The organism is Saliterribacillus persicus (genome assembly GCF_003337485.1).
Lineage (GTDB): Bacteria > Bacillota > Bacilli > Bacillales > Amphibacillaceae > Saliterribacillus > Saliterribacillus persicus.
In genome coordinates this window covers 1-57,671 of the sequence record NZ_QPJJ01000019.1, presented here as the reverse complement: position 1 = coordinate 57,671, position 57,671 = coordinate 1, and the positions used below count along the sequence as shown (strand labels likewise).

The 57,671-nt window shown below is 33.3% G+C and carries 49 protein-coding genes, 1 pseudogene and 1 riboswitch (1 of these 51 running past the window's edge); of the genes and pseudogenes, 11 read left to right on the top strand and 39 right to left on the bottom strand.

The genetic code is table 11. From position 1 onward, the window contains the following. Nucleotides 1-369: the end of a LysR family transcriptional regulator gene (locus DFR57_RS16570; RefSeq protein WP_114354333.1), read on the top strand. Its footprint begins 525 nt before the window's first position; the window shows 369 of its 894 coding nt (coding positions 526-894); its start codon lies off the left edge, out of view; the stop codon is at nt 367-369. A gap of 32 nt (nt 370-401) precedes the next feature. Here the strand turns inward: DFR57_RS16570 and DFR57_RS18395 are convergent, their stop codons facing one another. Both DFR57_RS18395 and DFR57_RS16560 read right to left on the bottom strand, forming a co-directional pair. Continuing rightward, nucleotides 402-635 (bottom strand): hypothetical protein, encoded by a 234-nt coding sequence (locus DFR57_RS18395; RefSeq protein WP_211315385.1) that lies wholly within the window; start codon nt 633-635, stop codon nt 402-404. A 110-nt stretch (nt 636-745) separates the two neighbouring features. Next, nucleotides 746-982: a thioredoxin family protein gene (locus tag DFR57_RS16560; protein WP_114354332.1), complete on the bottom strand. Its 237-nt coding sequence runs from the start codon at nt 980-982 to the stop codon at nt 746-748. Nucleotides 983-1,750: 768 nt separating this feature from the next. Beyond that, a riboswitch (cobalamin riboswitch) is annotated at nt 1,751-1,932 on the top strand. Nucleotides 1,933-2,256: 324 nt separating this feature from the next. Between DFR57_RS16560 and DFR57_RS16555 the strand changes: the two genes are divergently transcribed. Genes DFR57_RS16555 through nrdF form a run of 4 tightly spaced genes read left to right on the top strand, consistent with a single transcriptional unit; the run spans nt 2,257 to nt 6,027 of the window. Continuing rightward, the gene (locus tag DFR57_RS16555; protein WP_114354331.1) at nt 2,257-2,508 is read left to right on the top strand and encodes a glutaredoxin domain-containing protein; all 252 of its coding nucleotides are present in this window, start codon (nt 2,257-2,259) and stop codon (nt 2,506-2,508) included. A 6-nt stretch (nt 2,509-2,514) separates the two neighbouring features. Next, nucleotides 2,515-2,898 carry a class Ib ribonucleoside-diphosphate reductase assembly flavoprotein NrdI gene (gene nrdI / locus DFR57_RS16550; RefSeq protein WP_114354330.1) on the top strand — a complete coding sequence of 128 codons (384 nt, stop codon included), beginning with the start codon at nt 2,515-2,517 and terminating at the stop codon, nt 2,896-2,898. Then, the gene (gene nrdE, locus DFR57_RS16545; protein ID WP_114354329.1) at nt 2,873-5,059 is read left to right on the top strand and encodes a class 1b ribonucleoside-diphosphate reductase subunit alpha; all 2,187 of its coding nucleotides are present in this window, start codon (nt 2,873-2,875) and stop codon (nt 5,057-5,059) included. Before nrdI ends, nrdE begins: the two co-directional genes overlap by 26 nt. Nucleotides 5,060-5,070: 11 nt before the next feature. After that, a complete protein-coding gene (nrdF, locus tag DFR57_RS16540; RefSeq protein ID WP_211315384.1) occupies nt 5,071-6,027 on the top strand; it encodes a class 1b ribonucleoside-diphosphate reductase subunit beta in 957 nt (318 codons plus the stop codon). A gap of 1,317 nt (nt 6,028-7,344) precedes the next feature. On the opposite strand, the gene DFR57_RS16535 is transcribed toward nrdF, so the two are convergent. Further along, entirely contained in the window at nt 7,345-8,577 is a 1,233-nt protein-coding gene (locus tag DFR57_RS16535) for a helix-turn-helix domain-containing protein (RefSeq protein WP_170133021.1), read from the bottom strand. 54 nt (nt 8,578-8,631) lie between these two features. Continuing rightward, nucleotides 8,632-8,991, bottom strand: coding sequence for a DUF4181 domain-containing protein (locus tag DFR57_RS18690; RefSeq protein ID WP_425450977.1), 360 nt, complete (start codon nt 8,989-8,991; stop codon nt 8,632-8,634). 239 nt (nt 8,992-9,230) lie between these two features. Here DFR57_RS18690 and DFR57_RS16525 point away from each other — a divergent pair, with 239 nt between their 5' ends. Further along, nucleotides 9,231-10,037, top strand: coding sequence for a hypothetical protein (locus DFR57_RS16525; RefSeq protein WP_114354326.1), 807 nt, complete (start codon nt 9,231-9,233; stop codon nt 10,035-10,037). 167 nt (nt 10,038-10,204) lie between these two features. Here DFR57_RS16525 and DFR57_RS16520 read toward each other — a convergent pair. The 7 genes and pseudogenes from DFR57_RS16520 to DFR57_RS16490 all read right to left on the bottom strand — a co-directional run. Continuing rightward, nucleotides 10,205-10,612, bottom strand: a pseudogene (locus tag DFR57_RS16520) (IS3 family transposase); the annotation flags it as partial. A 17-nt stretch (nt 10,613-10,629) separates the two neighbouring features. Beyond that, a complete protein-coding gene (locus DFR57_RS16515) occupies nt 10,630-12,504 on the bottom strand; it encodes a UvrD-helicase domain-containing protein (protein WP_114354325.1) in 1,875 nt (624 codons plus the stop codon). Then, entirely contained in the window at nt 12,497-14,734 is a 2,238-nt protein-coding gene (locus DFR57_RS16510) for an AAA family ATPase (protein WP_114354324.1), read from the bottom strand. Before DFR57_RS16510 ends, DFR57_RS16515 begins: the two co-directional genes overlap by 8 nt. A gap of 110 nt (nt 14,735-14,844) precedes the next feature. Next, the gene (locus DFR57_RS16505) at nt 14,845-15,492 is read right to left on the bottom strand and encodes an SEC-C metal-binding domain-containing protein (protein WP_114354323.1); all 648 of its coding nucleotides are present in this window, start codon (nt 15,490-15,492) and stop codon (nt 14,845-14,847) included. 874 nt (nt 15,493-16,366) lie between these two features. Continuing rightward, nucleotides 16,367-17,470: a bifunctional diaminohydroxyphosphoribosylaminopyrimidine deaminase/5-amino-6-(5-phosphoribosylamino)uracil reductase RibD gene (ribD, locus tag DFR57_RS16500; RefSeq protein ID WP_114354322.1), complete on the bottom strand. Its 1,104-nt coding sequence runs from the start codon at nt 17,468-17,470 to the stop codon at nt 16,367-16,369. Continuing rightward, nucleotides 17,463-18,218 carry a GTP cyclohydrolase II gene (locus DFR57_RS16495; RefSeq protein ID WP_114354321.1) on the bottom strand — a complete coding sequence of 252 codons (756 nt, stop codon included), beginning with the start codon at nt 18,216-18,218 and terminating at the stop codon, nt 17,463-17,465. Before DFR57_RS16495 ends, ribD begins: the two co-directional genes overlap by 8 nt. Before the next feature lie 153 nt (nt 18,219-18,371). Further along, nucleotides 18,372-18,764 (bottom strand): DoxX family protein, encoded by a 393-nt coding sequence (locus DFR57_RS16490; RefSeq protein ID WP_114354320.1) that lies wholly within the window; start codon nt 18,762-18,764, stop codon nt 18,372-18,374. A 491-nt stretch (nt 18,765-19,255) separates the two neighbouring features. Here DFR57_RS16490 and DFR57_RS16485 point away from each other — a divergent pair, with 491 nt between their 5' ends. Further along, nucleotides 19,256-19,795 (top strand): helix-turn-helix domain-containing protein, encoded by a 540-nt coding sequence (locus tag DFR57_RS16485; protein ID WP_114354319.1) that lies wholly within the window; start codon nt 19,256-19,258, stop codon nt 19,793-19,795. Between the two features lie 321 nt (nt 19,796-20,116). On the opposite strand, the gene DFR57_RS16480 is transcribed toward DFR57_RS16485, so the two are convergent. The 9 genes from DFR57_RS16480 to DFR57_RS16440 all read right to left on the bottom strand — a co-directional run bounded on the left by DFR57_RS16480 (nt 20,117) and on the right by DFR57_RS16440 (nt 28,254). Continuing rightward, complete coding sequence (locus DFR57_RS16480) at nt 20,117-21,025, bottom strand: glycine betaine ABC transporter substrate-binding protein (RefSeq protein ID WP_114354318.1); 909 nt, start codon at nt 21,023-21,025, stop codon at nt 20,117-20,119. A 304-nt stretch (nt 21,026-21,329) separates the two neighbouring features. Further along, nucleotides 21,330-21,932, bottom strand: a complete 603-nt coding sequence (locus DFR57_RS16475; protein WP_114354317.1) for a cysteine hydrolase family protein — start codon at nt 21,930-21,932, stop codon at nt 21,330-21,332. 90 nt (nt 21,933-22,022) lie between these two features. Continuing rightward, nucleotides 22,023-22,874, bottom strand: coding sequence for a VOC family protein (locus tag DFR57_RS16470; protein WP_114354316.1), 852 nt, complete (start codon nt 22,872-22,874; stop codon nt 22,023-22,025). 99 nt (nt 22,875-22,973) lie between these two features. Continuing rightward, nucleotides 22,974-23,621: an alpha/beta hydrolase gene (locus tag DFR57_RS16465; protein ID WP_114354315.1), complete on the bottom strand. Its 648-nt coding sequence runs from the start codon at nt 23,619-23,621 to the stop codon at nt 22,974-22,976. Nucleotides 23,622-23,877: 256 nt separating this feature from the next. Further along, on the bottom strand, nt 23,878-25,236 hold the full coding sequence (locus DFR57_RS16460; RefSeq protein ID WP_170133019.1) for a metallophosphoesterase: 1,359 nt from the start codon (nt 25,234-25,236) through the stop codon (nt 23,878-23,880). Nucleotides 25,237-25,293: 57 nt separating this feature from the next. After that, nucleotides 25,294-25,860, bottom strand: coding sequence for a pyridoxamine 5'-phosphate oxidase family protein (locus tag DFR57_RS16455; RefSeq protein ID WP_114354313.1), 567 nt, complete (start codon nt 25,858-25,860; stop codon nt 25,294-25,296). Nucleotides 25,861-25,989: 129 nt separating this feature from the next. After that, complete coding sequence (locus DFR57_RS16450; protein ID WP_114354312.1) at nt 25,990-26,598, bottom strand: ABC transporter permease; 609 nt, start codon at nt 26,596-26,598, stop codon at nt 25,990-25,992. Next, nucleotides 26,595-27,365, bottom strand: a complete 771-nt coding sequence (locus tag DFR57_RS16445) for an ABC transporter ATP-binding protein (RefSeq protein WP_114354311.1) — start codon at nt 27,363-27,365, stop codon at nt 26,595-26,597. Before DFR57_RS16445 ends, DFR57_RS16450 begins: the two co-directional genes overlap by 4 nt. Before the next feature lie 346 nt (nt 27,366-27,711). Further along, nucleotides 27,712-28,254, bottom strand: a complete 543-nt coding sequence (locus DFR57_RS16440; protein WP_281270511.1) for an ABC transporter permease — start codon at nt 28,252-28,254, stop codon at nt 27,712-27,714. A gap of 374 nt (nt 28,255-28,628) precedes the next feature. Here DFR57_RS16440 and DFR57_RS16435 point away from each other — a divergent pair, with 374 nt between their 5' ends. Continuing rightward, the gene (locus tag DFR57_RS16435) at nt 28,629-29,465 is read left to right on the top strand and encodes an SPL family radical SAM protein (protein WP_114354309.1); all 837 of its coding nucleotides are present in this window, start codon (nt 28,629-28,631) and stop codon (nt 29,463-29,465) included. Nucleotides 29,466-29,798: 333 nt separating this feature from the next. On the opposite strand, the gene DFR57_RS16430 is transcribed toward DFR57_RS16435, so the two are convergent. From DFR57_RS16430 to DFR57_RS16420, 3 genes are all read right to left on the bottom strand, one after another. Then, on the bottom strand, nt 29,799-30,767 hold the full coding sequence (locus DFR57_RS16430) for a zinc-binding alcohol dehydrogenase family protein (RefSeq protein ID WP_114354308.1): 969 nt from the start codon (nt 30,765-30,767) through the stop codon (nt 29,799-29,801). A 70-nt stretch (nt 30,768-30,837) separates the two neighbouring features. Further along, nucleotides 30,838-31,734, bottom strand: a complete 897-nt coding sequence (locus DFR57_RS16425; protein ID WP_114354307.1) for a protein-ADP-ribose hydrolase — start codon at nt 31,732-31,734, stop codon at nt 30,838-30,840. 17 nt (nt 31,735-31,751) lie between these two features. Then, on the bottom strand, nt 31,752-32,591 hold the full coding sequence (locus tag DFR57_RS16420) for an SIR2 family NAD-dependent protein deacylase (RefSeq protein ID WP_114354306.1): 840 nt from the start codon (nt 32,589-32,591) through the stop codon (nt 31,752-31,754). A 168-nt stretch (nt 32,592-32,759) separates the two neighbouring features. Between DFR57_RS16420 and DFR57_RS16415 the strand changes: the two genes are divergently transcribed. Then, nucleotides 32,760-33,092 (top strand): winged helix-turn-helix transcriptional regulator, encoded by a 333-nt coding sequence (locus DFR57_RS16415; RefSeq protein WP_114354305.1) that lies wholly within the window; start codon nt 32,760-32,762, stop codon nt 33,090-33,092. Between the two features lie 370 nt (nt 33,093-33,462). Here the strand turns inward: DFR57_RS16415 and DFR57_RS16410 are convergent, their stop codons facing one another. The 16 genes from DFR57_RS16410 to groES all read right to left on the bottom strand — a co-directional run bounded on the left by DFR57_RS16410 (nt 33,463) and on the right by groES (nt 56,337). Beyond that, the gene (locus tag DFR57_RS16410; RefSeq protein ID WP_114354304.1) at nt 33,463-34,212 is read right to left on the bottom strand and encodes a ChbG/HpnK family deacetylase; all 750 of its coding nucleotides are present in this window, start codon (nt 34,210-34,212) and stop codon (nt 33,463-33,465) included. 427 nt (nt 34,213-34,639) lie between these two features. Then, complete coding sequence (locus DFR57_RS16405; protein WP_114354303.1) at nt 34,640-36,061, bottom strand: PTS transporter subunit EIIC; 1,422 nt, start codon at nt 36,059-36,061, stop codon at nt 34,640-34,642. Between the two features lie 97 nt (nt 36,062-36,158). Further along, nucleotides 36,159-36,992 carry a PRD domain-containing protein gene (locus DFR57_RS16400; RefSeq protein WP_114354302.1) on the bottom strand — a complete coding sequence of 278 codons (834 nt, stop codon included), beginning with the start codon at nt 36,990-36,992 and terminating at the stop codon, nt 36,159-36,161. Between the two features lie 270 nt (nt 36,993-37,262). Further along, the gene (locus DFR57_RS16395; RefSeq protein ID WP_114354301.1) at nt 37,263-37,718 is read right to left on the bottom strand and encodes a DinB family protein; all 456 of its coding nucleotides are present in this window, start codon (nt 37,716-37,718) and stop codon (nt 37,263-37,265) included. 399 nt (nt 37,719-38,117) lie between these two features. After that, nucleotides 38,118-39,560, bottom strand: coding sequence for a glycoside hydrolase family 1 protein (locus tag DFR57_RS16390; protein ID WP_114354300.1), 1,443 nt, complete (start codon nt 39,558-39,560; stop codon nt 38,118-38,120). A gap of 187 nt (nt 39,561-39,747) precedes the next feature. Continuing rightward, nucleotides 39,748-40,977: a neutral/alkaline non-lysosomal ceramidase N-terminal domain-containing protein gene (locus DFR57_RS16385; protein WP_170133018.1), complete on the bottom strand. Its 1,230-nt coding sequence runs from the start codon at nt 40,975-40,977 to the stop codon at nt 39,748-39,750. Between the two features lie 326 nt (nt 40,978-41,303). Further along, nucleotides 41,304-43,148, bottom strand: a complete 1,845-nt coding sequence (locus DFR57_RS16380) for a beta-glucoside-specific PTS transporter subunit IIABC (RefSeq protein WP_114354298.1) — start codon at nt 43,146-43,148, stop codon at nt 41,304-41,306. Between the two features lie 204 nt (nt 43,149-43,352). Continuing rightward, the gene (licT, locus tag DFR57_RS16375) at nt 43,353-44,189 is read right to left on the bottom strand and encodes a BglG family transcription antiterminator LicT (protein WP_114354297.1); all 837 of its coding nucleotides are present in this window, start codon (nt 44,187-44,189) and stop codon (nt 43,353-43,355) included. A 433-nt stretch (nt 44,190-44,622) separates the two neighbouring features. Continuing rightward, nucleotides 44,623-44,976: a DoxX family protein gene (locus tag DFR57_RS16370; protein WP_114354296.1), complete on the bottom strand. Its 354-nt coding sequence runs from the start codon at nt 44,974-44,976 to the stop codon at nt 44,623-44,625. Nucleotides 44,977-45,580: 604 nt separating this feature from the next. After that, nucleotides 45,581-46,024 carry a MarR family winged helix-turn-helix transcriptional regulator gene (locus DFR57_RS16365; RefSeq protein WP_114354295.1) on the bottom strand — a complete coding sequence of 148 codons (444 nt, stop codon included), beginning with the start codon at nt 46,022-46,024 and terminating at the stop codon, nt 45,581-45,583. Between the two features lie 1,465 nt (nt 46,025-47,489). Further along, a complete protein-coding gene (locus DFR57_RS16360; protein WP_114354294.1) occupies nt 47,490-48,275 on the bottom strand; it encodes a hypothetical protein in 786 nt (261 codons plus the stop codon). 501 nt (nt 48,276-48,776) lie between these two features. After that, on the bottom strand, nt 48,777-49,229 hold the full coding sequence (locus tag DFR57_RS16355) for a hypothetical protein (RefSeq protein WP_114354293.1): 453 nt from the start codon (nt 49,227-49,229) through the stop codon (nt 48,777-48,779). Further along, nucleotides 49,222-49,890: a trypsin-like peptidase domain-containing protein gene (locus tag DFR57_RS16350; protein ID WP_245937504.1), complete on the bottom strand. Its 669-nt coding sequence runs from the start codon at nt 49,888-49,890 to the stop codon at nt 49,222-49,224. The genes DFR57_RS16355 and DFR57_RS16350 overlap by 8 nt, the downstream gene beginning before the upstream one ends. Before the next feature lie 774 nt (nt 49,891-50,664). Further along, nucleotides 50,665-53,745 carry an isoleucine--tRNA ligase gene (gene ileS, locus DFR57_RS16345; protein ID WP_114354292.1) on the bottom strand — a complete coding sequence of 1,027 codons (3,081 nt, stop codon included), beginning with the start codon at nt 53,743-53,745 and terminating at the stop codon, nt 50,665-50,667. 611 nt (nt 53,746-54,356) lie between these two features. Next, complete coding sequence (groL, locus tag DFR57_RS16340) at nt 54,357-55,988, bottom strand: chaperonin GroEL (protein WP_114354291.1); 1,632 nt, start codon at nt 55,986-55,988, stop codon at nt 54,357-54,359. A 64-nt stretch (nt 55,989-56,052) separates the two neighbouring features. Further along, nucleotides 56,053-56,337 carry a co-chaperone GroES gene (gene groES / locus DFR57_RS16335; protein ID WP_114354290.1) on the bottom strand — a complete coding sequence of 95 codons (285 nt, stop codon included), beginning with the start codon at nt 56,335-56,337 and terminating at the stop codon, nt 56,053-56,055. A 251-nt stretch (nt 56,338-56,588) separates the two neighbouring features. Between groES and DFR57_RS16330 the strand changes: the two genes are divergently transcribed. Both DFR57_RS16330 and DFR57_RS16325 read left to right on the top strand, forming a co-directional pair. Further along, nucleotides 56,589-57,299, top strand: a complete 711-nt coding sequence (locus DFR57_RS16330; protein WP_114354289.1) for a CPBP family intramembrane glutamic endopeptidase — start codon at nt 56,589-56,591, stop codon at nt 57,297-57,299. Between the two features lie 7 nt (nt 57,300-57,306). Then, the gene (locus tag DFR57_RS16325) at nt 57,307-57,516 is read left to right on the top strand and encodes a YdiK family protein (protein ID WP_114354288.1); all 210 of its coding nucleotides are present in this window, start codon (nt 57,307-57,309) and stop codon (nt 57,514-57,516) included. Nucleotides 57,517-57,671: the final 155 nt, after the last annotated feature.

Below are 57,671 nucleotides of genomic sequence, written 5' to 3'. Positions count from 1 at the left end.
GCTCATAAAGAATCTGTAACACTTCAAATTTTAAACGATACACCATCTATTTTATTACCTGAAACCTATTTCTTACGACAAGTTATTAATGAACAATGTCGTTCCATGAATTTCACCCCCAAACCAGTACTTGAAATGACGACGATGGAATCTATCATCCAAATGGTAAGTAAAGGCGTCGGTGTCACGATACTACCAAAAGCTTACTTAGACTATATTGATAATATTCAAATTAAAACAATTCCTATTCAAGATCCGGTGATAACCACACAAATTGGCATCGCTTATCGAAAGAACAAACATTTGTGTGCGGCTAGCCGTGTTTTTATGGAACAATTGATTACAACAGTTAAAGATGAAAGCTTTTAATAGAGCTTTATCAGGAATAATTTTTGTGCTTCTCAATACTTTTTCAGCACTACTTCAATGAGGTCAACAGCTTGGTCAATTTCCTCTTTAGTTATTAGTACTTGGCGGATTACATGGGTACCAGCAGCAAGCACGAGCAGTCCTTGTTGCAGCAGCTCTTGAATTATTGGGGGAAATCGATTATCTTTTCGATATTGGGGATCGAACATCATAACAATTCTTACCTTTCCACATATAATATATCCATTGATTATGCTTTGAAGCATAATTCAGGCTTCTCTATTCGTTATATGTGGTAAAAAATTAATTAAAGCCAGGTATTAACAAACCTTATTTTAAAAAAGGAAGGTGCCAAAACAGCACCTTCTTTTAGAACTTATCCCTTAACATCATTTAAACTTGCACCAAAATTGATATGATATACATTTTCACCGATCACTAATGCTGGGACTGATTTTACTCCAACTTTTTCTGCTTCTTCAATACGATTTTGTTCAGTCCCAAGATGTACTACTTCCGGAGTAATTTTTGATTTGTCAAGATAATCAAGAACCGTTTGCTCCGCATCTACACAAACTGGACAACCTGCATGATAAAAAATTGCTTTTGACATTTACATCATCTCCCATATTTTTTTTGTAGCATTGCTACTTAATTTAAATTATAGAAGGTGCCATAAAAGTAAACAATATCAAATCACCTATGGTATCCATAGGTAAAACTAATTGAGTTTCCAAAGTCATAATCCGTTTCTATTGAAGTTATGTTTTATTTAACCATCAAAAGAATTCACAAAAATTATCTAGTTCGTCGCTTAACAATAGCCAGATTATTTTTTGGATTGTTATCAAAAGATAGAGCTTGTATGGAAGAATGTTTTATTATTGAAGGCTTTAACATTAACTTAAAGTATCATAGAGAAACTAGTGAACATAATCGCGGTCAAGATGTTATAAAGAAATGAGACTTGAAGTATGATTTTCAATTCTATTATTAACATAGATACAAAGTAAGTAATTTTCACAACTAAGCTAGTGATAAATAGATAATCTTCAGAAAAGAAGCTTCCCAAATGTTCAGTGAACTTATGAGAAGCTTCTATTAGAAACCTCAATGTTTGCATTTCAATCTCATCTTACTTAAAAAATCATTTGTATCAATGGATTGGGGGCCGTATTACATCATGCCACCCCTATGGTGAGAGTGTGTAATATCTTTAACAAGATATGCGCAGAGAGCGGTATACTGAGGTTTTGTTAAACGAATTAAAGTATACATATTAACTTATAGTTATCTTTCACTTTAGTAAAATAAGATTGCAGAATATAGTAAACTATGATAAATTCAATATATTGTAGAAAGCAAAAAACTATTACACTATATATAGTTCTGTAAGTTCAGGTGACATCTTTGTCTTAAAAGGGAAGACGGTGAAAATCCGTTACTGCCCCCGCAACTGTAAGAAATGACGAAGGAGAAAATCCACTGAAATTGTTAATTTTCGGGAAGGTTCTCTGGAGGATGATTTAAAGTCAGTAGACCTGCCAAACTTACTAGTGTTTCTTTTCTTCGGGGAGTAAGAACGGAAAACGATATGATAAATAGTTACATACTGTCCTTTTATTATACTTTCTAAAATAGAAAGTCTTACGTGAGCTGCAGTTTGTTGAGATGCGAAAGCGTTCATTGCTTGCGTATTTTTATTGCTATTATACTGTCGTTTTTTGTCCGTTCATGTTTATAGGAACGGCTTTTTTTATGCCTTAGACTAACAAGAATACTTAAATGTTAATTAGTAAAGCGAATTATTAATTTATGTGTAATCCATTATTAAGTCGTGACCTTAGAAGACGATTAAAACAAATTTTATATAATAGGAGTGGTGTTATGGTTACAGTTTATACTAAAAATAATTGCCCAAAATGTATGATGACTAAAAATGTATTAGATGCAGAAGGAATATCTTTCCAAGCTATTAACATTGATGAAGATTTAAATCCAAATGAAAGAGAAGAGAAAATTCAACAATTCAAAGGACTAGGGTTTATGACGATGCCAATAGTAATCAAGGAAGGTATGTCTACAGATGAATACATTTCTGGATTTAACCCTGAGAAACTTCAAACATTAAAGGACTGATAAATTATGCTATTAGTTTATATGACTATAACAGGTAATGTTAAAGACTTTATAGAACGAGTCGATATGAAGTCACATGAAATTAATCCTACAAATCCATTTCATGAAGTTTCTGAAGATTATATTGTTGTAGTTCCATCCTATGAAAACATGATTACAGAAGAAGTTAGCGATTTTATAGATTATAAAGGTAATAGAGAACACCTATTGGGTTTTGCTTCTAGTGGAAATCTTAATTTTGATGATTTGTATTGTGTAAATGCAAAAGAATTATCTGCTAAATATAGTAAACCCTTGATTTTTACATTTGAATACGCCGGTACAGATAAAGATCTAGAAAATTTTAAAAAGGAAGTGAATAAAATTGCAGTCTCCCCAATTAACGTCTAATAAAGCAGAAGAAACATATTTCACGCTGAATAACCTGTTAAACATAGTAAAAGATGGGAAAATCCAAATAAACAAAGACACTGAAGCTTGCAAGGCTTACTTCCTGGAATTTGTTAATCCCCATACAATGTTTTTCCATTCATTAGAGGAAAAGTTAGATTACTTAGTAGAAAATAATTACATCAAAGATGATTTCCTAAAAAAATATAAGAAAAGTTTTGTTAAGAAGCTATTCAAAAAAATCTATGAAAATAAATTCCGTTTTCGTAGCTTTATGGGTGCTTATAAGTTCTACTCTCAGTATGCTATGAAAACAGATGATGGTAAATGGTTTCTAGAAAGATATGAAGATAGATTAGCATTCAATGCTCTAGTATTAGCCAATGGAAATGAAGAATTAGCGATTGATTTAGCAAACGAGTTAGTTAATCAACGCTATCAACCTGCTACACCAACATTTTTAAATATTGCTAAAAAGAGGGCGGGAGAAATGGTTTCCTGTTTTCTATTAAATGTTTCAGATGATATGAACGGTATTGGTAGAAGCATAAACTCTGCTCTACAATTGTCCAAAATTGGTGGTGGGGTTGGATTAAACCTTACAGATATAAGAGCTAACAATGATCCAATTAAAGGAGTTCACGGCTTAGCCGATGGTATTGTGCCAGTCATGAAGTTATATGAAGATTCTTTTTCTTATGCGAACCAAGGCGGAGCTAGAGATGGCGCTGGAGTTGTTTATTTGAATATTTTCCACCCAGATGTGGTCGATTTCCTTTCCGTTCGTAAAGAAAATGCCGATGAAAAGATTCGGATTAAAACATTATCTTTAGGATTAGTTGTACCAGACAAATATTATGAATTAGTAAAAAAGAATTCCGTCATGTATCTATTTTCACCTCATGATGTTGAAAAGGTTTATGGTAAGCCCTTCTCAAGTCTTGATATTACTAAAGAATATGAAAAAATGGTAAATAATAAAGACATCCGTAAAACTAAAATAAAAGCTCGTGAATTAGAAACCGAAATAAGTAATATCCAAAATGAAAGTGGTTATCCTTACATTATTAACATTGATCATGCTAATAGAAGTAATCCAGTCGATGGCACTATTTCCATGTCTAATTTATGTACAGAGATTTTTCAAGTTCAACGTCAATCTATTATTAATAATGACCAAACCTATCAGTTCTTAGGTAATGATGTTAGTTGTAACCTAGGTTCTACGAATGTCGTTCAATTAATGGCATCACCAGACTTTGGAAAGTCTGTAAGAACCATGCTAAGAGCTTTAACATTTGTATCGGATACTTCTAGTATTGATTTTGTTCCTTCTGTCAGAAATGGTAACGATATGTACCACTCGGTAGGACTAGGAGCTATGAATCTTCATGGATTTTTAGCCCAAAATAAAATTCATTATGGTAGCCCACAAGCTTTAGAAATTGTAGATGCATACTTCATGCTACTTAACTATTGGACATTAGTAGAAAGTAATAACATTTCCATTGAACGGAATGAAGCTTTCTTTGAATTTGAAAAATCTACTTACGCGGATGGTTCTTATTTTGACTCATATTTAAAGGAACCTGAATTTGAATTTAAATATGAAGAATCAAGAAAATTGTTTGAAGGTATTTTTATACCAAAGCATGAAGATTGGAAAAAACTAAAAGCTTCTATTATGAAGCATGGTATCTATAATGCTTATCGATTGGCAGTTGCTCCGACGGGATCAATTAGTTATGTAAATGAAGCAACGGCTTCCATTCACCCAATTACGCAAAGAATTGAAGAAAGAACTGAAGGAAAACGTGGTAAAGTTTATTATCCAGCTCCAAGTTTATCTGATGAAACTATTCCATATTATGTCTCAGCATATGACATGGACCAAAGAAAAATTATTGACACCTATGCAGTTGCTGGAAGACACATTGACCAAGGTGCTAGTATGACTCTATTTATGAGAGAAGACTTACCTGAAGGCATGTATGAATGGAAGATCGATAGTGATAATCCTACTAAGAAAACAACTAGAGATTTAAATATACTTCGTAATTACGCTTGGAAAAAAGGTGTGAAATCTGTTTATTATGTTCGAACCTACACGGGCGATGGAGAAGAACTTGGAGCAAATTACTGTGAATCTTGTAGTATTTAGGGGGATAATACGTGAATAAAAAAATATTTACTGCGACGAACTGGAACGCTGTGGAAGATATGGTGGATAAATTAACATATGAAAAGTTGACCAGCCAATTTTGGTTATCAACGAGAATGCCTGTATCAAAAGATAAGCAAGATTGGCGAAAACTAAGTGAACTCGAAAAAAGGTTAGTTGAAAAAGTTTTTGGTGGGCTAACCCTATTAGATACACTTCAATCAAGAAATGGTATTGAAGCACTAAGGAAGAATGTTCGAACGGACTTAGAAATAGATGTGCTAAATAATATTCAGTTTATGGAAACGGAACATGCTCGAAGTTACTCTAACATTTTTAGTACACTTAATACCAACCAAGAAATCCGTGATATATTTGAGTGGATTGAATTTCATGAAACGCTCCAAACAAAAGCAAATATTATTGATGATATCTATGAAAATGGAACGGATCTACAAATTAAAGTAGCAAGTGTATTTTTAGAATCATTTTTATTCTACTCAGGCTTCTATACACCATTGTATTATTTAGGCAAATCAAAATTAATGAATGTTGCTGAAGTAATTAAGTTAATAATCAGAGATGAATCTGTCCATGGTACGTATATTGGTTATAAGTTTAGTTTAGGATTTAAAGAATTACCACAGCAGGAACAAGAAGAATTAAAAATGTGGATATATCAGTTGCTGTATCAATTATATGAAAATGAATGCAGATATACAGAATATTTGTACGATGAAATTGGATGGACGGAAGACGTAAAAATATTCTTAAAGTATAATGCGAATAAAGCATTAATGAATCTAAGACTTGATCCATTATTTGAAGATTCAGCAGAAGATGTTAACCCAATTGTTTTAAATGGATTATCAACTAGCACAACCAATCATGACTTTTTTAGTGCTGTTGGAAATGGCTACCTAATGTCAGTAGTTGAAACCATGAATGACGATGATTATAATTATTAAAAATAGCTTTTTTACAGGGGATAAAAACTCTGTGAAAAAGCTATTTTTTTGTGTTTGAAATTAAAACAGATAAGTGTATATATCTTTGCCCAACATCAGTACACGACCCTTCCGTATTTCTTATGGTAAAGATTTCTCTAGACACTATACATTACACCCCTCTCAGTCCATCTGACATTTCCCCAGTACGGTATATAGGTTTCTGTTTACTTTACTATGTATAGTTACCGAGGAGGTTATCCCCAGTTCCAATAACTACTTTCCTAACATGTCGTTCCCCTTACCCTGAGAGATTCTTCCGTGGATATAATCCAAGTTCTTCACACCTTCCAGGGTCTTCGCGAATTTTACCAAGGCTCGACTTCTCTTTGACCACCAACGATGGGTTCTTTTGACGTGACGGCAGAATTCACTTTATGTTACAACCTGTTAGGTTCTCGCACTCTTCCTGAGGGTTACTTTGTCCCAGGTCTTCAACCTTAGGATTTCTCCACCAGTTGCCTGTCAGCTATTGAGCGCCTTGGTACTTACTCAGATTGGACTCTCACCAATTAACAATTAACGGCTTGCTGGGCACGCACAAAAAAAGGCTTCCCAAAAGTTTAATCAACTAATGAGAAGCCTCTAATTTTACTGCAATGTTAGCATTTTGTTAGCAAATCACTTAGAAGTGCTTATATATCAAAGGTTTGAGCAGCTATTAAATCATGCCGCCCGTAATGTGAGAGTATGTAATATCTTTAATGATATATGCTAAAAGTGCGGAATATTAAGGTTCTGTAGAATCTGAATTGTAACATCTTTAACTTGAATCTATCGTTTTTCATGAGATTGCGTTAGCAAAATGTTAGCAATTTGCTAGTTTGTTTGCAACCAAAATACGGTATCATATCTGCCATGTATTATATATGCAGTTGTCACGAATTATACCACTTAATACTAACGAGTTTACAATAGAAAAACGGAAAAGGTTTTGAAATTCGAAAGCCTCCCCCCTTTTTATCGAGAAGTTGGGCTTATGATTTTCCTGGCAATCGCGCCATTTGCGCAATATCATTTCCTATTAAATAGTAGCTTTGTATTGCACAGTAATAGGTCGTTTTATAAATCACAAAGCTTGTTAAACTAAAAGAACACTATATAAGCTATTGTAATATGGAGAATATACTAAAAAACTCTATAGGGGCTTTTTATATAATCTGCTAGTTTTTCATCTTTCTACAAATCACCTTGGCTCTGGTTGATCCTCATCGCTTGTTAATTCAATATTAATTTTGTTAATAGATTCTCTTGTAAAAGCCTTACATATATATCGTTTCATATATTACACCTCCTTTTTATATATATAAGCAATTCTGCAGATTTTTTATATTTGCCTCCATCAAAATAATATTCTGCTAGTTCTTCACTGCATTCATAAACGATATTCAAAAAACCGAAATTTTTACTAGCATCAAGACACTTATTTAAAGTTTGAACATAATACTTATACATTTCTTTATTTTTATACATTCTTGCAATATACATATCCACTTGAATATCTAGATATATAAAACGTGTATGATATGGACAATTTTTAAATTTATTTATGTATTTTTCAGCTTTTTCCAAGTCATTCCGTTTAAAATAAAGCATAATTAAGTTGCGATATACATATAATAACATTTTTTCTTCAGCCATATCTTTGACGAAGCTTTCATATATTTTGTAATACTTTAAAGAAGAGTTTTCCTTACCCATTTTTTGGTGCAGATTACCTAAATTATAATACACTTTGCTCAATTTTTTCCCATTTCCTTGTTCTTCCATGTACCTCTTTGTCACAATTAGGTAATATTCCGACTCTTCATAATACCCTAACAGATATAATTGAACTCCAAGGGTAATATAAGTATCGTAGAGTTCCTTGTTTTTGGAGTTGTCTTTATAAATTTGAATTGACTTTAATGTATATTTTAAACAGTGGAAGTCCATAAAGACTCTTTGTCTACACAAACTAATATTATAAAATGCATGTGCTCTTTTTATTTCATTAGGGGCGAAATCTAAACTTTTTTCAAAGTAAATAAGCGCTTTTCCAAATAAATGTTCTTTATAAAAGTATTTTCCTAATTCATTATAATAATTATGTTTTATATTTTTATCATCAAGGACACTTATGAAGTTGTTTGCTCTATTTATTAATTTTTCTTTTTGAAGATTGCTTTTATTACCAATCAATATAGTATAAATCATTACATATGTGTCAGGGTTATATGAAAAAACTAGATTAAACTCTATCAAAGATATGTCTTCGTTAGATAAGCTATTGTTATTATAGTATTTTTTGTAAATATCTATAATTTTATTTTCATTTGGAAAGGAGTGTAATTCAAATAAATTGATATTTAGTTTTCTTGATAGATATTCTATAAAATGGTCGGAAGGTTTTAAATTTCCATTTTCAACTCTGCTGATATAGGTTTTAGAATACTCGTCTTCTAATAATTCTTCTTGTGTTAGACCTAAATTATTTCTAAGAATTCTTATATAATAGCCTAAATTATGCAAAGAATCCCTCCTCGAACCTGGCAATTTTGTTAGTCAAATCAGGTTATATTTGAATTAAAAAAATGCAGGAATTATTATATAAGTCGTTAGTATTGCTAATCCAATAAGAACGATGCCAGTAAGTAATGATAATAAATGCTCTCGTTTTTCTTTAATAAATATCCACTGCATAATAGAAATGAACAAAAACAGAATACCAATGCTTATATAAATAGTCATGCTTCTATACAATTGCGATTCAATAAAGCTAAGAACAACGTAAAATAAAATAATAATAGTAACTATCCCAAAATAAGTCCATTCACTTAATCTTCTCGGATATTCGTTTCTATCTGTTTTTTTTATTTTCAGCAATTTACGAATAGATACTCGCAAAAGTATTGTTATACTGACTAAAAATATTAATATGATCACAAGCTTGAACCAAAAAAAAGCAGTAATAATAGATCGCCTCCTTAACTATTAGTTATTCCTCTTAAACAAATATTAACATAAAAACCGATGAAATTAATGTAAATTTTGTAAACTTTTTCAAAAAATAGGGAGATTATTGAACTAAATTTAGCCCTAATTGTTTAAAAGGGAATATGATAGTATTCAATTATAGGCTAACATAACCTATAAATTTTATATTAATGAGGAGGAAGATGAAGATGAAGAAAAAGATTGTTGCAGCTTTTCTTTGCTTAGTTATGGTATTTTCACTTATACCGAGCAGTGTACTGGCAAATGATAATCCAACACAAGGTGAAGGTAACTCGAAGAAAAATATTAATATTAATTACTTAAATGAAGAAGGTACAGAGTATACTTATGAGGAAAATGGAGTTTCTTATAAGGTAATTGAAACCTTTGAACAGGTGAATGACTCAAAAACAGTTGTAAAAAGTGAAATATTGGAAAAAGATGAAAGTGGCAAATTCATCAAAAATTCCGACAAGGTTACTACTGTAGACAAAAATTCCAACTCTTTAGTCTTAGAAACTAAAAAAAATGGCAAAACCACCATTGAAAATGAGAAATTGAATCAATACAATGATAGTAAGCCTATAGTATCAGAAAACTTATTAAAAGAAAATCAATTAAGTGCATCTGGTCCAATCAACCCCGGCGAACCAGACTTAACTGCATACCGTCATCGTACTACTAAATATTCTACATCGGTTGCTAACCTGACATATGGCGGAATTATTACTGCAATAAGTTCTTCAATTGGTGCTGCCGTTGGTGGATATGTAGGAGCAGGATTTGGAGGAGGTTTAGGTTTTATCGCGACTGGAGTTTTAGATATGGCTCTACCTAAAGTATACTTTACTTCACGAATTTCCCTTAAATACCATCATGGAACTATTATACCAGCAATGAAGAGAACACAAACTTGGGCTTATACCTCTTCTTGGAGAACAACTATAATCCCCGGCGGATCATATCCTCTTGTAGAATATGAATATTATTATTAATATAGAAAAATAACGATATAAATTACTTAAGTTGCACCCTAAAGTGATATTTTTTTTAATCACTTCTCTATAGGGTGCATTTTATTTATGTGTGAGGTGTTCTTTTATATGTAAGCCTAAATAAGTCCACACCGGTGGTTACCCCCGAACGGTATGTCAACACTAAATCAAACAAACTTTTTAAGGTCAGTTAACTTGTAATCAGTCGATGTTAAATAATTTAGGGCTCCCTGAATTCGAATATAATTGAACCAATGAACATAATCAAAAAGTTCAAGGTCAAGTTCGTGTTGGTTAGGGAAATAAGCGCCTTTGACAAACTCTGTTTTGATGGTCTTAAACGTAGCTTCTGCAAAGGCATTGTCATAAGACCTTTCTTTTTCGCTCAATGCCAAACGTTTCTAATGTTTATCAATAAGTTGATTCTTAAACTCACTACTTCTATCCGTGTAGAACGATTCAAGATGGTGAAGCTTGTAAGAAACGGATGCAAAGGCGCGTTGAACTAAGGCATCACTTTTATGAGGTCCTGCACTGTGACCAATTATCTCACAATTAAATAAATCTACTAAAACGTGGGCTTGGCACCTTATTAACGTGTTATTACCTCATCTTTCTCAAACCAACCCTCTGAAACGGCATAACCATTAACTTTTTCGGGTTCTTTTGTGTATGCTACTATTGCCAAGTCCTTTTCGGCTCTACTGCATGTTACATAAAATAAGCGACGAGTACGTTCTATACTTGTTTCTTTTCCATCTCTTTTATTTTTTACGTCCGTTTCTGAAGGTGCTTTTGCTCCAAAGAGCTTTTCATAGCTAAAGAGAAAGCCCTTTGCCTCTTCATCATCCAAAACCACCATTACACGAGGAAACTCCAGACCCTTTATTCCTTGATGGGTACCAAATTGAGATTCATCATTTATATATTTAACATACTTTTTAAATTCATTAAATGAGCATTCTAAGGCTCCATCCCAAGCATCTATTATACTATCTCTGTCTGTTGATTCCTCCTGAGATTCTTTAACGGTCATATCCGTATTATCACTTAGCCGTTTTGCTATTGGTATTAATGCCTCAGGGACTTGAAATAATCCACTTCGATATACCTCTCTTAAAATATGATTCAAGGAAGGATTACTGTTATTAGACCAAAGAGAAAAGAGAGAATCCACCGCTTTGCGAGTTTCGCTTATCTTTTGAATAGAATTCGAACTACTTTGTAAAGCTTCTTTTCTCAAAAGTGGTGAATACTTTCGAGCTATTCTGGCAACTGCAAAGTCATCGCGTGATTGTCTGGCTTTTATCAAGGGAAGTATTTGATTAGCGAATAAAGATACACCTTGTAAAGTCCCATCTAATAGACCAGTCTTTAATTTACTTTCAGCATACAATGGGGCAAAAAATGCAGAAAAGCCACCTCTTCTTGCAGCCATATGATGTTCCAGAGTTAACACTTTTACATCAGCTTGAGAGCTATTCCAATTATTATCACCTGACAATTCAGCCATATGATTAGAAATCTCAGATTCAATGTCGTTCTTATCAATCTGATTTCTTGCATCTACGACAAAAAGTCGAACATTTCCTTCATAATCTTTGTTTGGTATTTGCTCTTGACCGTCTACACTAGACCTAATTTTATTTATGAGAGCGGTGATTCTTTTAGGACATCTATAATTGATTGTTTTTGCGGGTTTTGCCCAAGTATCAGGGATGTTTTGATCTAAATCAATTTTCCCATCAGTATAAATTCGTTGCATTGAATCCCCAAACATGCCAAGAGTAAAACAGCCTGATTTGTTTTTCTGAACCTCAAAAAATGCGTCTACCAATTCTTTCTTTGTGTCCTGACTCTCATCAATAAGTAATATTGGATACTTTCTCACAAGTACACTTTGTAAGAGAGATTGATTATTAATAAATTCACCGGCAATGTTAATTACCTCTGAATGATTCAAGCAACTAGTTCCAGTATTATCTCCATTGGGATTGTAGGTAAACTTTCTGATGCTGTCCAAAGATTTAATTCTCTTTGTTTTAGAATCAATTTTACTGGCCCTATCCGCGTATGTCTTGGTGCTTGTGCTCTTCGCTTTATCCTGCTTTTCAATAAGTTCTTTCACTTCTAATTTTAAACCTTCTCTTAGCCATTCTTTAATATCATTTGTATAAGGTTTTATGAGTCCCCAAGCAAAACTATGAATAGTGGAAACCTGGAAAGCAGAGTCAAATTCAAGACGCCTTTTAATCTCATCACAAGCCACATTTGTATAGGTTATGATTGCAACTTTTTGAGCATTTCGTCTTAACTGATCTATATTCCCTTTTCGGAATTTTTTTAATACCTCGACCAAGCTTCTAGTTTTACCTGAACCCGCACCAGCAAAAAGGAAAAAACTTTTTGGGTTATCCAAGTTCATACACCCGAAAATTTCTTCGTCCACAGTAATATTATTACTCATATGGGACCTCCATCTCTGTTTTTTGAGTAACATAATCTTTATGTTTATTTTTCAGCTCTTCTTCAAGCCACTCTAAACCTTCCGCTATATATTTTGGGGGGGCTAGTTCATTTGGTTCAGTAGTATAAAGTAATTCCAATGCCATTTCTGCTTTTTTGCTGTTTTTACCTAAAGCACTAAACATTTCTTGGCATGAGTCAAAGATTGTTGATTTATTCACAGAATCTGCCAACTTTTTTATTAATCCCGTGGCAGACGTTTTACTCTTAAACAATGAAATATTACTTAAAACTAATGCATCTTCAAAAGTATATGGGATAACTTTTGAATCGGTGCCCGAATATGTCACATCAATTTCATGTTGGTAAGCAACCCTGACAAGATTGTCCTTAGTCTTATCTTTAAAATCTACTGCTAATACATTATCTAATTTACTCTCTTCTGGAACCCAAGACTTAATTGTGTCGTTACTAGTCCTATACCCTTTTCCTTTTTCTGGACGTACCTTCTCTGCTGAATCCTTCTTTATTGAATCTAAGTCAGTAATTACAAGTGTCAAAATTCCAAGCGATTCTATTAAAGGCTTAAGTCGATGCGCATGACTTCCACCAATCTCTAGTAATGAAATGTAACTTCGATCCAATACAGTAAAGTTGCTTTGAATGAAGTGTGGAACTAACATCCGTTCGGCTGGACCTTCAACTAAAATAACTGCATCAGCAAAGAAAAGATCACAATGTGTGGTTTTTAGATAACGAATTGCAAATTTAGTAGTAACTGAATCATCACCAAAGGTATTTGATAGGTTTACAACTTCTGCACAAGGAATATCATTGGTGAGTTCTGCAGGAATTCTTTTAAAATACCTCAAGCTCACAAAGTCAATTTCATACGCAATATGACTTGAATGGGTGCTTATAATTAATTGGGTGGATAAGTTAGATTCATCTCCGAGGTTGGGATGATTTCTCAATACTTCGTAAGCTTTTTTGATAAATACCTGTTGGACCTGGGCGTGGAGATGGGCTTCTGGCTCTTCTATCATTACAATATGAAGTGGCTCGAGAAAATCATCGCTACTATCAATACGCTTATTTGCTTTACCAATTCTCATCCATTCATCTCGAAAGCGTATCAAATTGAAAATCATTGAAATAAGGTTTTGATATCCTAATCCATTAAATTTCTCGGGTAGATATAACGAATTGCTATTCTGCTCTGAATTATCTCGGAGCACATTAAACTGCACTGCAGCGTCATGATTTAAGCTATCCAAAGGGTCCACCCTACTAGATATATGTATCTGCGGATCACTAAAACCCGGATAATTCAACCCCTCCAACTCACTAATGGAGGCCTTAAAGCTCTCTTTTAACCTCTCATCAAAAGCTGATCTAGCATCTTCGATTGCCAATAAAGCATCGAGATCATTAGAATCAGGCAGTTCCGTTGGGTTTAAGTGTTTATCAAAATATGTTCTTAATTGGGTTGATAACTTTCGGTCATTATTTGCTCCACCTTCTGTTGTGTTCGGATCAGAAAATCCTCTTTGGGCATTAATAATATCAATTTTGAACAGACCTGCAAAAGGATCCGCATCTAGAGGTTCAGAGTTATCTGGAAGGTTCTGCGGAACTTCTTCATCAGATTTTGACGGATCAAGAATGTAAGCCTTTACATGAAAATGACTATGTAATTCCCTAACAAGGTAATCATGCATCGATTCAGGCCATAATTTTAGTGATTTGCCACTCTTCACTGATTCACTTGTTTTATTTGCTGTATTAAATGCTAACTTATAAGAGTTGTAAAGTTCCTCAACATTCTTAGGTCCAAATATTAAGCGGACACCAAGCCTTCCCCCTTCCCAGTTAAGTGAAGGAATTAAATGACTAACATAATGGACTTCAGTATCATCCACTTGTAGCCAAACATCTACATAAGGTACTTGTTTATACCACTTTTCTTCACTTAGATCCAGATCATCAACATTTTCGTTTTTAACCCAATTATCAGCAATTTCATTTATTTCCTTCCAATTAGACAGGGTAAAGTCGGTAGTGGAAAGATCACCCCACCGAGGCCTCTTGAGAAACATCATCAATGCATTCATTGCGGAAGTTTTTCCACTATTATTCGCCCCCACAATTACTGTCTCTTTTTCAGAAAATTCTACTCGACATGATTTCAGCTTTCGGAAATTTTGTATATCAGAGAATTCAAGTTTCACAATCCTTAGCTCCTCTTTTTTTAATATTTGTTAAAAGCATATACCTGTGCTCTCAAAATCTTTCATAGATACCTGCTAAAATTCGTTATATAAAGTTGCCTATCTAGAAATTATTTTACAAGCCATTCGGTATTCGAGTATGACTCTTTTCTCTTGTCTATATCAATATTCAAAGAGCATTCGTTACTTAAATCTTTTACAATTCCCCATAAGCCATTTCTATAGTCTGGAAATCCACTCATGTATATATTAAATGGGGTGTGTATTAGGGTTTGAGCATTGTAATCAAATCCTTTTCCTGATTTTGCTCCATATATACTTTCTGTCTCTTTCATTGTGCTAATATCATATCCATTGATAACAGGTGGAAATGCCATTGCGTTATCTAAGTTTTTATATATGGCCACATCAAATACTTTTCCATTTATTTCTATCCATGAATGATCAAAAAAACCGATATTACATTCAACTTCTCCCACGCAAAGACGTGGTTTTAAACCTGCTTCGGTTAAAAGCACATATTGAATTGCAGATACAGCATGGCATGCTCCAGCCCAGTTTTTTCTCTCAATAAAGTCCAAAGTCTTAAAAAAGATTGTATGTACTAAATCATTATGTGGATACTCAGTTAAAATCTGTGAAGCATTTATTTTCCATTGTTCAAATTGGTTCGATTTATTACTCCTAATAACACAACACTTTTTGTGTTTCTTTCCACTCCCACATGGACATTTATCATTACGCCCTATTTTAGTCATTAGACCCCTCCTTTAAAAATCCCAGTCTATTAAATGTTTTCCATAAATTATAGAATATTCCTAATATACACTTTACTTCTTTCGACTATTTTCTTCAACCATTGCATTCCATAAATTGTATATCTACATAAATGTAAAAAAGAGGCTCCCACCAAGTTTTGTTAACTTAATGGAAACCTCTATCTTAAAGCCGTATTAATTCATATAGGTCACTTTTACGGACACTAAGCAACCTTGTATAGCATTGAAAACCTTTTATACAAGGGAGTAAAGGGAAACTTTACATCATGCCGCCCATAAGGTGAGAGTGTGTAATATCTTTAACGATATATGCTAAAAGTGCGGTATATTAAGGTTTTTTAGAATCTGAATTGTAACATCTTTAACTTGAATTTACCGTTCTTCATGAGATTGCGTTAGCAAAATGTTAGCAATTTGCTATACTGTTTTCAACTAAAATACGATATCATATCTGCCATGTTTTATATAAGCAATTGTCAAAAATTATACCACTTGATATTAACGAGTATACTACAGAGTAAAGAAAAAGGTTTTAAATGAGAAAGCCTTCCCCCTTTTTTATCGACCAGTTAAGCTTATTGTTTTCTCGCAATCGCGGCATTTTTACAATATCATTTTCGATTGAATAGTGAAGTCCTACTCATAGATATACACTTTGTTTGGTTAATTGTTCTTCTTCGAAATAAACACTCAATATTGATAAAAACATATGCAGAAACTGACATTTTTAATACTTTGCTTTTTTCCGCCTACAATTATATTAAGGACATACATGGTAAGGTTATTTAGCTAATGAAAAGAATATCTCTTTAGTTTATCAACATATCACCATATGTTAAATCCAAATCTCAATTTATACTTCCTCATTTGAATATATCGGATATCCAGTTAGCCTAAAATCATTTCCGATTTTAATAATTTCTGAGTCTATTAATTCAACTGCTTCTCGCATTTTATCTATACCTGATCCTTCCAAAAAGGTAGGTGCGTCTTTCCCACCAATTAATTTAGGGGCTAGGTACAAGATCACTTTATCAATTAGTCCATTTTTCAAAAAAGATGCATTTATAGTACCTCCTCCTTCAATTAGTATCGATGAAATAAGATTTTCGCCTAATATTTCTACTACATCCTTTAAATTTACCTGTTTAGCGTCATTTGTGCGAACCACTTTTATTCCATATGATAAAAGTCTCTCCTCTTTTTTTACATCAACATTTTGACTAGTAAAAATCCAAGTTTCAGCATGCTTATCTACGACTACTTTAGAATGCAAAGGAATTCTCAAATTAGAATCTAGAATAATACGAATCGGATTTCGTCCATTTTGAATTCTAGCTGTTAATTCCGGATCATCTTTAATCACAGTATTAACCCCAACCAGAATAGCCATATTTTGATTTCTTAAATGATGGACATCTAACCTAGCCTCTTCAGAAGTGATCCATTTACTATCTAAAGAATGAGTTGCAATTTTACCATCTAGGGTAATGCCTGCCTTTAATGTAACAAAAGGCTTTCTTTGAAAAATAAACTTATTGAAAACTTCATTCATCTGTCTCGACTTGTCTTCACAAATGTTAACTATCACTTCGATTCCTGCATCTTCCAGTATTTTAACACCATTTCCTGATACAACTGGATTAGGGTCTAAGGTTGCAATAACCACTCTTTTTAATCCTGCATCTCGAATTGCAACAGCGCACGGACCTGTTCTACCATGATGTGAACAAGGCTCAAGCGTGACATAGATAGTGCCACCTCTAGCTTTTTCTCCCGCCATACGTAGTGCATGAATTTCAGCGTGAGGTTCCCCAGCCTTTAAATGTGTACCAATTCCTACAACTCTATTCTCATTAACAATTACAGACCCAACTAAAGGATTCGGATCTGTCTGTCCTTTCATTGCTTTTGCATTTTGTATAGCTAAATCCATGTAGAATTCATGATTAGTCATTACTACATTTCTCCTCTTCACCAATGTGACCTGAGCGAGTTACCTTAGTTGATAAATATTTTTCATTAAACTCTGAGCGATCCCCCCATATCGGCTCCCTACCTAATACTTGTAATCCAGCATTTTTTAAGGCCTCCATTTTTTTGGGGTTATTAGTCATTAATCGAACAGGTTTCGTTCTTAATGCTTTTAAAACTTTAATAGCATCACCATAATTTCTAGAATCATCAACAAAACCAAGTGCTTCATTTGCTTGAACAGTATCGTAGTCATTCTCCTGAAGAATATACGCCATCGCTTTACTAAATAAACCAATTCCTCTTCCTTCATGGTTTGCTAAATAAAATAAAGCACCGGTACCATGTTCAACAATATTTTTCATTGATTGTTTTAATTGAAAACCACAATCACACCTTTTACTTCCAAAAATATCTCCTGTATGACAAATGGAATGCATTCTAATGATGGCATCCTCACCAAAGTTAAAATCACCATAAGTTAAAACGCTAGATTGTTGTAATTCAGCTAAATTTGCTGAAGATAACTTTTCAATAATTCGATCGAAATCCTCTGTTACCTCTTCACAATTTAACCAGCAGTACCACTGAAACTCGACGGTCTCCTCATACAAATTAACAGGGACTTTTATAGGTCCAACTAAATAAATAGCTCCTTTGTCAGTTTTTATTAATTTGATTTTATTTTCCAGTATTGAAAGAGACTTGGATTCGATCTTTGTTTGTGTCATTAGTATCCACCTTTTTCTTATTTTGTAGTTATGAATATCCTTTAAATAAATTGCAAGATTTATACATTTATTTATCCCTTACACAAAGAAAGCACAACCCCCTGTAAATAGAGGTAATGCTTATTTTGAAAACTAGTTAAATTTACTTTTATCTTAAGATTTTTTTCTATTTAAAATGATTTGATCAACAGCAAATGCCTTTGAGCCATTAATCGCAATAAATACGGACATTGCCAACAATGCTAAATCTAGTTCGTAACCATCTATAAATCCCGCAGCAATTTTTACTTTCAAGATAGCCCCAACCATAATTATTGCTATTAAAACAGAAACAATTCTACTAAACAAACCAAGAATTAACGCGATTCCACCAAGAAGTTCTACTAATCCAACACCATAAGCTAAAAATCCTGGTAAACCAATACTTTCAAACCAATCAACTGTATTCTCAATTCCACCTTGAAATTTAACTAATCCATGTACGAAGAATGTCAAACCTAATACAACTCTTAAAATTAAAGTACCAATTTCGAATTTATTAATCATTTCATTTTCCCCCAATATATTTTGTTATGAAATATTTGTAACTCATTTCGTTTTTCCAATTTGCCGTACATATAAGTAGGCACTAGACGATTTAAAAATTTCATCAAAATTTAAAGTATACTGCATCATAGCTTTAAAACCCCTCATTTATTTACTCTTAAATGATATATTCATTATCCTGCATTGCTAACGAAGGGATTTCATATGCAGGAATTAATAAAGATAAATATTATATCCCTCCCTGTAGTTTTTAGTTTGACCTTCTATAACTCAGATTAAGAATTATATCCTTATGCACATATATGATTTGTATAGATATAAATTATTCATATAAAGAAACATTTATCCAAAAAAATTATTTCTGCAATTTATTTTATTACTAATAAGAATATATGTTGTTTATAAGATAACAATTTATTTGTGGATTGTCAACAGTTTATTTGTTAATATATAAATACGTTTCTTATTAGAAAACTTATGAGGTGATTAATTTGGATATTGGTACTAAGATCCGCGCAATTCGAAATAGAAAAAAAATAACGATCGCACAAATGTGTGAAGGAACTGGTCTTTCAAAAGGCTTCATCAGCAATGTTGAAAATAACAACACTTCACCTTCTATTAATACACTAAATACAATAGCTTCATTCCTTGGAGTTCCACTACCATACTTACTCCTAGAAAAAAAGCATAACATGCGTGTAGTCCGTAATAATTCTAGACGGAAGTCATCTTTTAATGGCTTAAAAATTGAACATTTAACTTCAAAAGGTGGACTAAGAATGATGATGGTAGAATTTCCTCCCGGAACAACGATCGGAGAACCGCATTCCCATGAGGGTGAAGAATGCCACCTAATTTTGGAAGGAAAGATTCTTGCAGAACAAGGTGAAGATTCGGTTATAGTTGAAGCTGGCGATTCGTTTAGTTGGAATGCAAGTGTGCCCCACTATGTGAAAAATGTTGGAGATGTAAAAGCCGTGGTTTTGATCTCGATTTATTCAGATACAGAGTTAATAGATGTTTTATAGCAGATTAATTTAATAGGAAACCCCACACACAAATTTATAATACTGGGTTTCCTATTGAAATACATGGTTGTAAAGTTTTATAACCTGCAGAAGCGAAATTACTCCAAATTAAAGAATTAACTAAATAAATTATTAAGTTGGTTTCGTCTTCTGCACGTTTCTTTATCTATCCTCCAACATGCTAGCAATTTACCTTGGATCTTCTATCATGTTTTATGGTACGTTAAACGTAGCTAAAAATGCACCTGTCATCCCTCTCTTAGTAAAACAAAGGTATTAGCTATGGAGCGATAACTCGTAGTTACCTTCTGTACCAGTTATTTAGTTTATTGATTTATAATACTCCTTTGCTACCTCTTCATATTCTTCTTTATCTATATCCACTTTAGCATTTAACTCTGTAATTTTTTTTGTATCTAGTGAAGCACTAACCTCATTAATAACTTCTGGGATACCTGGATTTGCGTCCAATATTGCATTCCGTACTACAGGGGCTAAGTTATATGGTGGCCATACTTGCTTATCATCTTCTAGTAATAAAAATTCGTCAGTGTTCACTAACTGGCCTTCTGTTGTATAAGCCGGCGCTACATCAGCTTCATCATTTCTCAATACCTCATATTTAATCCCATTGTCATAGACATTTGAAGATTTCCAATTTAACTCTCCATATACTGATTCTAAAAGTGGAATTCCGTCCTCTCTGTAATCAACTTCACCTTGAGAAGCAAATCTAATTTCATTCGCGTTTTTTTGTAGCTCAGAAATAGTAGCTATTCCTAACTCATCTGCAGTTTCTTTACGAATAACTAATCCCGCCCCATCGTTTGCTTCTGAATAATCCAACCAAGTAACATCAAATTGTTCATCATACTCTTTCTTTACCGTTTGATAAACTTCATCTGGATCCGAAATTAAATCCATGTTTAAAATAGACAATAAACCTGTGCCAGTATATTCAGGATATAAGTCAATTTCATCGTTAATAAGAGATGTATGAATAACTGAACCTGCAATGTTAAAAACCCTTTCCACATCATAACCAGCATCTTCTAAAGCTAAAGAATATAATTCTGCTACGATTAAGTTCTCTGTGAAGTCCTTAGATCCAACAATAATAACGTTCCCTTCGGTGCTTGGACTACTTGACTCCGCGTCATTTCCACATGCTACCAAACCTAGTGTTAATAATAATCCAATTATGCTTACTATCATTCTCTTTTTCCTCATTATATTTCCCCCTACTATCCTATCTATTTTTAGCTTCTTATAATTCTACATGTTACTTAATTATAATAACTTCCTTTGTAAACATTTTGAAGTAGGCACTTTTTTGTAAGATAAGCACCTTTTAGTAACCAATGAGCTATTAAGTCATTTTTTCTATTGAAAGTTTATTATAATTTATAAATTAAGATAATTTAATTTAATCAATCTTTCCATTTCAATTTAACGATTAGCCCAGATATTTGATAAGGGAGATGCGAAAATTGAATTTTTATATTCAATGGACACATCTCCCTTTGTATAAATATTATAATATATTGCTTACTATTTCTTCTGTAGTCATTTTTGTTGCTATGTTATTCATAGCATAGTTTAATGCTGCTTCTTGCCATTCTTCATTGATTGTTGAAGTTCCGTCCGTTGCAATGACAACATTATATCCATAATCTGCTCCGTCTCTACAAGTATGCTCTACAGCCATGTTTGTCCATACACCCGTAACAATTATCGTATCTATTCCTAACCCTCTTAATAATGTATCTAATGGAGTCCCATTAAATGAACTCATTCGAGATTTTTCTATTACAAAATCCCCTTCCTTGGGTTCGAGCCCGTCAACTGGTTCTGCTCCCCATGTTCCTCTAACTATACTTCCTGTTTCAGCTATGGCTCTAAATATAGGGGCTCTATCTCCAATTCCTTTTGCACCCTTTTCCACTACAAAAAGATTATGAAAAACTGGAATTCCCCTATCTCTTGCTTTTTGGGATATCAACTTTATATTTTCAACTACATTTTGTTTTTTTGCATGCTCTACCGCACCTGATTTTTCAAATTTGCCTCCTTTTGATAGGTTATCATTCTGGAGATCAACAATTAGTAAAGCTGTTTTATTCACATCAAATTTCATTTGTTATTAATCTTCCTTTCTGTTTTTCGAATATGAGTTTGTATTGAAACATAATTTTCCCACCTTATTCCTTAGGTGCTTTAAATAGAATTACACTTTCAAATTGATCTTATTCCCAGAAGGATCTACCGTTACAAAAGAATTATTGTTTTCATAAACAGGAAAGCTCATTTGTTTTAACTTTTTACAGGTTTCTCTTCTCTTTTCCTCATCAGGAAACATTAAAGTAAATGATTCAAGACCCACACTATTATCTGCTGGGAGAGCAGCACCTACACCATTCCATATATTTAAAGCAATATGATGATGGTAACGACCATCTGAAATGAACAGTGCATGATTCTCATATTTGCTCACGATTTCAAATCCTAGTCCCTCGACATAAAACTTCCGACTTTTTTCTAGTTCGGATACATGTAAATGGATATGCCCCATTAGTGTATCGCTAGGAAGCCCCTTCCAAGAACCTCCTTGTACCTCAGCTAGAATATCTTCAGCATCCAACGGATCTGACGGCATTACTACCTCACCATTTTCCCAGGTCCATTCAGATGCTTCGCGGTCAGAATACACTTCGATCCCATTACCATCAGGATCAGCTAAATAAATCGCTTCACTTACAAGATGATCTGCTGCCCCTTGTAATGGATATTTAATTTGTAGAAAGTGTTTTAAAATTTTGCCTAAGTCAGAACGATGGGGCAATAATATAGCAAAATGATATAAACCTGTAGTACGCTGTTGTTTTGGTATTACGTCAACAGGTTGTTCAATTTCCAATAAAACTGTCTTGCCATCAGCAGTTAACTTTGCCGTATGTTCTGTTTGTTCCAATATATTAAAGCCAATTATTTCTTTATAAAATGTTAAAGAACGTTCTAGATCTAAAACTTTTAGGTTTACTTGAGCTACAAATGTAGTTGGCTTGCTATGAAAAACCATTTTAGTTACCTCCTTATTTTTAGTCTTCACTTATTTTCACAGTAGACTTTTTGAGCTTTGGATTCTAAATTTCTATTCTAGACTCATCGCTATGATAAATTAATCATTTTCCAACTCATCTAAAATCCATGATTCAAAATCGTAAAGATTTTCTTGGGATACTGTATGTCCTTCAGGGTAAGATTTGAAAGTTACAGGAACGCCTAACTTAGAAAAATATTCGACATTTGATTCCCCCCACTCATATGGAAGAACCTGATCGTATTTCCCGTGCGATATAAATACTTCTAACTCATCACCTATGGACTTCTTGTATTCTTCTTTCACAAATTGAGGAATATAACCACTTAGTGCTACAACACCTTTAACTTTATTTCCGAGAGTGAGTGCTAGTGTCATAGCTAAAATGGCTCCTTGACTAAATCCCAACAGATACATTTGCTTTGGGTCTATATCATAACTCCTTGTTAATTCAACCATTAAGTCATCCATCTTCTTAATTCCATCATCGAACATCTCTCGATGTGGCAACCCATAACCCTGAATAGGAAAGTAAGCAAATCCTAACCCATGAGGCAAATGCCCCCTTACTCCAAAAATAAAGAAGGAATTTTCTAATCCTTTAACAAGTGTAAGCATATCTTGTTCGTTGCTTCCCATGCCGTGCATAACAAACAACGCGGGATACTTTTTTCCTGGAGTGATGTGCTTCGGGCGACGGAGTTCATAAATCATTTCTGTTTTCAATTGTAGAACCTCCTTATTATATATCCTTGCTACAAGTTATATGTTTTCCTATATGAAATTTTATTCTTCTTTAAAATACTAAATTCCAATATAGATTGTCAATATTACTGTTTTCATTACAAAATAAAGTTTACTATTAAAATACTTTTAAAACTGCTTTGTTCATCCTTAGCATCCGTTGTCAAGCAGCTCTAATAGCTAAATCAAAACTTTTTAAAGCTAGGGCATTTGTATTTTAATAGAAATACAATTATCTTTACTTCAATAGAACAGTTATACTATTTTCATTCTTTACCGGATATAACAAAACACTGTCTATATATTTACGAAAAAAATGACTTCCAGTATTTTTCCATAATTGATAACCTTCACTGTTTAATAACTGATCTTTAGTCAAATTTATTGTCCCGGAAAAATAGGATGTATTAAATTCTGCAAATGTTTCAGCCATTGATTCCATTGCAGATTTTGGTAGTTCGTACATGGATAGGTCATTGATCGTTTTATTATATGAAGTTGAATAAAAAAATTCATAAGAGTAGTCCTCGAAATGAAGTAATTTCCTGTCTTTGGATGCATTTTCTCTCGCACTTTCTTCCATATCAACTGACTTAGTTTGGTAACTAATTTTTTCATTAGGTAGAAACCTTAACACACCATATTGATTTGGATAGACACTTAAGGAGCTAGTAACAATATCATAAAAAAAATTATTCTTTGACTGGTCACTTGCTATATGCTGAGCATGAATATGTCCACTTAAATTAACTTTTACCTTAAAGCGATGAAATAATTCTGTAACTTCTTCACTATTGTCGATGGTAAAATTGGTATTTATTAATGTATTATGTTCGAGTAAATTATGATGCATGACTGTAATTGGTGTTACTCCTTTTTTCTCAGCAGCAACAAGAACTGTTTCTAACCAATCAAACGTTTCTTGACGAATAGCTCCAGAAGTTTCTGACTTCATGACTGAGTTATTGTTCACATATTTATTGGAATCAAGCATGATTAACCATGAATCCTCTGAGACTTCCACAACATAACTTAATGATTTATAATCTTGATAAATAGCATCTCCTAAGCCAAACTGTTGATACATGTTTTGAAAGTCCTTTTCTGTGATATTATCAACTGAATAAATAGAATCTTCCTTAAAGCCAACAGCATTATAGTTATTTATATCATGATTGCCTGGTATGACGTATACTGGAATTCCATTTTTCTTTACTTTCTCAAGCTTTTGAACTAACTCTTCATGACTTTTCTTTTCCCCATTAAATGTGAGATCACCACTTAAAATTAACCCATTTGGATTTTGTACAATAACCTCATTAATGAATGTATCTGTTATTTCTGTTATATAATTTGTTTGTTTTCCATCACTATTAACATATATTCGTTCAAACATTGGCCCGTCTTTCACAATGGCTGAAGAAATATAATGTAAATCTGTTGCAACAATAAACTTAAGTGGTGTACCACTAGATAAAATAGTTGTATCTTTTTCAGCAGGATTACTATACTCTGTAGTACCTAAGAAGTATTTGAAGACACTTAAAGTGACGATCGTTATGATAACTAAAATAAAAAATGATTTTAGTATTTTCATATTATAACCTTTCATTATCCATATTTTTCAAGATGAGTACAATTAAAGTAAATAAGCTTACCACTGATAAGCCAATGTTGTTCCTTGCACTTTATCGGAAAATTCGTAAATTTGGGCACTACCATGTTCCACATAAAACATCACAAGTGTAGGATTCCCATCTGAACCGTATATTTTTTTAATATTAGGGTTTTCAGACAGAGTTCGTTCGATTAACGCATGATTGTTCTCAAACACCACTTCTCCTTTAATTCTTAAAGATTGTGTTTCGTCTTGACTACTTGAAACCAACTCCATTGAAGGTAACTTTTTCAAGTTCCTATATATCGATGCGTTCGTGTCTGTTTGGAAATAAATCCTTCCATTTTCATAAAATTGGAATTGTATGGTGCGAATAGAGGGTGTTCCGTTAGCTTCAATAGATGCCATTTGTATCATTTTATTCTCATACAGAAACTTAACAATGCGTTGCATGTCCTCATCTAAATCCTCTAACTCCAATCGGGTAATCAATTTAGAATCTTCGTTAGGTGTAGTAGTTACTTCCTCTCTTATCACTTGAGAACAACTTGTGATAAAAATCACAAGTATAGATAACAGAAAGCAAACCAAAAACTTTTTCATATACAATCTCCTTAAAAATTTTTTAATGTTATTATGCGAAAATTGATTAAATTAAAAGGATATACCATGCACCACCACAATAGATCCTCCCATCATACAAAACTAAAAGCTTATTTCCATAAACGCACCCTATAATCTTTGTTCCCATTTGCTTAATATTGCATTACTCCCTATAGCTAGTCCTGCTGCTAATATACTACCCCAAAGGATTTTTACCGTATTTACTGTTCTTAAGCCATCGTTTAAAATACTTCCCAATCCACCAGCATTTATAAATGCTGCAATTGTTGCAATCCCTATCGTTGATACCACTGCGAGGCGGACACCAGTAAATATAGCTTTTTTTGATAATGGAATTTTAATTTTAAAAAGTAATTGTATCTTGTTCATTCCAATACCAATTGCGGCTTCAGTAACAGCAGGGTCCACTTCTTTGAGGCCTTCTGTGATGTTTCTTAGTAATAAATATTGATTATATAAGACTAAAACAATGATAGCTGTTGTTTTGCCTAATCCAGTTAGAGGAATTAACAATGCAAATATCGCTAAACTTGGAATTGAATAGATAACTGAAAATATATATACGAAAGTCTTTGATAAAGATTCAGAATAGATTGTGATAATGGTAAGTATTGATGCTAGGATAAGGGACAATATCAGTGTGATAAATAACATTTGGATATGCTCTAATAATGGAAAATATAATTTATCTGGATATTCTAAAGCATATTCGATCACCTTAACCCCTCCCAGAACTTCTCTTGACTTCTTGATGATTCAATTAAAGAATTTACAAAATTATCAGCTGGACTCGCCACAATATTTCTTGGTGTATCAAATTGAGATACTCTTCCATTATTCATAATAACCACTCTATTTCCAAGTTTAAATGCCTCGTTAATATCATGGGTGACAAGTAAAAATGTTTTTTGTAGTCCTCCATGAATACGTAATAACTCATCTTGTAAATTCAGTCGGGTTATTGCATCAACTGCTCCTAAAGGTTCGTCCAATAACATAATTTTGGGATCAACAGCCAATGCTCTTGCAAGACCGACCCTTTGTTGTTGCCCTCCAGATAGTTGAGAGGGATATCGATCCATAAATTCAACAGGATTAAGTCCAACTAATTTTAATAATTCCATTACCCTTATGTTTATAGTTTGTTTATCCCAATTTAACAATTTCGGTACAGACGCTACATTCTGGGCAATAGTCATGTGGGGGAAAAGTCCAACGTGTTGAATAACATAGCCAATCCGCCTACGCAAGATAACAGAATCAACCGTCGAAATATCTTCATCAAATAGTTTAATAATCCCGTGACTTGGCTCATATAGCTTGTTGATCATCTTTAACAAAGTTGTTTTACCTGAACCAGATGAACCTAATATTGTAATAAATTCACCCTCTTTAATGTTAAGAGAAACATCATCTACCGCGTTATATTTTGCATGATTAAACCTTTTACTAACATTATTAAATTCAATCGCTATTTGAGTCATATAAACCTCCTGAATCAATTATTTTATTGATTCATAATACTGTTTTGCTACTTCTATTTATTCTTCTTTATCCAAATCTGATTTTACATTAAGTATAGTAATTGTACGTGTTTTAAGTGTTTCGCTTACTTTATATATTATTTCTAATACTATACTTTTACACCATTATATACCTTTTCTAAATCTGTAATTAATTCCATTTGTAATACTTATAATAATCCTGTTCCTGAATATTCAAGGTATATATCAATTTCATTATTTGCACATGCCACCAAGCTCATTATTATATATAACCCCAAAAATCCAACTAACCTTTCACATGTGAATTTTATCACTTTCATTCATCCTACGATTTAACATATTTATATCTCATTACTACTCTGTTTATTAATTCTAGAAGGAGAGAAGATAAGATGGTTAATAAACCTACTGTTATTCCGCCAATAAGAAGTAAGTCTGTTCTATTAAGGCCCAATCCAGTAAAAATAATTTCACCGACTCCACCACTCCCAATTTTCGCTGCCAGTGTCGCACTAGCAATAATCTCAATCATGGCGATTTTTATTCCTGTAAAAATTAGAGGCATCGCTAATGGAAATTGAACCTTCCATAATACTTGCTTCTCTGTCATTCCCATTCCATAAGCAGATTCAATCATAAAACTAGGGACTTCTTTTATTCCTACGACTGTATTCATAAGAACTGGCGGTACGGCCAATAAAACTAATGCGATAACAGCCGATTTCATCCCTGTTCCAATAATTGGTAATAGTAGAAGTAGAACCGCCAAACTTGGAATAACTCTCAAAACCTGGAAAATGGGGACGATTTTACTCTCCAATTGTTTATGCTTCACACAGAGATATCCGCATACAATTCCAATGATCATTGCAATACCTAAAGAAATTAAGCTGATTTCCAAATGTTCTTTAACAGCATTTAAGAAAGTTCCCAAATTATTATGAAAGTAAGTTTTAATTTGGATCCATAAATTATTTTCCAAGTTAATCTCCTTTCATTTACGTCATTTTCCTTATATTAATCTGTCAATCTCTCTAGTAATTTTAAGCAAGTAGACATTATTATACTAATCTACTTAGTTTCTTTTGAAAAGTAGGCACCTTATGGTTATATAGTAACCTTTTAGTAACTATTGCTTTGATTTAATCTTTGCATTAGTTACTTTTTGGTTCCTTTATTACACAAAGGTGCCTACTTAACATTTCTTACTAAAACTCTTAATATATAGAAGAGGTGGTTAACGTGCCAGATTTTAAAAATATTGTTTCAAAAACTATTTTAACTCCCGCAAGAGGATGTGTTGCTTATCATGACTTCACTTTTTCTCTTAATCCCTATACAGGCTGTGTTTTTGCTTGCAAATATTGTTATGTTAGGGAAATGCCACAGGCTAAATTTAGAGGAGAAGAATGGGGAAGTTATGTCGATATAAAATCAAATGCAAGTGTATTAGTGAACAATGAGATTAAAAAAGCAAGAGGAAAAGGGCAACGCATTTCTATTTTTATGAGTACAGCGACAGATCCTTATCAATGGAAAGAATCAAAAGAAAGAATTACAGAGGCGATATTAGAAAGCATGCTTCCTATCCTTGATGATATTGATTTCCTAATGATTCATACTCGTTCACCTTTAGTAAAGCGTGATATCGAATTATTCAAAAAATTTGGAGATAAGATATTGGTGAGTATGACAATAGAAACGGATAGTGAGAAATACAGGAAAATATTCACACCATCTGCACCACCAATTGCTGCTAGATTAAAAGCTTTAAAGGAAATCACAGAAGCAGGCATTCCTACAAGGATATCTATTTCTCCTATGTTGCCAATGACGAAAAAGGTGGCGAAGATTTTCAAAGAGGCGACGGATACAGTTGTATTAGATACTTACTCTTTATGTAATGATGGTAAAAGTGATCGGACAGAAGAAATGGGAATTAAAAAGATATATGAAAATATTAATTTACCTCAATGGTATGAAAGAGATGCATACAAAAAAATATTACCCATATTAGAAAAAGAATTTGGTCAGGTTAAAACAATTAAAGATGATTGCAATAAATGTAGCAGCTTGTAATTTTAAATTATACATAAAAAGAAATACCACTTCCCTATATGCAAACCTAGACACTACGCAAAAAGGTAGGTGAACCAACGGAGACAGTGATTATATAAAATTAACCGCTAAACTGATATAGATGAAAAATTATAGAAGCGGTTAAAGAAGTATTAATTCTAGAGTAGTTTGATTACAGAAAATGAACACATTCTTATTAGTCGAATATGTTCATTTTTGTAATCATAAATGTTTTCCGTTATTAACTTCGTTATTAGAGCTACTTTGTTATACTTTCTGAAAATTTTTGAATAAATTCAAAGAGGGCATGCTTCGAAATAAGATCGCCGTTTGTCATGGATTTACCACAACGATTTTCCCTTCAGCACGATTACTTTCCATCATTTTGTGGGCTTCACTAATTTCATCTAGAGTAAAGATCTTTCCAATCGGCACCTCTATCTGATTGTCGATAATATGTTGAAATAAATCTTTTAATAATTCTTCTTTAAAATTTACTCCACTATCAAATTGAGTAAAGTATCTTCCTGATGGAATATCTATCATAGGTTCGAATTGATCGATTACCCATTCCCCTCCGAGAATTCCAGCCATACAAAGAGTTCCTTTGTCCGCTAACATACTTAGGGAATCTTTTAAAGTTACTGTACCTATCAATTCTAATATTTTATTTATTCCATTTGGATAAAGAGAAAGTATTTCAGGTTGTAGCTTGTTTTCATCTAATAACACATAATCCGCACCATGTCTTTTTAATAATTCCACTTTGTTCTTACTTCTAGTTGTTGAAATTACCGAAACCCCAATACTTTTAGCAAGCTGTAATGCTGCCAAGCCTACGGAGCTTGTACCACCACGTATAAGAAGGGTATCCCCTTTTTGTAACATCATTGTATCAAATAACGAAGCATAGGCTGTATAGTACATTTCCGGAATAGCTGCCAGCCTTACCCAATCCAAATTATGATCAATCCGATATATCTGGTTCGAAGGAATAAGGGCATACTCTGCATAACTACCATCAAATTCACGCCCAAGCCCTCCCATTAAAGAAACTACTTTCTCGCCTTTTGAAAAATCACTATCGGAAGGATCTGCAATTTCACCTACGCATTCTATTCCGATTATTCGTGGTAACTTTACTGAAGGAGAAAACCCTTCTCTAGTAAATAATTCAGATCTATTAATGCCAAAAGCTTTAATTTTTATCAAAACCCAACCAGACTTCACTTCTGGTATAGGTGCATTTTTAACAGTCAACTCTTCTGCCGTACAGGCTCTTTCCAATATAATTGCTTTCATTTATTGAATCTCCTTTATTTTTCAAATAGTTGCCTTTTAAAAGTCCCGAAATCTATAGAAATAATTCCTACTATTGTTGAAAGAGACGAAAATAAACATTGTAATCCTCTTCACTGTATACATTAAAAACTATTTTTTCAAAATGATGAGGATTTAAATTTAACCAATCATTCACAGTTTCAACAGCAACTCTAGCTGCTTCTTGTTTTGGAAATCCGAATACTCCCGTAGATATTGCACAAAAAGCCAAACTTTTTATATCTGGAATTTGATTAGCCAATTCCAAGCATGAACTATAACAAGATGCTAGATCTTCCTTTTGCTTATTCGTTAATTTGGTTCCTTTCTCTACGATAGGTCCAACTGTATGCAGAACAAAATTCGCTGGGAGATTATAGCCTCTTGTGATTTTTGCATCACCAGTCTTTTCAACCCTATCCTGAATAGAAATAATAGTTTTACAATCTTCCCTAAGCAAAGGCCCCGCAACAGAATGGATGGCATTATCAATACAAGAGTGTAATGGTTGAAAACATCCTAGTAAATATTTATTTGCGGCATTCACAATTGCATCTGTTTGTAATAGACTAATATCTCCTTGCCACAAGATGAATTTATCGGATTGGTTAAATAAATTATTTGATACTAAATCTCTTACAGTATTAAGTTGTTCTACTTCTATTACTGATTTTTCTTTTAACTCGATTTGCAATAATACATCAATTTTTTCAAGAATAGTATGAGGTAAAAAGCGTGGTTGCCGAACATTTAATAATCCCCTTAGCAATCTTCGTTTGTCAGGATAATTAAGAGGTATTTTAATCTTTCTATCATTCTTTTCTTTTAAAAGGAAATCTAATAAATCATTCAATACTTCTTCCTTGTTTGCCATATAATCAGAAAAAGTCGTGTATTTACTATATAATTGAATGGATGGAGCATAATCCTTTAGTTTGAATTGTGGCATTTTATATATCTCCTCTACTACATGAATCCGGTGACCACCTGTTGCATGTCTTCTGTGAATGAGATGGTCTTACCCCGGTTCTCCTCAAAGCACTCTGGATGATCTTTATTGAGCCTAATTAAGGTTGCCCTTTCATTGTGATACGTCATTCGTTCAAATGGATATCGGATAATACCGGGTGTATTAAAACCGACTCCTAATTCGATATATACTATTTTTTTCCCAATAGACTCTTGTAAAAATTTTTTGTATCTATTATCTGAAGCGTGCCAACTCTCATCCTGTACAAAGAAAGCATTTTTTCTTAGATTAACATCCATGGGACCACCACAAATTGGACATCTTGGTACAAGGTTAGACGGGATTTGACAACGAGATGTCTTGTTAATCATAGTTGTTACTAATGATTCATTTTCATATAATTTGTCGTGACAACCTTTTTCGCACTGGAGATAGCCATAATCCCCTTGAATTTGAAAAACTTTCTCTGATGGAAAGCCTGCCTTTTCAAATTGACTTTCAACATTGGTTGATATTATAAAGTATTTTTTATTAGCGACGAGCTCTACTAAATCTTCGTAAAGCTTAGTTGCTCCAATTTCATATCGATTGAGGCTAATATGCTTTGCCCAATAAGCCCATTTCTCTTCTTCCGTTCCAAATGGATAAAAGCTAGAAGAATATAGGTCGGTGAAGCCATATTTCACTATAAATGGTCCAAAATTATCTGTAAATCGTTTCCCACTATACGTAATTCCTGCCGCAGCAGATAACCCAGCGCCAGCACCTATTAAAATGAATTCGGCCTCTACTAGTGCCTTTTTTGAAATTTCTATACGTTTTTGATAGTTGTCCATAGTTAATCCTCCATTAGTAGCTTATTGAAATTACTAATCTTCCTATCTATTGAATTTGACATTGAATAATTACCATTATAAAATCATAATAAATGCTTTAGTTCCATATGAAAAGTAGGCACCTTAAAGTTATATAGGAACCTTTTAGTAACCAACGGAGGTAATAATATGGAGAAAAAAAAAGAACTCCCACTTTGTCCTGTTGAAACTACAGTAGGACTAATTAGTAATAAGTGGAAAATTCTAATTCTACGAGAATTGTTAAAAGGTACAAAAAGATTTGGAGAACTTAGAAGTGGAATAGATGGAATTAGCCAGAAGGTACTCACACAAAATCTACGCTCCATGGAAGAAGATGGAATAATTCAACGCCATGCTTATCCAGAAGTACCACCGAGAGTCGAATATTCTCTTAGCGATTTAGGAGAAACGCTTAAGCCAATTATTTCCTCTATGGAACAATGGGGATTAGGCTACCAAGAGATGATTAATAATGGTTAAACTTTATTAATTATACTAAATACTATTTTTGTCTTTTGAAGCAGCCATAATTTATATAATCATGATCATTTATGGTTTAGTTACGTAAAATCGAGGTTATTATCATATTAAATTCATCTAAGCCCTAACTTACTAAAATAAAAATTGCAATTAATTTGCAAGCTATTTTTCTACATTAACTATCCTGTTTACTTTCTACAGAATCGGCTACCTTAAACCATGTGAGTAAGGTTTAAGGTAGCTGTTTTATATATTCATATAGGTTGAAACCCATCACTTCTGATTATCCTAACTACATCTTCGCTGATACCATCATAATTACAAGTAGCTCTAAATCTCACACTTAAAATACCGACTTCTATTCACCAATTTATAAATCATCATACGTAATTAATTTGACACCCGCTTCCTCCAACCATCTTTCAGTTTTACTATCACATAGCATATCCACTTCTAGTGGCCTTGGAGTTGTCAGGGTAGAATTCTTTAAAATAAAACCGTCCAAATAGCCTGGGTGAGTAATGAACATATAATATTTATCCTCCGGTGCTTTTTCTATAAAATTCTTTAATGATTTAAACGGCACATACTCTGGATCCATACTTTGCATACAAATCCAAACGTGCTTCTTACCGATCTTTACAGCTTCTTTTTTAATGGAAAAAGGAGAATATTTTAACCTATATTTGTCTGCAACTATTTGTAATCCCTTAAAGAAATTACTACTGGCAACTGCATGGCCTTCAAAATAACGAGGAGGGTAGCCGATAAGTTCTATAAATTTCTCATATTGAGCTTCTATCTCTATTATAACTTCGTCTAGTACAACAAAATCCTCCTTTGCCTCTCGATATTCCTTCGATGATTTAAACTCCCCGACATCATTGGTAATGCTTGGTATCAACTCTGGATCTGTTAATGGTTTACCAATACAAATATTCGTATGTTGTCCATAACATACATTCACACCTTCTAGCAACAGTAACCCATGCTCCACCGTTGGCATATTTGGCATAATCCCCACACTTCCTACGATACCTTCTTTTACACTTTTAGCAATACCATAATTAGTACCCTCAGAATAACCTAGATCATCTGCTCTGATTATTAATTTTTTCATTTTTATCTCCTTCTATTCTCGAATAAGCATGATTACTGTAGTTTTCCAATAACAACAGTAATCATTATTTTCATCCTCATATTTCCCGGTGTTAAATATAGAGATGACTTGTACTAGTAATCATGTTTTACCATTTAATAATATCTAAAAAAGTCTTGCTTAACTTCCCACATCTAAAAATCCCTTGGTTTAAAACTTACAGATGAAATCTTGAGCTCTTTATTTTAACCGTGTATAAAACTAAGTGAACAACAATTCAATTCTTTTATTTCCTTTAATGCAATAAAATATTTCATATATGATCATTACTAGTTTTCTTGACGTTGATGCATCAATAAACCCATCATTGGTAACGATTATCTGTATTTCTTGTTGTGTTGTAATTACTAACTTTTTATTGAGACACGCTTTTGTTAAATATAAATTATTAGGCTTGCTTCTTTGTTAGTGGATCACCTTTCTTAAAGCCAGTGAAATAAGTGGCAATAGCTGCAACTAAAAATGCTATGACACATGAAATAATTCCATGTATTAAATTCGGTATCGGGCCACCAGCAAAACTGAGTACAGCAAGAACACTTGCAACCGGGACCATAGTATAAGCAATCACTCCCACGATACCTGCATATAAACCACCTGCAGCTGCACCAATCATCATACCGATAAATGGACGCTTATATCGCATACCAACTCCGTAAAGTCCTGGTTCTGTTACACCCCCAATTAGGGCAGCAACCAAGAAGCCTATACTAAGGTTACGATGTTCTTTGTTTCTGAGACGAAGCACTACACCTAAACACATGCCCGACACAGCAAGACTAGCTGCAACTGCAGCAGGCATGATAAATGCTTCATGACCGTTCGTAGAAAATACGAGAATCATCGTAGAGATCATTACCAAATGCATACCACTAATTACAAGGAACTGCCAAAGCGCAGCTACAATTGCAATACCAATAAACCCTGCAACGCCATTAAAACTTAAAAGTAGATCCGAGATATATGTCCCTAAGAAAGAACCAGCTGGTCCTAATAAAGAGAGCGTAATTGGTAACATAACTAACACTGTAAGTGCAGGTGCAAAGACTGTTTTCAATGTACTTGGTAAATATTTTTTGAAAAATGCTTCCACATAAGACATTACCCATACAGACATGATGGCTGGTAAAATCGTACTTGAATAATTCATAGCTTGAGTTGGGATGCCATAAACAGAAAATGCTGTTTCCTCTGTTGCCATCCCAATTAATGTCGGATGTAACAAAATTCCTCCTATGAACATACCAATTACTGGGGTTACACCAAATTTTTTAGCAGCCGTATACCCAACAATTACTGGTAGAAAATAAAATCCTGCATCGCCAACGAACGTAAACAAAGTATATAAATCGCTTGATTCGTTAATTACATTTAACATAGTTGGTCCTAATACTGAGACAAATAGCTTAAACATAGCCGCAGCCAACAATAATGGGATTAACGGTGTCAGACAGCCAGCAAGTCCGTCAAGAATACTACTTCCTATCGATTTTAAACTTATTTTCTTTTTCTGCTGATTTTGATCCACTTCTACAACTGTATCTCTGTTAAAGCCCCCTATTTCACATAAATTTTTATATACGTTATCTACAGTCTGACCGATAATAACTTGGAACTGACCACCAGATTTCGTAACACCTATGACACCTGAAATATTCTCCACCTCTTTTTGCAATGCTCTACTCTCGTCTTTTAAATTAAAACGAAGTCTAGTCATGCAATGCGTCACATTTGCTACATTTTCCTTCCCTCCCACTGCTCCAAGGATATCCTCCGCTATTTTTTGATACTCTTCATTCTTTTTAACCATCATTATTACCTCCTTTTTTATATAAAAAAACCCAAAGCTATATAAGAGTTAGTCTCCTTTTAGCCTTGGGTTATGCCTCCATTACAAGTTACAATCCCTAATTTTCAGTTGTTTTTTTTCTAATCATTCGATCAATGTGTACCATAAGGTAAAGAATTTCTTCGTCGGTACTTTTTGAATTTAATTTTCCATCTATAAAATTACCAATTTGATAAGCACATTCATAAGCTTTGGGATTCTTATTTTTCATCGCCTGAGCAATTCCAGTTGAATCATCAACAAACTGTTTTTTTTCTTTTATCCTTTTCAAAAAATATCTCATATGCATGGCAAATCTATTATAATTAAAATCGCTTCTATTAATGTTGATGGAAAAAATTTGTTCAATTATATCTGCAGTCTCTGATATTAATAATTCTGCGTCAGGCCCCTCATCTGGTTCTTTTTCTTCTTGAGCATTTACGAAATGCATCGCAATATTAGTAATTTCACTATCCGGAAGCACTACATACAGTTTCTTCTGAATCAGACTTACCGCAAATCTGCCCAGTTCTGTTTCCTTTGGATATAATTGTTCTACATCATATGAAAAAAGCATCTTCATTTTTTTGTACTTTTTCATCCGAACAATTGCAAAATTGATATGATCGGATAAGCCTACCACAAGATTCGGGTTGAGTGGACCGTTCAATGTTAATCGTGCTTTATCTGCAATAAGCGCAGCAACTTCAAATACATCTTCTGGAATCTCTTCAATTAACGTATAAAAGCGACTATCAATTCGGTAAAATGTCATCGATATTTTGCTTAGATCCGTAACCTCGTATGGCATAGTAGGAAACCCAATACCTTTTCCAAAGGCAATCAACTCCTTGTTATTTCCATCTCTGCATATTGCCACGTTGTTATTAATTTTTTTTATTGCTTTCATAAAAAACGACTCCCAAAACAGAATTCAATTCAAAAAACTCTTTAAAGCATACCAAATAAAATTCGGTAATGCCTCAAAGAGTTCAATCTCAAAGAGTAACAATCCTGTCAAATTCTCAGTTTATAAAGTTCTTTGAATGCGCTTACTTAATTTTATCATTCACTCCGATTCTTTTCAACAATTATTTTAAAAATAATTAAATTATAAGGTATTCTCGGAGTTGCGAGTATCTTCATAGTAGCACTGAATTTATAACTAGATGCACTCTGATTACATTTGTCGAAAAAATGGTAAATCCTTAACGTCTAAAAGGCGTAAATAAGTAAAAATTTGTCCTTTATGGTGTACCTCATGATCCTTTCCATTTTCTAAAAGTTCTATTCCAGAATACTCCTTTCCTGTAAATGAAACTGTTTGCTTTAAGTGTTCTTCTGTGAGAGATTTCAATTCTTCTTTTACATATTTCGTTTCTGCTTTAACAATAGCAATTATTTCTTTAGTTGTTCTAAATTTTTCAATTTCTTCGGGTTTTATGAGTTCTCCGGTTTTAACTCTTTCAACGTGCATAGTTGTAGCATAAGCAATGTGTAATATTAGTTCAGATAATGTCATTGCCCCTTCCCACGCCTTGAAAGATAGATGCTTATCCTCAACACAATTCAATACTTCAAGTAATGCACATCTATTTGAGGACCATCCCCTGTAAAACTCATCTATTCTTTTCATTTACATCATTCCTTTAATGTTAATAACCTTTTAATACGATGAAGAAATATCCTTCGATTATCCTACTATCAAATGCATACTTGCCTACCTTCCTATCCACCAATACTCTGAATTCCTTCAAATAAGCCTTTTGGCATTTAACAGTTTGCTTAGGAAGAGATATAAAATTGTCTATCACTAAAAAATAAGGTATTCATAGACGCTAAATTTCTGAATATACATCAAATATTAAATCGACTTAATTTAGTTGGACACTAGTGAAGCTTATCTCAGATAGTTTATCAATAACATTAAAGAAATAAGGAGAGATCTATTCCCTCCTTATTAAGTTTAAAACAGAATTAGTCACCTATATCAAAAAGAATATTATAATTTAGCCTTTTTCATATATTTTAATCTTTATAATTTTTCTCCATTACTTTTAATCACTTTTTGAAACCAATAGAAAGATTTCTTCTTTTTACGATCTAACGTACCACTACCATCATCATGCTTATCAACGTATATAAAACCATAACGTTTCGACATCTCACCTGTTGAAGCACTCACTAAATCTATACATCCCCAACTGGTGTAACCCATTAAATCTACACCATCATCATAAGCTTCGGCCATAGCTTCAATATGACTTCGCAGATATTCTATTCGATAGTCGTCATTAATTGATCCATCGTCATCAACTTTGTCATAGGCTCCCAAACCATTTTCAACGACAAATAAAGGAACTTGATAACGATCATATAATCTATTTAAACCTATTCTTAAACCTATCGGATCTATTTCCCAGCCCCAGTCACTTGCCTCTAAAAATGGATTTTTAACTCCCTCTAAAAGATTGCCGGAAGCTACATCATGGCCCTCTTTATCTTTTTTCTGTGTTTGTGACATGTAATAGCTTAAACCAATATAATCCACAGTGTATTCTTTAATTAGTTCTGAGTCCCCATCTTCTATATTAAGGTCTACAAAATGTTCTTTTAGAAACCGCCTAGCATAAGCAGGATATTCGCCCCTTACTTGTACATCTCCGCAGAAATAATTGAAAATCCGTTCTTCCTGAAGTGCATACAAAACATTCTCAGGGTTGCTATCATATGAATAGACAGGGGCATGTAGTAACATGCAACCAATTTTAGCTTCTGGAATTATTTCACGACACGCCTTAACAGCAAGACTACTTGCAACAAACTGATGATGGAAAGCTTGGAAAACGCTTTGATATTTGTTTTCTCCCTCTTGCACAGAGAAACCCATACTCATAATAGGAAAATGTAGAGCGCTATTGATCTCATTAAATGTCATCCAGTATTTAACTTTCTTTTTATATCGACTTATCACAGTAGATGCATATCGTTCGAATAATGGTACGACTTTCCGACTTTTCCAGCCACCGTAATTTTCTACTAGATTCAATGGCATTTCATAGTGTGAAATAGTCACAACTGGTTCTATACCGTGCTTATGCAATTCATCAAATACGCGATCATAAAAAGCTAATCCTTCTTCATTAGGCTCTAACTCTGTACCATTAGGAAAAATACGACTCCATGCAATTGACATTCGAAATACTTTAAATCCCATTTCAGCGAACAATTTAATATCTTCTTTGTAACGATGATAAAAGTCAATGGCTTGATGGTTTGGATAGTTATATTTTGATTTATTTATTTCAAATTTAAATCCAGGTTCTTTCAAAAACTTTAATCTTTCTTTTCCACCTGGTAACACATCAGCAATATTTAATCCTTTATTTCCTTCGTCAAAACCACCTTCGATTTGATTTGCAGCAGTTGCTCCACCCCACAAAAAATCATTTGGGAATTTTTTACCTATGTTAATCATTAGATCGCCCACCTTTATTTCTAATTTCATTGTTTCTGTTGAAAAACAAAGAGAACATTCATCCTTTATAGTTGCAGACAATTTTTGTTATCAACTTTTTTTGTGTGATAAAATTATGATATAGGTCGTTATTTGTAAAGTATTCTATTACATTTATGAATGAATTTCTTTCATAAATCAAACCTTTTTAGTCTATATTTCGTAACTCATCACTTATTAATTCACCAAACTCATCAGCAAGCCCTTTAGGAAATAAGGAAACGATGCTTTCAAAATATTTTCCGTATTCTTCTTCTGGAACAAAGTAATACCAAAAATCATTGGCATAACAAACAAACATTGTAACTTCGGATTTAGAATTTGATTTTATTTGCTCAGCTAGTTTTGTTACGCATTCGCCAGGAAATGTAATGAAAGATATTGGTCCTAAAAAATAAATATAACTTTCTAAATTAAAAAAAATATTATCTTTTTCGATTTTTCTTTTTACCTCATTAATTAAAATATCAGGAGTTTCCGGCTGATCTAGTAGATTAACACCCGCAAGTCTCTTATCATTTTTTGGAGAATACTCTCGCAAAAGTGAGACCTTCTTCATATTGAAATCTTCTAGACACATAGACGATTCCTTAAAATCGGTCAAAACTTGATTTGAAATGCCTTCTCCAAAATCAATCACAGTTTTATAAGTATTATCTTTTGTAAAATGTCTACTACTTACATCGCCAGCTGCCCCATTTGTGAGTAATACAGGGGCATTCCATTTCTCTGATAAGTTCTTCCTAACATTACCCAGTAAATCCGCACTAAATTTTAAAGAATTTCCTTTTAATATTGTAGGATGACAGCTGAAATTAGCAAAGCTTCCAATGACTTTATTGTCATAATTTTTGAATCGTATCACATGAAAGCTATCATCATATGGCCCACCTTTAACATTTCGATTCCCATAATACCCATTTATATTTGAAAGTGAATAATAAGCTTTAACAGGTTCTGCATTCTGGATTACTTGTTCAACCGATACAGATACTTTCTCTTTAACTTCCCTCAAATATTCTGCCTCTACTTTCATTTCTTGGTCTATGTCTGATGTGTAATGCGGCAAAAAAACATGAGGCCCTGAGTGTGTATGTGTACAACTTACAATAATATTCTCTTTTGAAACTGCAAACCTATTTGAAATATCCTGCCTTATTTCTTCTGTGAATGATTTGACTACAATAGTAAAATCTAAGGATATAAAAATTAATTTTATATTATTTACCTCTAATAACATCGTCACACAAAGCAGATGATCTAACGCACCATCACTTTTACCACGTCTTAATGGTTTATTAAAATCAATGGTATAACCACTAATATCCATTGGTGCTCCTGGAGTAATATTTTGTTCAGAGATCGCAAATTTCAGCATGGCATGTAGAGCCTCCCTCTCCGATAACATAACTTGGAATTCTTATCTTCAATATCTTTTTACAAAAATACACTGACCTTTTAATACTGATGTTATTTTTTTACTCTCTAATACTTAAACTGGTTCTACAAAATAGCTATTTGACTAATTTGGTAATGATTATCTAAACTTACCCCCTTGATTATAAACACATTGAAATAATAGAAAGGGGGCCTAATATATAATTCTCTCATTTTGTAACTTTTAAATTATAACTTTTAAAATGATATTTAGTAACTTATTAACATTTCCATTTAAAAGAAAATGTTCTTCTTCCCTATTGATTGTTACGAAATTAATGTCAATAGATTTTCTGTCGCTTGAATATTTTGATTTTCTGTGGAGACTATTTCTTTGTATCTATCCGTATTTGTAACAATAATTGGAGTAGTAACTGCAAAGCCAGCTTCCTTTATTTTCTCTAAATCGAACTCTACTAAACGATCACCTTGCTTTATCAAGTCACCTTGTTTAACGAGAGATGTAAAATATTTGCCATCAAGCTGGACGGTATCAATTCCAATATGAATTAAAATTTCAGCACCTGTATCAGATGTAATTCCTATGGCATGACCAGTAGGAAATACTGCTGATATTTCACCATTTACCGGTGAAACAGCCTCACCAATAATTGGTTCTATAGCAATCCCTTTCCCCATCGCTTCAGAAGAGAATGCTGAATCCCCCACTTCACTTAACGGTTTCACTTTTCCTGTAAGTGGACTAGCTATTTTTTCTTTTTTAATGAGAATGTCACGTTCTTGTGTATCTTCAGGTTTTTCAGAAGCATTATGCAATTGTTTATCCTGTTTATTTTCAAAACCTAATATTACGGTCATAAGCATACCCAAGATGAACGCTACTAGGGCACCAATTACAAATAAACCCATTGGCGAAAATGTAGGTATCGCAAGAAAACTAACCAAAGCAAATTCTACTTGTTCGACACCAAGAGCACCATTAATTGCTCCCCCTACTGCTCCAGCTATTGCTACATAAACTAATGTCTTTTTAAAACGAATTGCCAATCCATAAATAATTGGTTCACTAACACCAGCAAGCGCTGCTGGTAGAACAGTGGAACCAGCTAATGCTTTTAATTTTTTGTCTTTTGCACGGATTATGAAACCTACCGCAACTCCGATCTGTGCAAAAACAGCACCCGCTAACATTGCCTGCAATGGGTCTGCTCCATTACCGAGGTTTTGAAGAATAATCGGAATGATTCCCCAATGAAGTCCGAATAACGTTAAGAATAACCAACCTGCCCCAACGACAGCACCAGTTAATAAGCCACTAAGGTCTAATAAATAATTAATTCCAGCAGCAATTCCGTCTCCAAAATATGTTCCAAACGGTCCAAAAATAAGAACGGTCAGTGGAACAATTAAGATAAGAGAAAGCATGGGTACTAAGAACAACTGATAATCCTTGTGTATTACTTTCTTTATTCCCTTCTCAAAGAGCGCATACATACATATAGCAATAAACACAGGAAATACGGTTGCAGAATAATCTACAATAATAGCTGGTATTCCTAAAAACGTTGCTTCACTGCCCATTAACCCTGTTAAGTTTGGCTCAAGTAACGCTGCACCAATCGATCCACCTACATATGGATTGGCCCCTAATCTAAGGGAAAGTGTGATTGCAAGTAATACAGGTAAGAAATAGAAAACAGCATTTCCAGCAGCTGATAAGATAGAATACGTACCACTCTCAGGTGAAAGCCATCCAACCATCGTTAGGACGGTTAATAACGCCTTGATCATACCGGCACCTGCTAGCGCTCCTAGTAAAGGTGAAAAACTTCGAGATATTACATCAAATACTTGAGACATAATCGATCCTTTTGGTTGGTTCCTTGAATTATCTGTTTTTTCACCTATATTTGAAACCTTTGTTATATCTTTATAGACTTCTCCTACATGTGAACCTATAACAACTTGATATTGGCCTCCAGCTTGGACAACACTTAAAATATCGTCATTATTTTCTAGTTCCGATTTACTTGCTATACTCGGATCATTAAGTGTAAATCTTAATCGCGTGGCACAATGCACCAAACTCGATATGTTTTCTTCTCCGCCAACGTTATGAATGATTTCTTTCGCTAATTTTTCGTAACTCATGATTTCTCCTCCTTTTAATTTGTGAATAATGTTTAAAGTTTTAATTACTAACTTCCCATTGTTTTCTTTGTTTCTAGACCTCCATTTACTGTGAATAGCTTTAGACATACAATTTTGCACATAAAAAACCTAAATCAACCCTTTTTTAAAAAATTTAAAAGGTCAATTTAGGTTTTGCCTCGTAAGTCACAACCCTAAATAGAATTATTTATTTTTGACTACCCTTTGTATGTGAATGGTTAGGTAAAGCATTTCTTCCTCTGTTAATTGATAACGATGCTTACTTTCTACGAACTTTTTAATTTTTTCAGTGCATTTATAAGCTTCCGGGTATTTTTTTTTAATCACATTTAAGAGATCATCCTCAGACTCACTTCTATAATGATCACCCTTCACCAGTCTGTGGGCGAGAAACTTTAAATGGGTGATAAAACGATAATAATTTAGTGAGTTATCATCAAAGTCAATTTTAAAGTGATATTTGATGATAGTTAGAATATCTTGCGTCACCTTTGTCATATCGACAACATTACTCATGTCTTCACTAAATTGAGCATTTACTAGGTGCAACGCTATAAAACCTGCCTCATCTTCAGGTAAAATTATATGAAACTGCTCAAAAATCATATTTAATGCTTCAATTGCAATTTCAAACTCTTCTTTGTAGAGTTGTTTTGTCTCCCAAAGTAATCCATTTTTTATAGGTATATTGTTATTGTAGCGTTCTATCGCAAAATGAACATGATCGGTTAATGAAATATAAATACTATTATCAAGCTTTTTACCTAACTCCATTTTTGCGTAGTTAATAATTTTCTCGGATAATTCCATGTACTCTATAGGGATATCAGCTATTAACGTTTTGAATTTCGTTGTTATATTTTCATCTTCCAAAGTAAAGATTTTATCAATTTTATTTTCATCAATTTCATCACCAGTTTTTTTGTTGAAAGCTATTCCGCGACCCATTACAATGACTTCTTCTTCATCATCCTTTACCGAGACAATTACATTGTTGTTAAGTATTTTTAAAATCTTCACTTTGGCACCCCCCAACAAAAAAAAGAGCAAACCACTAATTACAACAGTAATCGGTTTTGCCTGATTAAACAGTCACAATCCGTAATGAGTATGCGTTTTCTTTTTTGTTGTAATACAACTTCTAATTTATAATAATTCCTTAAATTAATTTTGTAAAGTAGTTACTTCAAGGTAACTAATGAAAAAAGGCCTGTCTTAAGACTCTATCTTCCTGTAAAAATATATAGATAGTTATATCTTTTTAGATAGGCTTACCACATAGTTTCAACCTGTTCTATTTATTTTTTGCACCGGAGATAATTTCATTTTAATATAGAGAATATGAAGGACTTAAAATTCATCCAAAAATGAAAATAAGTGCCATACTCTTTATCATTTTTGGATGTAGTAAATCATATAAAGTTATTTTTAATCAAATGCTTTGTATTTATTACTATATTAAAAATTCAAAATTTAATGCTAAAACTGCTAATCCTAATATTAATAGAACAATTGGCATCATCATGTTTTTGACGCTATCTTTTATTTTAATATGGGTGATAATAGCACCAATCATTGTAGCGACAATGAGTAGTCCACCCCAAGCGGCCAGTTTCTCATTCCAAATACCTGAAATAACTAAACCTGCCGAAATAAGTTCCACTAATCCTGTGAATACTCTGAACCATACAGGATAACCAAAATACTTAAAGCCTTCCACCATTTGCTTTGATTTAAACTTCATTAATCCAAACATTATAAATCCTAATCCTAATATAACTTGCAGAATAATTGATAAAACATCCATTTATATTTTCCCCTTTTTTTAGATATTGTAGATTTATCTACTCATATTTTGACCTTCATCATCCTAACATTAGGATATAATACGTAGCTTTTTATTATAAATTAGTAAATTAAAATTCACACTTCGAATCCTTTGCTTCACGTGTCCTCTTTTTAACTTAAAATATATTCAATTTTCTATACAGAAAGTTCTTCATATCCATATCCTTCTAAACCAAGTTATATACCGGCACTTAAAGAAGACCCTACTTTCACAGCAATCGTTATTCATTTAAAATTAAGTCAAGTCTTACAATATTTCTTTTCGCACACATAATAGATATGATTTACTCAGAAATTTTACGTAACTAGCAATTTAAATATGACAAGTACATCGGAATGAAAAATAACGGTAAGTGCGTTTTTTTGTAGACAATGTTGCCTCTTGCCTGACTCAAACACATCCAGTTCTACTTTACTTTACTGTTTCATTTTATCCTGAGAACTTTGTAAGCCAGAAATATACTTTTCGGAAACGCGTTTTTAAAATGATCCTATATTAAATAATAACCAATTTCAATCTACTCTTAGGATTAATTCGTTTTTAAAATATATTTTACTCATTTTTAATCTTTGGCATTCAAACCAACTATTTTTAATAATTCCGTTAACTGTTCCTTTTGTTCATCGTTTAAAGAGCACAGATTTTCACGAATCGCTTCAACATGGTGGGGGAAGATTTCATTAAAAAGTTTTTCTCCTTTTTCCGTTAATGTCACTTTCCAATAACGTCTGTTGTGCAGTTCCTGCTCTTTTCTTATTAACTCTTTTTGTTCCAATTTGTTAACTACATACGTAATACTTCCACTAGGTATCATGAGCTTTTCACTAATTGTTTGTATATATTGTGGTCCTTTATTGTAGAGAAGTTCTAGAACCATAAAATTCTCAGCAGTTAATCCATAACTTTTAACATCTTCTAGCACATTATCGAAAACTGTTTTAGTTGCATTTAACCATATTCGAAATAATCTCAGATCTCTTTCCGCTTGTTCATTTCCTTGGTACATTAGGCCGCCTCCGATTTAACATTTCTTTTATTATATCAGAAGTGAATATATGTCTTTTTCAATCTCTTCGCGTAATAAAGTATATTGTATGAACGTATCATACTAACAAGCACCAATAGTAGGATGATATCATCAATTTTTTTAGATTGTAATTAATTTTAATGCTAACTAAAATGGCCTCACCTATTGCACTGGAATTAGGCTAACTCTATAAAATTGGCAACTGTTCAATCCAAATTCTAGCGATTAATAATTTCTCGAAAACTCCTTATTTCCAGTTTTTGTTGCCCTATCGTTAATTCGCTTAAAAATGTCAATCATTATATTTCCATTTTCAAAAGGCAGCTACATAAGCCCTATCTAGGATAACTTCACCACAAATTATGAGAAAATCCCTTCTCAATAATTGACTTTTTCTTTTAACTTTCGACAGCAACAATTAGTTCACTTACCTTTTTAAAACCTGTAAAATACGAAATCATACTGAATAACAGTTATGTTTTAAAACTTCATCCCTTAGTTTAGATTTATATTTTATAAAACCAGTAAAGACAAAGACTATACCTTAGAAAAATTGAATAATAGATAACACTTTACGTCCTAACATTAGGATATAATTCGTAATTTTATGAAATTGAGAAGTTTTTTGATATTTTCTATCCCCTTTCTTCAACACATATCCTATAATTAGGATATCAAAATCTTACCATCAGGATATTTTATTGTCAACTATTTACTTTCTATCCATTCAAATTATTTTAAACTAGTATTCAAATTAAATATCGCGATACTTATCATGATACAAGGTTCATCTTTGCTTCTAGTGAAGACCATCCTACCCACACAATCTATATAAGAAACGTATTTGTGCGCATAGAATGTATATTAAAGCATGCTGGCTTAAATTAAAATTTAACTCTTTACTCTAATACCTCATACACTCATCTTTACTTGCAGAAGCGAAAATTAGCTTAGTACTGATCATGCACCGCTTGAGGTATTCTGACGATCATAACACCGAAATTATATACTAACATGTAACTAAGAAATTAAAAAAGATACTTCCCAGAAAATTGGAACTATTAATGATAAGTTTACAAAAGTAAAAGCACCTGCCCCAGCGACAGATGCTATTATTTTTTATTGAACTATGTTAGAATTTTACTATTCTGTTTGTAATTAAATTACTGTATCATATTTGGATGTTTTATATATGTTACAGCCAAAAATATCCAAAACGTTGATTAAACGTACTATTTGCACCTCGCGTTAACGATATTACACACTCTCACCTTACGGGTGGCATGCTATTAAATAGTATCGTTGTACTGTGCACTAGTTCGATAGCTATTTTTCTTCACGGCTTATTATAATAAAAATAATTCCCTTAATAATTAAATAAGTTCATGCACTGGTGATTGAATAGATTTATAATAACTATCTTCAACGTCCTAACCTTTTGAATTTAATCCAATAAGTAAAACATCCTACAAAAATGTTCTATAGTTTCTTTCATTTGTTCTTCAGTCTCTGCGTAAGGAATATCTATAACCGGAAGAGCATTACTCCAACAAAAATCGCGTTTATTTTTATCAGATCGCTTTCGCTTCCTGTAACCTTCATAACCACCGAAAAATTCATTTCTTATCGGCTTGTAATGTTGGATACCATTAAACTCAATGACAAAAACTGCATGATTATTTTTAATTACGGTAAAATCCAAACAATACTCAGATTCAAGGCCTAACCTTTTCATTTGAAGCTCCTTAATGAACATAATGTTTAGTTCGGATAATAAGTTCGTAATAAACTTAGCACCATTTGATTCTTTCATATGCCACTTGCACTTCGGACATTTCTCCCCTTCTTTTACTTTTATGGGTTGAATACGCCATTCATGGCCTTTTGAACAAACATGTAGACCTTTTGATCTCATAGACTTATAAGGTCCTATAAAAAAGACATCCTCTCGATGTTCAGATAAGAAGTTCAAATACTTTTGATGATTGGGAGAAATTTTGTCATTAATATCTTTGAGCCATTTATTAGAACACCAGATGAAGGGTTTATTTGGTTCATCAAGGTTAACAATGAAGGCCCTTACAAATTCACTTTTCAGATTCTTTTTTAAAGTTTCAATATAATATATATACTGTTCTAATAAAGCTGCAGATTGCGAATTTCTTTTTAGCATATGGACACAATTGTATCGATCTCTAACAAAGTAAATTATTTGTCCTTTGAATTTCATAAGATCATCCTTCTAAGTATTCTTTTTTTAATACTTGAGTTATCTATATTAGAGGAATAAGGTCATTACAATAGGCAACTCAATCTCTGATAAGAACTGAGTTTTCTAAGTTTAGATTTGCTATTCATATAAATATTAACATAAATATCCAGGTGAATATCTATTATCTATTCATTGATCCTAGTTCTATAAAAATATTAATAAACACGATATTTGTGGCGCAGTATCAGTAAAATAAGAAAGACGATCATCCTAAAAGTGACCGTCTCTAAATGTTTAACTTATTAACAGTATGGTTGTACTGTACAGCGAATAAACCTTTTGTATTTTTTTGCCTTTCTAACAAAAGCGCCTGTCTGTGAAAGAGTTAATTTGTCACTCTTATAATAAACAAATGAAATCTTAGAAACCTTCTTAATAATTTTTTATAAATTGATGCCACATTCAAATTACAAACAGATTATAGGATTCTTCGACTTTCTTGATATAAAAAAGTAAACTTTATTGAAGCTTTAATTCTTTACGCATTTCGCACCAAGCATTTATTGTCATTTTTCCAATACCTATAAATATTAACGATACTGCTGGCATTATGAATATGGCCGACGCTCCAATATAAGGAGCGACAGCAGCTGATACTGTTGAAACTACTATAGTATGCGTTGGCTTAAGGTTAGAAAATAAACCTAACCTTTCTTCTTCATATTTTTTGTCGCCACACAAAAAATGTTCAATCTCTAATACGAGCTTATCTACAAATATTTTTCTACCCTGTCCCGCACTGAAAGGAGCCGTATTAGGTGTATTAATAGTTAAATAGGCTTCTGCAACTGTATAGTAGTCCTCATTTTGTTCCATTAATTTTAAAATTAAAGTTCTTTGATGTTTTGGAAGAGGATCTAGCCATCGTTCATTATTTTCTCTAAATAAACTGTCAAAATTTGATTTAGACATTATCTTCTAACATCTCCTCAATGTAACTAGCTGAAACTATATGTGTCGCTGGATGTAATGTATGAGGGTCTATACCACCTATTGAAATGCCACCCGATTGTTTAGGAAGGTAAGGACCGATTAATATACCAATTAAATTATTATTATGTACTACAGGACTTCCTGATTGCCCTTGACGTGATAGCAAATTAATTACACCATACTTTACTTTTAAGCCAGTATTCTCTATTAATACTTTTGCTCCTAAATCAGTTTCCTGTTTAGTTAATATCATTCGACCAAAGTTTAAGTCTGGAAATCCAAAGACATTAAGCTTTTCTCCTACATTAATATTATCCAACCCAGTTATATCAAGGTTTGAAGCTCCTCTTAAATTCGTTCCATTAGCACCTTCTAATATGCATATATCATATAAGGGATTCACTGAATTTATCTTTACGTCAACATATCTAACCTCTAAATTTGACATGTCTTGATATTCTGACAATGAGCTATTCCTTGGGAAAATAACTACTAAATTATTATCATCATGATTAGTTACATGGGCAGCAGTTACAAGTAACCCATCTCTATTTAAGAGAGTTGCAGTTCCCAATGGAGTTACCCCATTTGGAGTCACTCTCCCTAAAGCATAAACAGCATTAACCATACCTGAATACATTAACTAGTCTCCTTTTTTCCAATTCTATGTGCACCTAATAATAATTTACTACAAATTCCCAATAATTTGAACATAAATATAAAAGCTATAATAAAGTCTTCTTTACATAAAGACGTTTTTTGCTGCGCAGTAATTGTCTACTACGTAATAGGAAAGTTCCTACAAAGCAAGTGCTGTTTAGGAAAAACTGAATTTGCATAAAATTTCTAGTACCTTTCAGTGGCTGTGATCAAAAATCGACTAAAACAGAAATGGTAAGTAGATTAGCTATTTCAGATTTGAATTTAATTTAGAAGTAGCGATAAGGATAAAACAAAGAGTAGATCATTAGGTGATTATTATTAATGTAGAAGTAAAACACCACAAAAGAAATCGCACTTAATCTAATTAAGTACGATTTCTGGTGATAATTTGAAATTTTCAAACTTACTCTTGCTTCGTTAACCATGGTTGAAATGATGCATGGATTCACAGAACAGATAAAATAACTGCTATAAATATCAATATAACTGTTGAAAGTCCTCTAGGTGAGGAAATCCTTGCTATTAAAGATAAAATAGTGATGCATAATTAATTTAATATAGTGGTTCTTATTTTATTTTACTCTAATTTCACATTCCTAAACTTTAAGTCAAAAACACCAACCACTCCCAATATAATCCATATTCAAATACATTTTTGATTATCCTTTAAATAAAAAGTACCGACTTTTTAGGAGTGGTAAGAATTATAAAACAGAGAAATATCTCCAAAGAACTGTATCCTATTTATTGATTACTGAGATTTAATGAACAATTCAATTGTATTTCCTTCTATTTTGAAACTTTTCATATTCGTTTTTCTTTCAAAATGTATTTCATTTAATATAAGATTACTTTGAAGTAACTCATCATATTCTTTCAACACTTTTTTTAGCCACGAATCAGCAGCGATGAATAGATCTACTCGTAATTCAACTGGAAGATTTAAATCCTTGCGATATGTTTGAACAGTACGAACGAATTCCCTTACTATTCCTTCTTCTTTTAATTCTTGTGTTAATTTCGTATCTAAAAGCGTCATAAAATTATTACCTTCCAGCAATTCAAAACCGCTTTTTCCTTTTTTATCAATGAGCACGTCATCCATCGTAAGAGTTACTGTTTCACCTGAATTTAATAATAACTGTATTTCTTTTTTTTCAATGAATCTTCCCTTTTCTGCCTCGTCTAATTTTTCAACTTTATTTTTAACTTCGCCTACGGATTTGCCTAATTTCGGACCGACTACAGAGAAATTTAATTTGAAATCAAGCTGCAACAAATCATTATATTCTCTTTCAAACTTTACTTCTTTTATATTCACTTCTTCTTTTATAATAGAAGCGTATTTTTGTAACTGAGATATAGTGATTTCTTCTGTTGGGACTACGACTAATAGAGCTAATGGTTGTTTGGTTTTTATTCCAACTGTATTTCTAAGTGACCTTGTTTGCTCTATTATTTGTAAGACCGCATCCATATCTTTTTCTAATTGCTCATCAATAAGCGTTTCATCGGGTTGAGGATAATCCGATAAATGCACACTTTCTTTCACTAAGTTTGAATATATGTCTTCTGTGACAAAAGGTGTATAAGGAGCCATGAGCTGGGACAGTTTTTTCAAGACCTCAAATAGAGTGCTAAATGCTGCCCTCTTATTTTCAGTCATACCACTGCTCCAAAAACGTTGTCTGGAACGCCTTACATACCAATTACTAAGGTCATCAACAAATGTTGCAATTGATCTTGCGCCTTTTGTTACATCGTAATCATCTAAACTGCGGACGACTTCCTTAATAACTGTATTTAACCGAGAAATAATCCATTTATCAAGAGTTGTCTGGGTTCCTCCTATATCACTGACTGGATTAAATTGATCAATTTTCGCATACATCGAGTAAAAAGAATAAACATTCAATAGTGTATCAATGACTTTAGACTTACAATGACTAACAGTCTTTTTGGAAAAGCGTTTATTGTTCCATGGTGAACTGTCGGCTAACAACGCCCATCTTAACGAATCAGCTCCGAACTCATTTATTAACTCAGAAGGGCTCAAGGCATTTCCCTTACTCTTTGACATCTTTTGTCCATTTTCATCTAAAATATGTCCTAAAGAAAGTACTCGTTTATATGGAGATTCTCCAGTAAATAAGGTAGAAACTGCTAATAAACTATAAAACCATCCTCTTGTTTGGTCAACACCCTCAATTACCACATCTGCAGGAAATTGTTTCTTAAACATATTTTTATCTTCAAATGGATAATGGTATTGAGCAAATGGCATCGAACCGCTATCAAACCATACATCAATAACTTCGGTTGTTCTATGCATTCTACCCCCGCAAGAACAAGTTAAATGCACTCTGTCAACATAAGGTTTATGCAATTCTATATCTTCTGGCACTTCTTCTGCTGAAAGTTTTCTTAATTCCATGGCAGAATTTGGGGCTTTTTCATTCCCACATTCTTTACAAATCCAAACGTTTAACGGTGTTCCCCAATATCTGTTTCTACCTATATTCCAGTCAACCATGTTATCTAAAAAGTTCCCAAACCTTCCATCTCTCATATGAGAAGGAAACCACTGAACTTTTTGATTATTTGATTGCATTCTTTCTTTTACTGCCGTAGTTTTAATAAACCACCCTTCCATAGCATAATAAAGAAGAGGGCTGTCACATCGCCAACAGTGTGGATAACTATGTTCATATTTTTGCTTATCAAATAAAAGATTTTGCTTTGAGAGCATTTTTATAATTTCTACATCACAATCTTTTACGAATTGTCCTGCAAGTGGGCTTACATAATCCTTATAACAACCTTTTGAATCTACTACATTTACATAATCAAAGTGATTATCCTGAATTACATTATAATCGTCTTCTCCATGGGCGGGTGCTAGATGCACAATACCAGTTCCACTTGTATCAGTAACAAAATCTGCACCGAGAACTTTATGTCCGTTAGTTACTGTGACATAATTAAAAGGCGGTTCGTAAGAGAGACCAATTAAGTCTTTTCCTTTCAAAACTTCCAAGATTTCATAATTCTCCTTCAGAACAGCGGAAACCAAAGACTCTGCGAGAACAAATATTTCTGACTCTTGTTTAACGCGTACATATTTCATATTAGGGTTAACGACAACAGCAACATTACCTGGTAATGTCCAGGGGGTCGTTGTCCAACCTAAAAGATATTCATCTGAAGTTCCCTTTAATCGAAATTTGGCTGTAACAGATAAATCGGAAACATCTTTATAACCTTGTGCAACTTCGTGAGAACTAAGTGAAGTCTCACACTGCGGACAATAAGGTACAACTCTATGTCCTTTATATAAATAACCTTTCTCATGTATAGTGGATAAGATATTCCAGACAGACTCAATATACTCGTTGTTTAAGGTTACATAGGGATCTTCCATATCTACCCAATAACCTAGAGCCTCCGTAAATTGTTTCCATTCATTTTCATAAGCAAAGACACTTTCTTTACATTTCTGAATAAAGTTTTCGATTCCATATTCCTCAATTTGATCCTTCCCACGAATATTCAATTGTTTTTCAACTTCTAACTCTACAGGTAAGCCATGGGTATCCCAACCCGCTTTTCTTAACACTTGATAACCAGACATTGTTTTGTACCTCGCTACAAAGTCCTTGATTGTTCTCCCAAGAGCATGACCTGCATGTGGCAAACCATTTGCAGTTGGAGGTCCTTCATAAAAAACATAAGTCTCTCTTCCTTCTCGGTTAGATATGGAACGCGCAAACGTACCTTCCTTTACCCATTTTTCACGAACCCTTAATTCCCTTGTGAAACTAGATTCCTTCAATATGATCACCTCATTTTAATTAAAAAAACTCGACCCTACATACGTAGAATCGAGTTTATATATAAATATATAATCTTTTTTAAACAAAATAAAAAACCATAGTAGTGGTTTTTATCAGTTCATTGCACTACGTACTATCATACGTGTCCTGGATATCGGTAGAATACCGTCAAAGTTTAAAAGGCCTTTCAACTTTGCTTCTCGGAGAGGATTTTCATTATAGTCTTAACATTGACTTCCAGCAAATCGTCAACTCTCTATAGATAAGATCAAAATAACTACTCTTTCTCGTCATCAAATTATTTATTAAATTATTCAGAGTATAACTAACCGTAATCTAAAAGTCAACTTACATTTTACATTAATTAGCAACTTTTTCTAATCACCTTAAGCTTTTTCTTCTCCTATTCGTTTTTGCGATCGCTTTACACAAAAGCAAACCATTCATATTAAGGATTCATGTTTGTCTCTAAGGAGAAGCTTACAAAAGTAATAGCACCTGTCTCAATGACAGGTGCTATTACTTTTTGTTGCACTATGTTAGCAAAATGTTAGCATTTGACTCTCATCTTATTTACAAATCCTTATATATCAAGGATTTAGGGGGCAGATTACATCATGCCGCCCATTCCGCCCATGCCACCCATGTCTGGCATGCCGCCACCTGCATTGTCTTCAGGAATGTCTGCTACTACCGCTTCAGTAGTTAGGAACATTGCTGCTACAGATGCTGCATTTTGAAGAGCAGAACGTGTAACTTTAGTTGGATCAACAATACCAGCTTCGATCATGTTTACCCATTCGCTAGTTGCTGCGTTGAAACCAATACCAATTTCTTCGCCTTTTAGACGTTCAACAATGATAGAACCTTCAAGTCCAGCGTTTGCTGCGATTTGACGAACAGGCTCTTCTAGTGCGCGAAGAACGATATTAACACCAGTTGCTTCATCGCCTTCTACATCAAGTGCTGATACTTGCTTGTAAACGTTAAGAAGTGCTGTACCACCACCTGATACTATTCCTTCTTGAACAGCTGCACGTGTTGAGTTTAATGCATCTTCAATACGTAGTTTACGCTCTTTAAGTTCTGTTTCTGTAGCTGCACCAACTTTAACTACCGCTACACCACCAGAAAGCTTAGCAAGACGTTCTTGTAATTTTTCTTTATCGAACTCTGAAGTAGTTTCTTCAGCTTGAGCACGGATTTGTGCTACACGAGAAGAAATTTGTTCAGGGTTTCCTGCACCTTCTACAATTGTTGTGTTTTCTTTCGTTACAACAACCTTAGAAGCGCGACCTAATTGCTCAAGTTCAGTATTTTTAAGCTCTAATCCAAGATCTTCAGTGATTACTTCTGCACCTGTTAGAGTTGCAATATCTTCTAGCATTGCTTTACGACGGTCACCAAATCCAGGAGCTTTAACCGCTACTGCATTAAATGTTCCACGAAGTTTGTTTACAACTAATGTTGCAAGTGCTTCGCCTTCTACGTCTTCAGCAATTAATAGAAGTGGTTTACCTTGTTGAACTACTTTTTCTAGCACTGGCAGAACTTCTTGGATATTGTTAATTTTCTTATCTGTAATAAAGATATATGGATCTTCAAGCTCCGCTTCCATTTTATCTTGGTCAGTAACCATATAAGGAGAAGCATATCCACGATCAAATTGCATACCTTCTACTACTTCAAGCTCCGTGTTAAATCCTTTTGATTCTTCGATAGTGATAACACCGTCGTTACCAACTCGTTCCATTGCTTCTGCGATTAATTGACCTACCTCTTCATCACCTGAAGAAATAGCAGCAACTTGTGCAATAGATTCTTTCGATTCAATTGGTTTTGAAATAGCGCGAAGTTCTTTTGTAGCAATTTCAACAGCTTTCTCAATACCACGACGAACGCCTACTGGATTCGCACCAGATGCAACGTTTTTCAAGCCTTCTTGAATCATTGCTTGAGCTAGTACTGTTGCAGTTGTTGTACCGTCACCAGCAACATCATTTGTTTGAGAAGCAACCTCTGAAACAAGCTGCGCACCCATGTTTTCAAATTTATCTTCTAGTTCAATTTCTTTTGCAATAGTTACCCCATCATTTGTAATAAGAGGAGATCCGTATTTTTTATCTAAAACAACATTACGACCTTTTGGTCCAAGGGTTACTTTTACTGCGTTTGCAAGTGTATCAACACCACGTAGCATTGCGCGACGAGCGTCTTCACTAAATTTAATTTCTTTTGCCATCTTAAAAAGCCCTCCTTATAAATCTCATATTATGATATATGTCTTCACTATTCTTCTGCAAAAATTAGCCTACGATTGCTAAAATATCATCCTCGCGAAGAATTAAGTATTCTTTACCTTCGTATTTTACTTCTGTACCAGCAAATTTAGAATAGATGATTAGGTTCCCTTCTTGTACTTCAAGAGCTACCTTTTCTCCATTTTCTGTAACACGTCCTGAACCAACAGCAACTACTTTACCTTCTTGTGGTTTTTCCTTGGCAGAATCAGGAAGTACAATTCCGCTAGCAGTTTTTTCTTCTTGTTGAACAAGCTCAATGATTACGCGATCGCCTAATGGTTTAAGCATCGTTTAAAACCTCCTTCAAAATATGTGTGTTGATACATTTCGATTATTAGCACTCATCACTAAAGAGTGCTAACACAATTATTATAATAATGAATGACAAACAATTTTGCAAGCGAGAAATGCTAAAACAGGAAATTTTTTTTCGTGAAATCGAAACGTTAAACGAACTATTTCAATTCTATTCTAAAGTTGTGTTAAAATACGTATCATGAAGAAATATTTATAAAAAGAGTGAGAAGGGGTCGTTGTTGTTGTCCAAAAATTATATCTATGTTCTGATCACATATATACTTATGCAATTGTCTAGCTATATTTTATTACCGATTATTTATTTTTTTGAGGTAGATCGTACGATGCTAGCCGTCAGTTGGAGTGTATTCAGCTTTACAGCTGCTCTTTTGGTGACGATGTACCTGCTACGTGATGAGGTTAAAAGCGTATGGTTTGCTCGAGATAAAAAGATAGGCTCTATTCTCTTGTGGTCACTTGTTGGTATTTTTCTCGTTTATTTTGCCCAAATTATTGCGATACTAATCGAAACCTTCTTATTGGGAATCAAGCCTGGATCACAAAACACCTTAGACTTAATGAATGTAGCAAGGGCTGCTCCAATATTCATTATCATTATATCTGTACTCGGACCGATCCTTGAGGAAGTCGTTTTTAGAAAAATTATTTTTGGTTCCATCTATAAACGAACAAACTTTTTTATAGCAGCAATTGCCTCCGCTTTAGTTTTTGCAGCAGTCCATAATGATTTTAGTCATTTACTAACGTATACCTTAATCGGAATCGTTTTTGCATTTTTATACGTACACACAAAGCGTATTATCGTACCGATTATTGCACATATGGCGATTAACACCTATGCAGTCATTGGGCAATTATCGATGGACCCGGAAGAGATTGAAAAGATGCTCGATCAATTGGAGCAATTACAATTTATACTCATTGGAGGCTAACTAACTTATGCGTTTTTCACCTTTAATATCTGCTTCCTTGTATTTTGGTTTAGGTATTTTATTCACTTATATTGCCATCCAATCTGCAAGTGAAACAATTTGGAATTTTATTACCATTGCTTTAGCATTTTTTGCTACCATGGATTTTGTGGTATCTTACCGCTTATTCCGGTTGCACTTACATGTTAAAAAGGTAAAAAAAGATAAAGAAAAATAAATATCTACTTGCTTCCTATATACAGCAAAAAACTTGGCATTTCGCCAAGTTTTTTTTATTGGTTCTAAGTCAAATGTTGGGGTGAGCTAAACGCTCACTCCTAATTTATGCCACCCGAACATTGATATTTTTATATTGATGATGCAATAACACTT

Bases quoted from the DNA above. Each gene is read 5' to 3' on its own strand.
- DFR57_RS16515 (WP_114354325.1), bottom strand. From the start codon at position 12,504: ATGAGTAATAATATTACTGTGGACGAAGAAATTTTCGGGTGTATGAAC.
- DFR57_RS16405 (WP_114354303.1), bottom strand. From the start codon at position 36,061: ATGGTTAAAAAGAATGAAGAGTATCAAAAAATAGCGGAGGATATCCTT.
- DFR57_RS16480 (WP_114354318.1), bottom strand. From the start codon at position 21,025: ATGAGGAAAAAGAGAATGATAGTAAGCATAATTGGATTATTATTAACA.
- DFR57_RS16470 (WP_114354316.1), bottom strand. From the start codon at position 22,874: ATGGTTTTTCATAGCAAGCCAACTACATTTGTAGCTCAAGTAAACCTA.
- DFR57_RS16410 (WP_114354304.1), bottom strand. From the start codon at position 34,212: ATGAAAAAATTAATAATCAGAGCAGATGATCTAGGTTATTCTGAGGGT.
- DFR57_RS16425 (WP_114354307.1), bottom strand. From the start codon at position 31,734: ATGCCACAATTCAAACTAAAGGATTATGCTCCATCCATTCAATTATAT.
- DFR57_RS16445 (WP_114354311.1), bottom strand. From the start codon at position 27,365: ATGACTCAAATAGCGATTGAATTTAATAATGTTAGTAAAAGGTTTAAT.
- nrdI (WP_114354330.1), top strand. From the start codon at position 2,515: ATGCTATTAGTTTATATGACTATAACAGGTAATGTTAAAGACTTTATA.
- DFR57_RS16560 (WP_114354332.1), bottom strand. From the start codon at position 982: ATGTCAAAAGCAATTTTTTATCATGCAGGTTGTCCAGTTTGTGTAGAT.
- DFR57_RS16365 (WP_114354295.1), bottom strand. From the start codon at position 46,024: ATGTACCAAGGAAATGAACAAGCGGAAAGAGATCTGAGATTATTTCGA.
- DFR57_RS16385 (WP_170133018.1), bottom strand. From the start codon at position 40,977: ATGCTGAAATTTGCGATCTCTGAACAAAATATTACTCCAGGAGCACCA.
- ribD (WP_114354322.1), bottom strand. From the start codon at position 17,470: ATGACTAATCATGAATTCTACATGGATTTAGCTATACAAAATGCAAAA.
- DFR57_RS16525 (WP_114354326.1), top strand. From the start codon at position 9,231: ATGAAGAAAAAGATTGTTGCAGCTTTTCTTTGCTTAGTTATGGTATTT.
- DFR57_RS16415 (WP_114354305.1), top strand. From the start codon at position 32,760: ATGGAGAAAAAAAAAGAACTCCCACTTTGTCCTGTTGAAACTACAGTA.
- DFR57_RS16390 (WP_114354300.1), bottom strand. From the start codon at position 39,560: ATGATTAACATAGGTAAAAAATTCCCAAATGATTTTTTGTGGGGTGGA.
- groL (WP_114354291.1), bottom strand. From the start codon at position 55,988: ATGGCAAAAGAAATTAAATTTAGTGAAGACGCTCGTCGCGCAATGCTA.
- DFR57_RS16325 (WP_114354288.1), top strand. From the start codon at position 57,307: ATGCGTTTTTCACCTTTAATATCTGCTTCCTTGTATTTTGGTTTAGGT.
- DFR57_RS16490 (WP_114354320.1), bottom strand. From the start codon at position 18,764: ATGATTAATAAATTCGAAATTGGTACTTTAATTTTAAGAGTTGTATTA.
- DFR57_RS16475 (WP_114354317.1), bottom strand. From the start codon at position 21,932: ATGAAATTTGATGTGAATAAAACAGCTTTACTAATTGTTGATCTCCAG.
- DFR57_RS16350 (WP_245937504.1), bottom strand. From the start codon at position 49,890: ATGTATTCAGGTATGGTTAATGCTGTTTATGCTTTAGGGAGAGTGACT.
- DFR57_RS16400 (WP_114354302.1), bottom strand. From the start codon at position 36,992: ATGAAAGCAATAAAAAAAATTAATAACAACGTGGCAATATGCAGAGAT.
- DFR57_RS16395 (WP_114354301.1), bottom strand. From the start codon at position 37,718: ATGAAAAGAATAGATGAGTTTTACAGGGGATGGTCCTCAAATAGATGT.
- DFR57_RS18395 (WP_211315385.1), bottom strand. From the start codon at position 635: ATGCTTCAAAGCATAATCAATGGATATATTATATGTGGAAAGGTAAGA.
- groES (WP_114354290.1), bottom strand. From the start codon at position 56,337: ATGCTTAAACCATTAGGCGATCGCGTAATCATTGAGCTTGTTCAACAA.
- DFR57_RS16495 (WP_114354321.1), bottom strand. From the start codon at position 18,218: ATGACACAAACAAAGATCGAATCCAAGTCTCTTTCAATACTGGAAAAT.
- DFR57_RS16430 (WP_114354308.1), bottom strand. From the start codon at position 30,767: ATGAAAGCAATTATATTGGAAAGAGCCTGTACGGCAGAAGAGTTGACT.
- DFR57_RS16460 (WP_170133019.1), bottom strand. From the start codon at position 25,236: ATGAAAATACTAAAATCATTTTTTATTTTAGTTATCATAACGATCGTC.
- DFR57_RS16380 (WP_114354298.1), bottom strand. From the start codon at position 43,148: ATGAGTTACGAAAAATTAGCGAAAGAAATCATTCATAACGTTGGCGGA.
- DFR57_RS16360 (WP_114354294.1), bottom strand. From the start codon at position 48,275: ATGAAATTCAAAGGACAAATAATTTACTTTGTTAGAGATCGATACAAT.
- DFR57_RS16440 (WP_281270511.1), bottom strand. From the start codon at position 28,254: ATGATCATTGGAATTGTATGCGGATATCTCTGTGTGAAGCATAAACAA.
- DFR57_RS16455 (WP_114354313.1), bottom strand. From the start codon at position 25,860: ATGAAAAAGTTTTTGGTTTGCTTTCTGTTATCTATACTTGTGATTTTT.
- DFR57_RS16555 (WP_114354331.1), top strand. From the start codon at position 2,257: ATGGTTACAGTTTATACTAAAAATAATTGCCCAAAATGTATGATGACT.
- DFR57_RS16420 (WP_114354306.1), bottom strand. From the start codon at position 32,591: ATGGACAACTATCAAAAACGTATAGAAATTTCAAAAAAGGCACTAGTA.
- DFR57_RS16505 (WP_114354323.1), bottom strand. From the start codon at position 15,492: ATGACTAAAATAGGGCGTAATGATAAATGTCCATGTGGGAGTGGAAAG.
- DFR57_RS16355 (WP_114354293.1), bottom strand. From the start codon at position 49,229: ATGTCTAAATCAAATTTTGACAGTTTATTTAGAGAAAATAATGAACGA.
- DFR57_RS16370 (WP_114354296.1), bottom strand. From the start codon at position 44,976: ATGGATGTTTTATCAATTATTCTGCAAGTTATATTAGGATTAGGATTT.